This window comes from Mesorhizobium qingshengii (assembly GCF_027563465.1).
Lineage (GTDB): Bacteria > Pseudomonadota > Alphaproteobacteria > Rhizobiales > Rhizobiaceae > Mesorhizobium > Mesorhizobium qingshengii_A.
This window is the reverse complement of sequence record NZ_JAPFQA010000003.1, coordinates 170260-227930: the sequence shown is the minus strand read 5'-3', so window position 1 is coordinate 227930 and position 57671 is coordinate 170260. Positions and strand designations below refer to the sequence as shown.

The 57671-nt window shown below is 64.1% G+C and carries 51 protein-coding genes (2 of these 51 only partly in view); 9 read left to right on the top strand and 42 right to left on the bottom strand.

Annotated features, from left to right (window positions below):
• The 7 genes from pldH to OOJ09_RS10040 form a co-directional block, all read right to left on the bottom strand.
• Positions 1 to 540, bottom strand: the 5' portion of a protein-coding gene (gene pldH / locus OOJ09_RS10070) for a pyridoxal 4-dehydrogenase, SDR-type (protein ID WP_269905075.1). The gene continues 207 nt to the left of window position 1, outside the view; only the first 540 of its 747 coding nucleotides appear in the window; its start codon is at positions 538 to 540; its stop codon lies off the left edge, out of view.
• A gap of 38 nt (positions 541 to 578) precedes the next feature.
• On the bottom strand, positions 579 to 1757 hold the full coding sequence (gene ppaT / locus OOJ09_RS10065) for a pyridoxamine--pyruvate transaminase (protein WP_269905074.1): 1179 nt from the start codon (positions 1755 to 1757) through the stop codon (positions 579 to 581).
• Between the two features lie 25 nt (positions 1758 to 1782).
• Positions 1783 to 2589 carry a 4-pyridoxolactonase gene (pldA, locus tag OOJ09_RS10060; protein ID WP_269905073.1) on the bottom strand — a complete coding sequence of 269 codons (807 nt, stop codon included), beginning with the start codon at positions 2587 to 2589 and terminating at the stop codon, positions 1783 to 1785.
• Positions 2590 to 2636: 47 nt separating this feature from the next.
• Positions 2637 to 3572, bottom strand: coding sequence for a putative B6 ABC transporter permease subunit 1 (locus OOJ09_RS10055; RefSeq protein ID WP_269905072.1), 936 nt, complete (start codon positions 3570 to 3572; stop codon positions 2637 to 2639).
• A 3-nt stretch (positions 3573 to 3575) separates the two neighbouring features.
• Positions 3576 to 4673 (bottom strand): putative B6 ABC transporter permease subunit 2, encoded by a 1098-nt coding sequence (locus OOJ09_RS10050; protein ID WP_269905071.1) that lies wholly within the window; start codon positions 4671 to 4673, stop codon positions 3576 to 3578.
• On the bottom strand, positions 4670 to 6238 hold the full coding sequence (locus tag OOJ09_RS10045; RefSeq protein ID WP_269905070.1) for a putative B6 ABC transporter ATP-binding protein: 1569 nt from the start codon (positions 6236 to 6238) through the stop codon (positions 4670 to 4672). The genes OOJ09_RS10050 and OOJ09_RS10045 overlap by 4 nt, the downstream gene beginning before the upstream one ends.
• 77 nt (positions 6239 to 6315) lie before the next feature.
• Positions 6316 to 7290 carry a putative B6 ABC transporter substrate-binding protein gene (locus OOJ09_RS10040; protein ID WP_269905069.1) on the bottom strand — a complete coding sequence of 325 codons (975 nt, stop codon included), beginning with the start codon at positions 7288 to 7290 and terminating at the stop codon, positions 6316 to 6318.
• A 153-nt stretch (positions 7291 to 7443) separates the two neighbouring features.
• Here OOJ09_RS10040 and OOJ09_RS10035 point away from each other — a divergent pair, with 153 nt between their 5' ends.
• The gene (locus OOJ09_RS10035; RefSeq protein WP_269905068.1) at positions 7444 to 7869 is read left to right on the top strand and encodes a hypothetical protein; all 426 of its coding nucleotides are present in this window, start codon (positions 7444 to 7446) and stop codon (positions 7867 to 7869) included.
• A 38-nt stretch (positions 7870 to 7907) separates the two neighbouring features.
• Here OOJ09_RS10035 and OOJ09_RS10030 read toward each other — a convergent pair whose 3' ends face one another.
• The 9 genes from OOJ09_RS10030 to OOJ09_RS09990 form a co-directional block, all read right to left on the bottom strand.
• The gene (locus OOJ09_RS10030) at positions 7908 to 8918 is read right to left on the bottom strand and encodes an ABC transporter substrate-binding protein (RefSeq protein ID WP_269905067.1); all 1011 of its coding nucleotides are present in this window, start codon (positions 8916 to 8918) and stop codon (positions 7908 to 7910) included.
• Positions 8919 to 8954: 36 nt separating this feature from the next.
• Positions 8955 to 9770, bottom strand: a complete 816-nt coding sequence (locus tag OOJ09_RS10025; protein ID WP_269905066.1) for an ABC transporter permease — start codon at positions 9768 to 9770, stop codon at positions 8955 to 8957.
• The gene (locus OOJ09_RS10020) at positions 9767 to 10597 is read right to left on the bottom strand and encodes an ABC transporter ATP-binding protein (RefSeq protein ID WP_269905065.1); all 831 of its coding nucleotides are present in this window, start codon (positions 10595 to 10597) and stop codon (positions 9767 to 9769) included. The genes OOJ09_RS10025 and OOJ09_RS10020 overlap by 4 nt, the downstream gene beginning before the upstream one ends.
• Positions 10598 to 10727: 130 nt before the next feature.
• Positions 10728 to 11657: a 5-formyl-3-hydroxy-2-methylpyridine 4-carboxylate 5-dehydrogenase gene (gene fhmpcd1 / locus OOJ09_RS10015; protein ID WP_333474464.1), complete on the bottom strand. Its 930-nt coding sequence runs from the start codon at positions 11655 to 11657 to the stop codon at positions 10728 to 10730.
• Positions 11657 to 12277: a glutathione S-transferase family protein gene (locus tag OOJ09_RS10010; RefSeq protein ID WP_269905063.1), complete on the bottom strand. Its 621-nt coding sequence runs from the start codon at positions 12275 to 12277 to the stop codon at positions 11657 to 11659. Before OOJ09_RS10010 ends, fhmpcd1 begins: the two co-directional genes overlap by 1 nt.
• A gap of 26 nt (positions 12278 to 12303) precedes the next feature.
• On the bottom strand, positions 12304 to 12711 hold the full coding sequence (locus tag OOJ09_RS10005) for a RidA family protein (protein ID WP_091577694.1): 408 nt from the start codon (positions 12709 to 12711) through the stop codon (positions 12304 to 12306).
• 9 nt (positions 12712 to 12720) lie between these two features.
• Positions 12721 to 13848 (bottom strand): LVIVD repeat-containing protein, encoded by a 1128-nt coding sequence (locus tag OOJ09_RS10000; RefSeq protein ID WP_269905062.1) that lies wholly within the window; start codon positions 13846 to 13848, stop codon positions 12721 to 12723.
• An 85-nt stretch (positions 13849 to 13933) separates the two neighbouring features.
• Positions 13934 to 15085 carry a cupin domain-containing protein gene (locus tag OOJ09_RS09995; protein ID WP_269905061.1) on the bottom strand — a complete coding sequence of 384 codons (1152 nt, stop codon included), beginning with the start codon at positions 15083 to 15085 and terminating at the stop codon, positions 13934 to 13936.
• Between the two features lie 289 nt (positions 15086 to 15374).
• The gene (locus OOJ09_RS09990) at positions 15375 to 17003 is read right to left on the bottom strand and encodes a GMC family oxidoreductase (RefSeq protein WP_269905060.1); all 1629 of its coding nucleotides are present in this window, start codon (positions 17001 to 17003) and stop codon (positions 15375 to 15377) included.
• A 200-nt stretch (positions 17004 to 17203) separates the two neighbouring features.
• Between OOJ09_RS09990 and OOJ09_RS09985 the strand changes: the two genes are divergently transcribed.
• The 5 genes from OOJ09_RS09985 to OOJ09_RS09965 all read left to right on the top strand — a co-directional run bounded on the left by OOJ09_RS09985 (position 17204) and on the right by OOJ09_RS09965 (position 22437).
• Entirely contained in the window at positions 17204 to 17881 is a 678-nt protein-coding gene (locus tag OOJ09_RS09985) for a FadR/GntR family transcriptional regulator (RefSeq protein ID WP_269905059.1), read from the top strand.
• Between the two features lie 46 nt (positions 17882 to 17927).
• Positions 17928 to 19475, top strand: a complete 1548-nt coding sequence (locus tag OOJ09_RS09980; protein ID WP_269905058.1) for a GMC family oxidoreductase — start codon at positions 17928 to 17930, stop codon at positions 19473 to 19475.
• A 108-nt stretch (positions 19476 to 19583) separates the two neighbouring features.
• Positions 19584 to 21047, top strand: a complete 1464-nt coding sequence (locus tag OOJ09_RS09975) for a phospholipase D-like domain-containing protein (protein ID WP_269905057.1) — start codon at positions 19584 to 19586, stop codon at positions 21045 to 21047.
• 112 nt (positions 21048 to 21159) lie between these two features.
• The gene (locus OOJ09_RS09970; RefSeq protein ID WP_269905056.1) at positions 21160 to 21960 is read left to right on the top strand and encodes an endonuclease/exonuclease/phosphatase family protein; all 801 of its coding nucleotides are present in this window, start codon (positions 21160 to 21162) and stop codon (positions 21958 to 21960) included.
• A 123-nt stretch (positions 21961 to 22083) separates the two neighbouring features.
• Positions 22084 to 22437: a hypothetical protein gene (locus tag OOJ09_RS09965; RefSeq protein WP_269905055.1), complete on the top strand. Its 354-nt coding sequence runs from the start codon at positions 22084 to 22086 to the stop codon at positions 22435 to 22437.
• 70 nt (positions 22438 to 22507) lie between these two features.
• Here the strand turns inward: OOJ09_RS09965 and OOJ09_RS09960 are convergent, their stop codons facing one another.
• The 9 genes from OOJ09_RS09960 to OOJ09_RS09920 all read right to left on the bottom strand — a co-directional run bounded on the left by OOJ09_RS09960 (position 22508) and on the right by OOJ09_RS09920 (position 31674).
• On the bottom strand, positions 22508 to 23902 hold the full coding sequence (locus OOJ09_RS09960; RefSeq protein ID WP_269905054.1) for a glutamine synthetase family protein: 1395 nt from the start codon (positions 23900 to 23902) through the stop codon (positions 22508 to 22510).
• A gap of 35 nt (positions 23903 to 23937) precedes the next feature.
• On the bottom strand, positions 23938 to 25038 hold the full coding sequence (locus tag OOJ09_RS09955) for a branched-chain amino acid ABC transporter permease (RefSeq protein WP_269905053.1): 1101 nt from the start codon (positions 25036 to 25038) through the stop codon (positions 23938 to 23940).
• A 2-nt stretch (positions 25039 to 25040) separates the two neighbouring features.
• Complete coding sequence (locus OOJ09_RS09950; protein WP_269905052.1) at positions 25041 to 25940, bottom strand: branched-chain amino acid ABC transporter permease; 900 nt, start codon at positions 25938 to 25940, stop codon at positions 25041 to 25043.
• 8 nt (positions 25941 to 25948) lie between these two features.
• Positions 25949 to 26653, bottom strand: coding sequence for an ABC transporter ATP-binding protein (locus OOJ09_RS09945; RefSeq protein WP_269905051.1), 705 nt, complete (start codon positions 26651 to 26653; stop codon positions 25949 to 25951).
• A gap of 46 nt (positions 26654 to 26699) precedes the next feature.
• On the bottom strand, positions 26700 to 27854 hold the full coding sequence (locus OOJ09_RS09940; RefSeq protein WP_269905050.1) for an ABC transporter substrate-binding protein: 1155 nt from the start codon (positions 27852 to 27854) through the stop codon (positions 26700 to 26702).
• A gap of 44 nt (positions 27855 to 27898) precedes the next feature.
• The gene (locus OOJ09_RS09935; RefSeq protein WP_269905049.1) at positions 27899 to 28624 is read right to left on the bottom strand and encodes an ABC transporter ATP-binding protein; all 726 of its coding nucleotides are present in this window, start codon (positions 28622 to 28624) and stop codon (positions 27899 to 27901) included.
• Positions 28625 to 28788: 164 nt separating this feature from the next.
• Entirely contained in the window at positions 28789 to 29373 is a 585-nt protein-coding gene (locus tag OOJ09_RS09930) for a helix-turn-helix domain-containing protein (RefSeq protein ID WP_269905048.1), read from the bottom strand.
• Between the two features lie 71 nt (positions 29374 to 29444).
• Positions 29445 to 30248, bottom strand: coding sequence for an N-formylglutamate amidohydrolase (locus OOJ09_RS09925; protein ID WP_269905047.1), 804 nt, complete (start codon positions 30246 to 30248; stop codon positions 29445 to 29447).
• A 16-nt stretch (positions 30249 to 30264) separates the two neighbouring features.
• Positions 30265 to 31674: an aldehyde dehydrogenase family protein gene (locus OOJ09_RS09920; protein ID WP_269905046.1), complete on the bottom strand. Its 1410-nt coding sequence runs from the start codon at positions 31672 to 31674 to the stop codon at positions 30265 to 30267.
• 156 nt (positions 31675 to 31830) lie between these two features.
• On the opposite strand from OOJ09_RS09920, the gene OOJ09_RS09915 reads away from it, so the two are divergent.
• Positions 31831 to 32589, top strand: a complete 759-nt coding sequence (locus OOJ09_RS09915) for an SDR family NAD(P)-dependent oxidoreductase (RefSeq protein WP_256751574.1) — start codon at positions 31831 to 31833, stop codon at positions 32587 to 32589.
• 468 nt (positions 32590 to 33057) lie between these two features.
• On the top strand, positions 33058 to 33960 hold the full coding sequence (locus tag OOJ09_RS09910) for a hypothetical protein (protein ID WP_269905045.1): 903 nt from the start codon (positions 33058 to 33060) through the stop codon (positions 33958 to 33960).
• A gap of 243 nt (positions 33961 to 34203) precedes the next feature.
• Here OOJ09_RS09910 and OOJ09_RS09905 read toward each other — a convergent pair whose 3' ends face one another.
• The 11 genes from OOJ09_RS09905 to OOJ09_RS09855 all read right to left on the bottom strand — a co-directional run bounded on the left by OOJ09_RS09905 (position 34204) and on the right by OOJ09_RS09855 (position 49490).
• Positions 34204 to 35718 carry an aldehyde dehydrogenase family protein gene (locus OOJ09_RS09905; RefSeq protein WP_269905044.1) on the bottom strand — a complete coding sequence of 505 codons (1515 nt, stop codon included), beginning with the start codon at positions 35716 to 35718 and terminating at the stop codon, positions 34204 to 34206.
• Positions 35719 to 35899: 181 nt separating this feature from the next.
• The gene (locus OOJ09_RS09900) at positions 35900 to 37174 is read right to left on the bottom strand and encodes an RNA polymerase sigma factor (protein WP_269905043.1); all 1275 of its coding nucleotides are present in this window, start codon (positions 37172 to 37174) and stop codon (positions 35900 to 35902) included.
• Positions 37171 to 37545 carry a YciI family protein gene (locus tag OOJ09_RS09895; RefSeq protein WP_269905042.1) on the bottom strand — a complete coding sequence of 125 codons (375 nt, stop codon included), beginning with the start codon at positions 37543 to 37545 and terminating at the stop codon, positions 37171 to 37173. Before OOJ09_RS09895 ends, OOJ09_RS09900 begins: the two co-directional genes overlap by 4 nt.
• 106 nt (positions 37546 to 37651) lie before the next feature.
• A complete protein-coding gene (locus OOJ09_RS09890; protein ID WP_269905041.1) occupies positions 37652 to 38743 on the bottom strand; it encodes a DNA topoisomerase IB in 1092 nt (363 codons plus the stop codon).
• 70 nt (positions 38744 to 38813) lie between these two features.
• On the bottom strand, positions 38814 to 39557 hold the full coding sequence (locus OOJ09_RS09885) for a hypothetical protein (protein WP_269905040.1): 744 nt from the start codon (positions 39555 to 39557) through the stop codon (positions 38814 to 38816).
• Complete coding sequence (locus tag OOJ09_RS09880) at positions 39554 to 40432, bottom strand: glycosyltransferase family 2 protein (RefSeq protein WP_269905039.1); 879 nt, start codon at positions 40430 to 40432, stop codon at positions 39554 to 39556. Before OOJ09_RS09880 ends, OOJ09_RS09885 begins: the two co-directional genes overlap by 4 nt.
• The gene (locus OOJ09_RS09875) at positions 40432 to 41367 is read right to left on the bottom strand and encodes a glycosyltransferase family A protein (protein WP_269905038.1); all 936 of its coding nucleotides are present in this window, start codon (positions 41365 to 41367) and stop codon (positions 40432 to 40434) included. The genes OOJ09_RS09880 and OOJ09_RS09875 overlap by 1 nt, the downstream gene beginning before the upstream one ends.
• Before the next feature lie 152 nt (positions 41368 to 41519).
• A complete protein-coding gene (locus tag OOJ09_RS09870; protein ID WP_269905037.1) occupies positions 41520 to 42404 on the bottom strand; it encodes a transglutaminase family protein in 885 nt (294 codons plus the stop codon).
• 3 nt (positions 42405 to 42407) lie between these two features.
• Entirely contained in the window at positions 42408 to 44819 is a 2412-nt protein-coding gene (locus OOJ09_RS09865) for a circularly permuted type 2 ATP-grasp protein (protein ID WP_269905036.1), read from the bottom strand.
• A 6-nt stretch (positions 44820 to 44825) separates the two neighbouring features.
• Positions 44826 to 48185 carry a DUF2126 domain-containing protein gene (locus OOJ09_RS09860; RefSeq protein ID WP_269905035.1) on the bottom strand — a complete coding sequence of 1120 codons (3360 nt, stop codon included), beginning with the start codon at positions 48183 to 48185 and terminating at the stop codon, positions 44826 to 44828.
• A 108-nt stretch (positions 48186 to 48293) separates the two neighbouring features.
• A complete protein-coding gene (locus OOJ09_RS09855) occupies positions 48294 to 49490 on the bottom strand; it encodes an acyl-CoA dehydrogenase (RefSeq protein ID WP_269905034.1) in 1197 nt (398 codons plus the stop codon).
• Positions 49491 to 49646: 156 nt separating this feature from the next.
• Between OOJ09_RS09855 and OOJ09_RS09850 the strand changes: the two genes are divergently transcribed.
• Positions 49647 to 50558 carry a LysR family transcriptional regulator gene (locus OOJ09_RS09850; protein WP_269905033.1) on the top strand — a complete coding sequence of 304 codons (912 nt, stop codon included), beginning with the start codon at positions 49647 to 49649 and terminating at the stop codon, positions 50556 to 50558.
• Here the strand turns inward: OOJ09_RS09850 and OOJ09_RS09845 are convergent, their stop codons facing one another.
• The 6 genes from OOJ09_RS09845 to OOJ09_RS09820 form a co-directional block, all read right to left on the bottom strand.
• Positions 50559 to 52883 (bottom strand): Tex family protein, encoded by a 2325-nt coding sequence (locus OOJ09_RS09845; RefSeq protein WP_269905277.1) that lies wholly within the window; start codon positions 52881 to 52883, stop codon positions 50559 to 50561.
• Positions 52884 to 53008: 125 nt separating this feature from the next.
• On the bottom strand, positions 53009 to 54190 hold the full coding sequence (locus tag OOJ09_RS09840) for a serine hydrolase domain-containing protein (protein WP_269905032.1): 1182 nt from the start codon (positions 54188 to 54190) through the stop codon (positions 53009 to 53011).
• A 32-nt stretch (positions 54191 to 54222) separates the two neighbouring features.
• The gene (locus tag OOJ09_RS09835; RefSeq protein WP_269905031.1) at positions 54223 to 55419 is read right to left on the bottom strand and encodes a serine hydrolase domain-containing protein; all 1197 of its coding nucleotides are present in this window, start codon (positions 55417 to 55419) and stop codon (positions 54223 to 54225) included.
• Positions 55420 to 55484: 65 nt separating this feature from the next.
• Positions 55485 to 56519 (bottom strand): extracellular solute-binding protein, encoded by a 1035-nt coding sequence (locus OOJ09_RS09830; protein ID WP_269905030.1) that lies wholly within the window; start codon positions 56517 to 56519, stop codon positions 55485 to 55487.
• 24 nt (positions 56520 to 56543) lie between these two features.
• On the bottom strand, positions 56544 to 57344 hold the full coding sequence (locus OOJ09_RS09825; protein ID WP_269905029.1) for an ABC transporter permease: 801 nt from the start codon (positions 57342 to 57344) through the stop codon (positions 56544 to 56546).
• Positions 57337 to 57671: the final stretch of an ABC transporter permease gene (locus tag OOJ09_RS09820; protein WP_269905028.1), read on the bottom strand. Its footprint extends 586 nt past the window's final position; the window shows 335 of its 921 coding nt (coding positions 587-921); the start codon falls outside the window, past its right edge; the stop codon is at positions 57337 to 57339. The genes OOJ09_RS09825 and OOJ09_RS09820 overlap by 8 nt, the downstream gene beginning before the upstream one ends.

Here is a 57671-nt window from a genome sequence, read left to right as displayed (position 1 = left end):
GTTGGCGGTGATGTTGTATTTGCCGAGTTCCGTGGCGAGCGCCCTGGTGAAGCCGATGACCCCGCCCTTGGCCGCGACATAGGCCGCCATGTTCGGCGTGCCGGCAAAGAAGGTGTTGGATGCGATGCTGATCACCCGTCCGGCCTTGCCCGCCGCACGCATCTGGTCCGTGCCGGCGCGGCTGACAATGAAGGTGCCTGTCAGATTGACGTCGATGATCTTGCGCCAATGGTCGAGATCGACATCGTCCCAAGCGACGAACGGCACGATGCTGGCATTGTTGACCAGAATGTCGATGCCCCCGGTCAGGGCCTGGATTTCAGCGAACAGCGCCTTGACGGATGCCGGATCGGAAATGTCCGCGGCGATCGCCTTCGCCTTTCCGCCTATCGCCGCCGCCGCCGCCTTGGCGCCTTCTGCATTGATGTCGCTGACGATGACGGTTGCCCCGTCGGCGGCAAGCCGCGCCGCGATCGCCTTGCCGATACCCTGCGCGGCGCCCGTAACCAGGGCCGTCTTTCCCGCAAGCCGTTCAGTCATGAAAATACTCCCTCAATCCGTGATCTGGTGATGTCTGTTCAGGCGTCGGCGTCGATCACGGCCAGCGCGGCATCGATGCCTTTGCCGACCGCGAGAGTCTGCCCCGCCGCTTTCATGGCGCCGCCAAGCGCCGTCAGCGCCGCGATCGCATAGATCGGCTGGGCGGTCGGTCCCATATGGCCGATGCGCGTCAGCTTCCCCAATGTTTCGCCGCGCCCCGACGAAAACACCACGCCGTAGCGGGCCCGCGCCGCTTGGCGAAGCGCCTTCTCGTCGACGCCTGCGGGCGTGCGGACTGCGGTCGTGGTTGGCGATGCGATCTTGTCGTTGGCGGCCCAGATCGACAGGCCCATCGCGGCGACGCCCGCGCGCATGGCCTTGGCGGTGAGCGCGTGGCGCGCCCACACCGCCTCCGGTCCCTCACCAAGGTAGAGGTCGAGCGCGACGTCGAGCCCGCTCATCTCGGAGACGGACGGCGTGAATGGAAACGGCTCGTCCCTCGACCACGCATTTTCCCAGTCGACGATGCTCAGCATCGATGCGCGCGGCGCCAGGGGATTGGCCTTCATCTTGGCCCAGGCCCGCTCGCTGACGCCCATCATCGTGAGGCCGGGAGGCGCGCCAAGGCATTTGTTCGGGCCGGTGACATAGATATCGGCCTTGCAATCCTCCGGATGCGTCTTCATGCCGCCAAAGGACGAGACGGCGTCGACGATGAGATAAGCTCCATGCGCCGAAACCAGCGCGCCGATGGCGTCGATCGGATTGATGGTGCCAGACGGCGTGTCGTGGTGGCAGACGGAAACGACGGTGATTTCCGGATGCGCCTTCAGCATTGCCGCGACCGCCAGCGGGTCGATCGCCTCGTTGTAGGGCACTTCGATCTCGAGCAGATGTGGCGAATAGCGCTTCGCCCAATAGCCAAACCCCTTGCCGTAAACGCCGGAGGCAAGGTTGAGCACAACGTCGTCGGGCGCGATCAGGGAGGCGGCGGCGGCCTCCAGGCCAAGCACCGGCTCGCCATGCAGAATGACCGGCCTGTTCGAGAGCCGCATCGCCTTCTGCGCCTTGCCGATCACCTTCTCGTAAAAGAGCTGGAACGCGGGATCGTAGTCGTAGAGCACCGTGCGACCGAGGCCGCGCAGTACGTCAGGATAGGCATTCACCGGCCCTGAGGTGAGCGTGATGACTGGTTCGGCATGGTCGGAATAGCGCATGGTCTTGTCTCCGCAGTGATGACGGTCAGCCGTAGAATTGCGTGCCGGTCCGGTAGGTCTTGAAGTTGTCCATGTCGTGCGAATACATCAGCTCGGCGCCATGGTCCTCGGCGAGCTTCTTCACCCTGCGCATCGAATTGACGCCCGCCACCGGATCGATGTGGAAGGATGCCTGGCACAGCGTTTCAAGGCTCTTCTGCGTGTAGGCGGCATCGATGGTGAACATGATCGGCTTGCGTTTGGGGAACTCCACCAGCAGGCTGTAGTGGCCGATCGAGTGGCCGGGCGTCGAGATCAGCTTGACGCCCCTGGCGAGGTCGGCGTCGCCGTCGATGCCCTCGAAGGTCGAGTTGGCGCGCGTCGTGCCCTCCAGCAGCTGCGCGGTCGCGCCACGCGCCTCCGCCGCTTCCGCCGAGAAGCTCAGGTCGGAATAGCCAAGATGTTCGAAAGGCTGCGGATTGCAGGCCTGCGGCACCTCGCTCCGGTGGCAGATCTTCTTGGCATGCGGAAAATACTTGTTGCCGCCGCAATGGTCGAAATGGAAATGCGAATTGACAACGACGTCGATGTCCTTCGGTTCGAGGCCGAGCAGCGCCAGGGCGCCGGGGATGGTCTGGTGCTTTTCCTGGATCGGCTTTTCGAAAGGCAGCACCTTCATCACGTGATCGTAGTCGTAGCCGGTGTCGATGAGAAACCGGCCCTCGGCATGCTCGATCAGGATCGAATAGACGGGGAAGCGCACCTCGCCGCCAGGGCCCCGGTTCCAGAACACGTGATACCCGTCGAGAACGAGCGAGCCGCCGTCGAGCAGGTAGACCTTGGTATCCGACATTCTTGCCTCCTGTTTTGGCGCGGGTCCCGTCCGCGCGTGAATGGTCGTCAGCGCGCGCCGCGCTCGTATGGAATGCCAAGCGCCGCCGGCAGGCTGGCGCGCCGGCCGAACAGCACCAGCATGATCATCACCGCCAGGAACGGCAGCATCTGGATGATGTCGGTCGGTATGTTGATGCCGGCCACCTGCATCGCCGTCGTCAGCGACAGGCAGACGCCGAACAGCAGCGCGCCGAACAGCACCCAGATCGGGCGACCGCGCGCCAGCATGGCCAGCACGATGCCGAGAAAGCCCGCACCATTGGTGATGAAAGGAATGAACAGCCCGGCTCCGACATTGGCCAGATAGGCGCCGCCGAGCCCGGCCAGCGCTCCGGTCGTCAATACGGCGACGGTGCGGGTTCGCACGACGTCGATGCCGGCGACATCGAGCGCGGCCGGCTTGTCGCCCGCGGCCTGCAGGTTGAGGCCCAGCTGCGTGCGCCGGTAGACGTAGCCCATGCCGAAAACCAGCGCGACCGCCAGATAGACGATAAGGTGCTGCTTGAAGAGCGCTGGCCCAATCACCGGAATGTCCGACAACAGCGGAATGACCGTCACTTCCGCCGCCGGCAGGCGCGGATAGCTCCGCGAGAACTGGAAATGGTGGAGCAGTGCCGTGAGACCCTCCAGTCCCAAGGTCAGCGCGATACCAATGACGATCTGGTTCAGCCCGATGCGCACGCAAAGCAGCGCCATGACGAGCGCCACCGCGACGCCGCCGGCCGCACCGGTGAGAAAGCCCAACCACAGCGACCCGGAATAGAAGGCGCCGACAAAACCGAGATAGGCGCCGGCCAGCATCATGCCTTCGATGCCGATGTTGAGCACGCCGGCCTTTTCCGACATCTGCTCGCCAAGTCCGGCAAGCAGCAGCGGGATTGCCGCGGTGACCGCGCCGAACAGCAGCGCGCTGAGAAAGACTTCGCTGAACAGCCCGGTCATGCCTCAGGCCTTTCTCGATTGGCTGTAGCGGTGATCGACATACTCGGCGAGAGCGAGCACGATCAGCACGATGGACACCAGCACCAGGGTGAAATGATTTGGCACGCCAAGCCGCCGCGCCGCGCTCTCGCCGCCGATCGACAGCACCGAAAGCAGGAACACGAAACCGATGGCCGCAAAGCCGTTCATGCGGGCGAGAAAAACGGCTGGAATCACGGCAAGCCCGTAGGCGGGATTCCAGTCGGCGCGGACATTGCCCTGCACGCCGATGATGTCGACGGCGCCGGCAAGGCCAGCCAGCCCGGCCGAAATGGCGAAGACAGCGATGGTCAGGCCGGGGACGCCGAGCCCTGAGTGAACCGCCGCGCGTGGATTGGCGCCGACGATCCTCAGCTTCAGCCCGAATGCCGTGCGCGTCATCACCAGATGCACGATGATGATCGCCGCCAACCCAAGCAGCAGGCCGCTGGTGATGGTCGTTTCGAACAGGCGCGGCAGCCGGTCTTCCACCGGCAGCGTCCGGGTCTGCGGCACGGTCGTGCCTGGATCGCGAAACACCAGCTTGACCAGCACATTGGCGAGCGACGTGCCGAGGAACGTCATCATCAGCGTGGTGATGATCTCGTTGACGCCCTGATAGGCACGCAGCAGAGCCGGCACCAGGGACCAGGTCATCGCCACCACCATGGCGATGAGAAACGAGCAGAACAGCGCCAGCCAGGCCGGCATGATCTGAACGAGCACTGGGGCGCTGGCCGCCGCCGTCACCGCGCCGAGCAGGAACTGGCCGTCGCCACCGAGATTCCACATGCCCGCGCGAAAGGCCACGATGAGGCCGGCGGCAAGAAACAGCAGCGGCGCCATGCGCGTCAGCGTCTGCTGGATGCCGAGCGGCGAGAACAGACCCTTCTCCAGCACGTAGCCATAATAGGCGAGCGGGTCGACGCCGACGGCAAGCAGGATGCAGCCGGCGATGACGAGAGCGGCAAGGATCGGGCCGAGCGTCATCAGCAACCGATGCAGGATGTCGCGGCGCGTCGCCGCCCCGCTCGTGGCATCGAGTGCGGTCGCACTGACCGTGGGCGCGGTATCGATGCTCATGCGGCAAGTCCGATCATCAGGCGACCGACCTTGGTGCGGGCGTCGTCGGCATTGTCGACGATACCGACCAGCGCTCCGTTCGCGATGACGGCGATGCGGTCGCACATGCTCAGCAATTCCTCGAGGTCGGTGGAGATGAGCAGCACGGCAAGGCCACGCGCCGCCGTGTCGCGGATGCGCTGGCGCGACGCCAGTGTGTTGGCGAGATCGAGCCCATAGGTCGGCTTGTTGAAGATCACCACCTTGGCGCCCTCCGCCAGTTCGCGCGCCAGAAGCACCTTCTGGATGTTGCCGCCGGACAGCCGGGCGACCGGCGTCTTCAGGCTTGGCGTGCGCACATCGTATTCGCGCACGAGCTGGGCGGAGCGCTTGTCGATCTCCGCGCGCTGCTCGACGCCATTGCGCCAGAACGGAGCCGCGCCGACCTGCTTGAGGAAGAAGTTGATCGAGACCGGGAAGGTGCCGACAGTGCCTTCGCCCAGCCGGTCGTCGGTCAGGTAGCGAAGGCCGCGCTGGCGGCGTTCGCCGACGCTCAGCGTCTCGATGGCGGCACCGTCCAGCCGCACTGAACCACTGGTGGTCGCGCGCTGGCCGGCCAGCGCTTCCGCGAGCTGTTTCTGACCATTGCCGTCGATGCCGGCTATGCCCAGGATCTCGCCTGGGCGGATGTCGAAGGAGATCGACGACAGGCCTGGTGCATTGTCCGTTGGCGCCACCGCCAGATCCGCCACCCGAAGCAGCGGAGCCGCTTCGGCGTGGACTGTACGGACCGGACGTTCGACAGCTTCCGGATCATCCTTCTGCTGGCCGAACATCAATTCCACGATCTCCGAGATGATCTCCTGCTCGCCCAGCGCCCGAAACCGCTCGGGCGGGATCTCGCCGACCTTGCGGCCGAGCTTCAGCACCGAGATGCGGTCGCCGAAGGCCGCCGCCTCCTTGAGCTTGTGGGTGATGAAGACGATCGCCAGGCCCTGCTCGACGAGGCGGCGCATCAGCGCGCCCAGTTCGTCGATGCCCTTCGGCGTCAGCATGGATGTGGACTCGTCAAGGATGAGCAGCCGGCTGTTGCGCACCATTGCGCGCAGGATCTCGACCTGCTGCTGCTCGCCCAGCGAAAGCTCCGATACCTTGGCATGCAGCTTGATGGTGATGCCGAGCGTGCTGGTGATCTCGGCGACGCGCGCCGCCAGTTCCTCGGTCCTCGGGCGCTGCCACCACGGCCCGCCAAGCAAGAGGTTTTCCGCCACCGTCAGCGTCGGCACCAGCATCATGTGCTGGAATACGGTCCCGATGCCGAGTGCCAGCGCATGGCGTGGCGAGGTGATCGGGGTCGGTTTGCCATCGACCACTATGCGTCCCTCGTCGGGCTGCTGCAGGCCGGACAACATGCCGATCAACGTCGATTTTCCGGCACCGTTCTCGCCAAGCAGCACATGCACCTCGCCTGGACGGATCGCCAGGTCGATGCTGTCGTTGGCGACGATGCCGGGGAAGCGTTTGGTCACGCCTTCAAGCGCGACGATGTCACGCCCGGCGGCAGACGATGAAGAAAAACTGCTCATGAAAGCCCAGTACCAGAAAATGGGAATCGTCCGGAGGGGTGAACGGATCACCCCTCCGGCAGTCGACCTTGATCGCCTTACTGGGCGACGCTTGTCATCAGCGCCCTGACGGCGGCCGCGTCATAGACCGGATCGACCTTGATCTTGCCGGAAATGACGTCTTCGCGCAGCGCCTGGATTTCCGCCCAGACATTGTCCGGGATCGCGGCGGTTTTGAGAAGCTTGACCGAATCGTCCTTGAGGCCGATCGTATAGTGTCTGGTGCCGAAGGTGTCGGCCTTCAGGTCGGCGATCATCGCCGCGTAGACCGGCTCGATGTTCCACACCACCGACGACAGCAGGAAGCCCTTGTCGATCGGCGACTTGTCGCCGATGACGTCGATGAAATAGACCTTGCCGCCATCGGCTGCCTTGGTCGTCTCGACCGCCTGCAGCATGCCGAAGCTCGAACCGTTGCCCTGCCCGAAGATGATGTCGGCGCCCGATGCGATCACGCTTTCGGTGACGCGCTTGCCGCCGGCCGCATCGCTGTAGGCGGCCGGTCCGATCACCGCATAGGTGATCTTGACGGCCGGGTTCTCCGCCTTCACGCCCTGCGCGAACGCCGCAGACTGCGAATTCCACGATGGCGGCTCACCCGACACCACGATGCCGACCGACTTGGAGCGCGACACCTTGGCGGCGAGACGGCCGGCGAGATAGGCACCCTGGTGGCCGCTCAGCGTGTAGTCGGCGACGAGGCCCTTCTCCAGGCCGTTCGGCGTATCGACGATCGCCACCGGAACCTTCAATTCCTTGGCGATCTCGGGAGCCGAGGTGTTGTAGCCGCTGGCGTGGGCGATCAGCAGGCTGGCGCCGTCGGACGCAAGTTCGCGCAATGTCGGGCGAACGTCGCCATAGCCGAGGCCCTGGGCCACGACCACTTCGACGCCGGCGGCCTTGCCCGCCGCCTTGGCGGCGTCGATGCCTTGCTGGTTCCAGCCATAATCCGTGCCTTCTTCGGGCGTCAGGATGGCAATCGACTTGATCTCGGCGGCAAGCGCACCGCTCATCAAGACGCTGCTCAATATAACTGCACTTACACTGCTCTTAAGAAGCTTTAACATGTTACCCTCTCTGTTTGATTTACCAATCAATATTCTTATTGTTATTGCGCGAAAGCGAGATAGACTGCCCAAGAAAATTACCTATGGAGCTCAGGCAAAGTGAAAATCCGTTATGTCCTTCCGGTGATGCTGGCGTTCTCGTCCTTCGCCAACGCGGTTGAGTTGCACCATGTCACCGTCCGCACCGGCACTGACGGGCTCGACATGGTGCCGTTGACGATTTCGAATGCGGGCGGCGAAGGCCTGTCCTGCAACGCCGACTTCGCCCACTGGTATTCAGCCGGGATCGCGACGGTCGAACCGGGCAGGAGCGCCCGCGTCGAACTCTGGTTCGATGCGAAGACCGGCACGTTCACGATCCTCAACGACAAGCGCGAGAACCTGCCCGTCGAGCGGCTTTGGTGCGGCCTGTCGGGCCGCGCATATGCCACCCGCGTGCAGATCACGCTGGATCGCGCCGACGCCGCCAAAGGCGAGCGCGCCGTGTCCTGCACCATGGCGCAGGACAGCCTGGTCTGCCGGTAGGCGGTCATCGACCTGTCCGCTCGAACACCGCGCGCCCCTTATTCTTTCGCCAGGAATGTGTCGGTGAAGACATCGTCCGCGGACAGGGCTGTCTTGAGCACGCCCTGATCCGTGAGCGTCTTCAAGGTTTCCTCCCACTGCGTCTTCGTCATCCAGCCGAGACCGTGTTCCTTGGTATCGGGGCTGGTGAACGTCGATGCGATGTCGGCCTTGATCTGCGCCAGCAAGACGTCCTTCTTGTCCGCATAACCCGGGGCGGCCTTGGCCGTAATCTCGGCGGCCTCTTCCGGATGAGCAACGACATAGTCGAAGGCTTCCCTGTAAGCCTTGACGAAGCGGTGCACGATTTCGGGCTTGTCCTTGATCATCTTCTGCGAGGTGAACAGGCCAGAGCCATAGGCCTTCCAGCCATGATCCGAGCCCATCATGATGCTGAGCGAACCGGGACCGCCGGCCTTGGCCTCCAGTTCGGGAACCTCGGCATCGACATAGCCGACCACGGTCTGGACACGGCCGAGCAGCAGGTAGCTCTCATAGGGCGGCGAGACGCTGTTCAGCGTCATGTCCTTTTCGGTCAGGCCGTTGGCGGCCAGGAAGCCCTTGAAAAAGATGTAAGTGGAGCCGGCGGGATGAATGCCGATGGTCAGCCCCTTGAGGTCGGAGGGCTTTGCGAGCTTCACCGTCTTGGCCAGCGAAATGACTGCCAGCGGCGAGTGCTGGTTGACGGCCGCCAGCGCCACGACCGGAACATTCTGCGACCGTGCGACGGCGAGCGTGGGAAGATCGCCGAATCCGAAATCCGCGTTCTCATTGCCCACCAGCCGCATCGCGTCGGGCGAGCCGGACCCCTTGCGTATCTCGGCCACATCGATGTCGTTCTTGGCGAAGAAGCCCTTTTCCTTGCCGACGAAGAACATGGCGTGATTGCCGCGCACCACCCAGTCGAGCTGGACGTTGACCTTGTCGGCCGCCAGGGCCGCATTGGACAAGCCGATGGCACCGACAAACGCCGCGACGGCAGCGGCCTTGATAAGTGAACGTCTCAGCATTTTTGTTCCCTTTTGTGGTGTTGGTTGTTCGAGGGCCTAGGCCTGGCTGAATTTCGGCGCCCACGGCACCACGATGCGTTCGAGAATTTCGGCGGCGTAGTAGAAGGCGATGCCGAGCACGGAAACGAGCAGCAGCGCCGCAAAGACCAGCGCCGTATCGAGCTGGGTCGAAGCGAACTGGATAACGTAGCCGAGACCGTCCGAGGCGCCGGCGAATTCGCCGACAATGGCGCCGATCACACTCAAGGTGGCGGCGATCTTGGTTCCGGCCATCAGATTTGGCAGCGAGTGCGGGACGCGGATCCTGAACAGGATCTGCGTCGGACTGGCACCGACCGAATTCATCAGCGACAGCAGCGAGCGGTCGACCGATTGCATGCCCGCCAGCATCGACAATGTCACCGGAAAGAAGGCGATGACGAGGATCAGGCCGATCTTGGGCGCGAGCCCATAACCGAACCACAGGATGAAGATCGGCGCGAGTGCCATCTTGGGCACATTCTGGAACAGCACCACCAGTGGGTAGAGCGCTCGGCCCAGCCAATCGAAACGCACGATGACCAGCGCGATTGCAATGCCGACCACCACCGAAACCAGGAAGCCGAACAGGATCTCGCCCGCCGTCACCAGCGTCGCCTGCATCAGCGTGCCCCATTGCGCGACAAGCGATTGCGCGATCTCGGACGGGGCGGGAACGACGAAGGCGGATATGGCAAATATCCGCACGGCGGCTTCCCACACCACGATCGTCACCAGCAGGAGGATGACCGCTGGAAGCCAGCTGCCCGTCGCGGCACTCCAGCCCGAAACGAGCCGCGGCTCGGAGAGATTCGTGATGGGTTGCTCGCTCAAGACGCGCCTCCCGGCTGATGGCTGGAGCGCAGCATCGTGCGCAGCTGCACCACCAGCCTGACGAATTCCGGATCCTCGGTGACCGACAGGTCGCGTGGATAGGGCAGCGCAATGTCCAGGCTTTCGGTGATCCGCCCCGGCTTGATCCCCAGCACATGAACATGGCGGGACAGGTGAATGGCCTCGTCGATGGAATGGGTCACGAGCACGATCGTCTTGCCGGTGCGCTGCCAGATCTCCAGCAACGATTGACCCATGGAATCGCGGGTGATGGCGTCGAGCGCGCCGAACGGTTCGTCCATCAGCAGGACCGCCGGGTCGAGCGCCAGGGCTCGGGCGATGGCGACGCGCTGCCGCATGCCGCCCGACAGTTCGTTTGGGCGCTTGTGGGCGCTGTCGCCCAGTCCTACCAGCTCCAGCATCTCCTGCCCGCGCGCCCGCAAGTCCGAGCGCGACAGCGACTTGTCAGCGATGCTGAGCAGCATCGAGGCATTGTCGACGGCGTTCTTCCACGGCAGCAGGTTGGCGTCCTGAAAGACGAGGCCGATCATCCGCTTGCGCGTTGCCTCGGCCGGCGCGAGCCCGGCGATGGAAACGCTGCCCTGGCTCGGCTGCACCAGCCCGGCCAGCACCTTGAGCAGGGTGCTCTTCCCACAACCGGACGGACCGATGAGTGATACGAACGACCCCTTCGGCACCGCAAGATCGATGTTCTGGAGGACCAGTTGCCGGCCCATGACCACCGAAACGCCCTTGGTCGAGATGAGGTCGTCATGGCGGATGTGGGGCGGTCTGTCGCCGGCTGCCCGGATGGTTTCAATGCGCATGGCTGGTCGCCCCGCGCGCTGTTTCCGGCCGCGCCAGCGCCGTCTCGGTCGCGAAGGCGGCCTTCACACAAACGGCCGACCAGCGGAACTCCCCAAACCGGCCGGCCCTCCGCGCACTGTGTGACATAGGCTACTCCCGGCCTTCCAGGATGCGCCGCACCGCGACGAGCTTGCGCGCCCGTTCGCCTTGCAGCGCCTTTGTCTGCTCGGGTGTGTAGGAGAACATCCCCTCGCCCGACTTGATGCCGAACTTCGACGCACCGGTCTTCTCCAGCACCATCGGCGCGACATCGTCGCGGTTGGAGAGGTCGGCATTCAGGAAGGATGAGACGGATTTGTAGATATCCAGCCCCGCCATATCGAGCAGCGCCATGGGCCCGATGACGGCGATCTTGTAACCGATGCCCCAGGATACGCAGGTGTCGAGATCTTCCGGTTCGATCACGCCGCGCTCGACCAGGTCGACCGCCTCGCGCAGCAGCGCATACAGCACGCGGTTCTCGACGAAGCCCGGAACATCCTTTTTCACCACCACCGGCAGCAGGCCGATCGAGCGGATAAGGTCACGGATCGTCGCCACGGTTTCAGGAGCGGTCTTTTTGCCGCCGATCACCTCGATCATCGGAATGATGTGCGGCGGGTTCGACCAGTGCATGCCCACCATCCGCTCGGGATGCGAGATGTGCGCCTGCAGTTTGGTGATCGGGATGCCCGACGTGTCGGACGCGACGATGACGGACGGGCCAATCAGCGGATCGATGTTACGATAGGTCTGCGCCTTGATGTCGATATTCTCCGGCACATTCTCGATGACCAGCTCGGCGCCATCAACGGCCTCGGCGATCGTCTCGACGAAACGCACGCTGCCGGCGCCTGTCGCGGGCGACTTGATGTCGAGACGGTCGAGCACGCCGCCGGCAAGATCAAGCATGCCCCGGGCACGCTCGACAGCCACCGGCGAAACATCATACGCCGTGACATCGAGCCCGCCACGCGAAAGCCGCGCGGCAATGCCCGGACCCATCGTACCCAATCCGATGAGGGCGGCGCGCTTGATCATCATGCGGCCTTTGCCGGGGCCGCGGCGATTGCCGCCTTGAAGGCCGGGCGAGCGGCGATCGCGGCCACCCAACGCTCCAGATTGGGCATCGACGGCCGGTCTATCTTGAAGTCGACGCAGCGCTTCAGGATCGGCGCGCAGGCGATGTCGGCAAGGGTCAGTTTGCCGAGCGCCAGGAAATCCTTGCCGGCCAGGTGGCCGTCGACGATCTTGAGCTGCGCCACAAGGTCCTTCACCTGTTCCTTGTATTCGGCGGTCTGTTCCTCGGGCGTGAGCTTCGCGCCTTTGAAGGCAGCCAGATAGCCGGGATTGATGGCAGCCAGCAGGAAATCCATCCAGCGCTCGACTTCGGTCTTTTCCGCCGGCGTGGCGCCATTCAGGTGTTCACCGCCGGATGCCGCGAGATAGCGCAGGATCGTGTTGGACTCCCAGATCACGGTGTCGCCGTCGACCAGCGTCGGGACCTTCGAGGTCGGGTTGAGCGCCTTGTATTCCGCCGTCTGCGTGTTCTCGAACTGGCGGCCGTAATCCTCACGCGTGTACGCGGCGCCAAGCTCCTCGAGCATGAAGAGCACCTTTTGAACGTTGCCTGATGTCTGGCGGCCTAAGAGCTTGTACATGTCGTCTCCTCGATTGTGTCCAGGGCCTACTTGCCGGCCGGCAGCGGCTTGTAGACGATGGCGTCCATTTCGATCTTGGTGTTGATGACCGCCTTTGCCTCGACGGTCGTGCGCGCCAGCACCGCGTCGCCGATCCCTTCGAGGAACGCCTTGTTGTAGCGGCCGAAATCGCGCGTATCCTCGAGATAGGTGGTGATCCGGACGACATCCGACAGCGTCGCGCCTTCATGCGCGATGACGCGCGCTATGGTCTTCAGCGTGGCCAGCGTCTCTTCCTCGATCGTACCGCTGATCATGTTGTTGTTCTCGTCCTTCGGCACCTGGCCGGAGACGAAGATGAAATCGCCGGCACGCACCGCCGGATGAAACGGCAGGTTCGGATTCTTCTTGCCGATGGCGTAGTGGCTGGCGGATTTTCGCGTGCTGTCGCTCAATGCCTGCTCCTAGAGAACGCTGGTTTCGATGATGTCGACGCCACGGATGCGGTCGATCAGATAGACGATGCCGCGGTCGTCGATGGTCACGTCGTTGGACGAGGAACGCTCCGCGCCTTCCGGCGCGTCGGGCACGAAATGGCCGACTTCCTTTGGCGCGAACGGGTCGGCGATGTCGACCAGCCGCAGGCCCTGCGCGAACCACGCAAACGGAATGACGCTTCCGCTGAAGCGCTCGGAAGGCTGGTGACAGCCCGTCATCGGCGGTTGCGGCGCGCCGTCCGGGTCGAGGCCTGGCACCTGGAATGTCGAGATCGGCAAGGGGTTCGTCTCGTCGGTGATGTCGTAGATCCAGGTAAAGGCCGGCGGCGAGGGTCGGAGTTTGGCAACATCCTCGTCCGCCACCACCATGATGTTGCGGCCCTTGAGCAACTGCGGGATCGGCAGGCATGTGTGCGTGGGATGCGGAAAGCTCGGGCTTGAATTGACGTGCGAGACCAGCTTCGGCTTCGTGATGTCCGAAATGTCGAGGATGAACAGGCCGTGATGCCAATAGCTGACATAGAGCCTGTCGCCCATGCGCAGCGGATGATGGCAGCGCGGCGTGACGTAATCGTGCCACGGGTACTCTTCGCCGCCGCCGGTCCACTGGCCGGGTATCCACCAGCGCCCGACCTCGACCGGGTGTGCCGGATCGATCAGGTCGAGGATCATGACGATGTTTCCGACATAGCCGTCGGCGGTTGGCGAGATGTAGGCGTAGCGGCCATCGTAATCATATCGATGCACGCCATGGCCGCCCGTCATCCACTTCGAGATGAGCTTCGGCTCCGCCGGCCGTGTCGTGTCGTAGAGCGCCAGCCCGCCGCCGAAGTCGGCCGGGCCTTCCTTGCCGAAGCGCTCATGGTTGATGATCATCAGCCCGTCCTTGGCGCGCACCTTGTGCGAGTGCCAGCCCGGAGGGACATCGATCGTGGCTATCTTGCGCGGATTGCGCGGGTCGGAAATATCGACCAGCGTCGTGCCGCTCGGCGGACGCATGTGGCCAATATAGAGGATGTTGCCGTCGACCCAGACCTGGCCACCGCCTGGACAGTCGACATGGCCGATCTGCTTGGTGTTGAACGCCGAAACCAAATGCGTACGCCCTTGCTGCTGAAACGTCTTTTTCGATGTCCGCGCCGCCATTGGCGGCGCGACATTGCTTGCCGGAAGACCGGGATCAGGCGAGGCGAAGCAGATCGCCGGCCTGGTTGCGGCCCCAGCGCTTGTAGAGGAGCAGCGCCTTCTGGGTCGGCGCATCGGTCGCGCCGAAGAAGATCACCGGCTCCGTCGCGGAGCCATTGACGTGCTCGACCCACGAGCCACCCGGTATGGCGATGGTGTCGAACTGTTTCCAGTCGTAGCGCTTGCCGTCGATGATCGAATGGCCATTGCCGCGGAACGGCGCCAAAAGCAGGCTGGCGGTCTCTCGCTGCGGCAGCGTCTTCTCACCCGGGCGCAGCATCTGAACGTAGAAATTGATGGTGTGGAAGACCGGCCCGCCGGTGGTCGGATCGATATAGTCGACGACGATGCCCTCATGAGGGTCGCCGTCCCAATCCTTGTGGGCGTCGAGGACCGCTTCCATCTTCTCCCAGCGGTAGACATACATCGGCGACGACAGGCCGCCGCCGCGCTTGTGGTCGACGAAGCGCGGCATCAGGCCGCCCTGGCCATAGATGCGCTGTGAGTAGTCGTTCGGATAGCGCGCGGTCTGCACCTTCTTCTCGACTTCCTTGCCGTCGACCATCTCGGTGTATTTGTGATCGAAATGGACGGCATGCAGCGTCTCGACCAGCGGCAGGTCGAGCACCGATAGGTTGACCGCCTGCTCGCCGCCGACGGTGCCGTGATTGTGCCAGGCGTCGTTGGGCGTCAGCACCATGTCGCCCGGGCCGAAGACCACGTCCTCGCCCTCGACGCCGGTGAAGTTGCCCTTGCCGGTCAGGCCGAAGCGGATGGCGCTCGGCGAATGCTTGTGCGGCGGCATGATCTCGTCCGGATCATTCAGGCGGTAGGCGGTGTACATCGTGCTGACCGATGCACGCTTGGGCGCAAGGCCAGGATTGACCAGGATGAGCGAACGGCGCTCGCTGTCGTCCATGGTCACCAGTTCGGCGGCGCGCTGCAGCAGCGGTTCGATGTCCGAATAGGACCAAACGAAGGGAATGGCCTTCGACGTCGCCATCAGCTGTTTGATCTCGTCATGGTCGACGCCTTCCGACGTCGCCCAGAACGGAAACATGTTCTTTTCGTAGAGGGCGTCATAGAGGCCCTTGAGGGCCGCCTTCTTGTTGGTGAGCACATCGTTAGCTGGTTGCACCAGGGACATATCGGACACCTCTCGTCGCGAAGAAAATGCTTCTAACCAAATCAACCGTATTCGGATTGGTTTTACTCGACAATCCCCAAATTGCGAAATTTGAAAGTTTTTGGTTGAGATGCATTTTCGAGAGGCAAATGCCCAAAAACAGGCAGAAATGGCCAAAGATCGCACAAAATATGCTCATGGACACGAGTTGCGACCACTCCGCCGCCGCCATGCAAGATCATATGGCAGCTCAACCAACGTAGATTTTAATATCAACCAAACGATTTTGGTTGCATTCCAGCCGCCATTGTCAGGCCGCCACGCTCTGCTGAGCCCGGCTGCGGATCAGATCCGCGGCCTTTTCGGCGATCATGATGACCGCCGCATTGATGTTGCCGCAGACGAGATCCGGCATCACCGAAGCGTCCACGGCACGAAGTCCGGCTACGCCGCGCACCCGCAATTCCGGATCGACCACCGACTCCGCATCGACGCCCATGCGGCAGGTGCCGGCCGGATGATGCACGGTGATCGATGTCTTGCGGATATGCTCGTCGATTTCGTCGTCGCTCTCGCATTTCGGACCGGGGAAGAATTCCGCGCCAATGAACGGAGCCATGGACGGCTGGCTGGCAAGGTTGCGCGCGACACGAAAGCCGGCGCGAAGCGACTGCCAGTCGCGCTGCGAAGACAGGAAGTTCTGATGGATCAGCGGAGCGGCGAGCGGATCGCTCGACGCCAGGTTGACGCTGCCGCGGCTTTCCGGCTGCACGGCGACGATGCGTGTCGCGAAGCCATCGGCGAAGGGCGCCTTGAACGGGGGCATATAGGGCCATGCGGCAAGAGGCGCCGCGGTGAAAAGCAGCTGGACATCCGGCAACGGCCGGCTTGCATCGCTTTTCAGGAACGCCACGACCCCGCCAGGCACATCCCCCGAAAAGCCCTTTCCGGTGAGATAGGTCTTGACGAAATCGAACCCGATGCGATCGGCCCGCATCATCTTGAGAAACGGTCCCGGCTGCTTGCGCCGATACATCAGGATGACCGACACGTGGTCCTGCAGGTTCTTGCCGACCTGCCGGCGATCGACCTTGGTCTCGATGCCATGTGCCGCAAGTTCGGCGCTGTCACCGATCCCCGACAGCATCATGAGCTGCGGCGTATTGATGACGCCGCCGGCAAGCAGGACCTCACGCCGTGCCAGAACCTCGTATGTCGCGCCACCCCTGGTGTAGGCGATGCCCGTCGCACGCCCGTCCCTCAAGAGAATCCTCGTCGCCATCGCGCCGGTCAGCACCTTGACATTGCCGCGGCGCATGGCTGGCCGCAGATAGGCGGACGCGGTCGAGCAGCGGCGGCCGTTGGCAATTGTCATCTGCAGGCGGCCGAACCCCTCCTGTATGGCCCCGTTGTAGTCGTCGGTCTGCGGATATCCGGCATCCCGGCTGGCCGTGGCGAAGGCATCGATCAGTTCATCCTTGTAGCGGCAGAACTGGGTGCTCAGCGGCCCGCCGCCGCCGCGATACCGGCTTTCGCCTTTTTCCCAGCGCTCCTGCTTCTTGAAGTAGGGCAGCACCTTGTCGAACGACCAATCGGTCAGTCCGCTTGCCGCCCAGCGATCGTAATCGCCGCGATTGCCGCGCACGTAAGCCATGGCATTGGTGGAGGAAGAGCCGCCGATGACCTTGCCGCGCGCGCATTCGACCTTGCGCCCGCCGACATTGGCCTCGGGCTCGCAGAAGTACATCCAGTCGTGACGGCGCTCGGTCAGGATCTTGCCCCAGCCGAGCGGGATGTGGATCATCGGATCGCGGTCCCATTCCCCCGCCTCCAGCAGCAGCACGGAAACCGCTGGGTCCTCGCTCAGCCGGTTTGCCAGCACGCAGCCGGCCGAACCCGCGCCGACAATGACGTAGTCAAAGGTTTCGCCAGTCGGCATGCGTGATCCTCGGGAGAAGGACAGCCGCGATGGCGGCCGTCAACGAAGTCAGTCAACCATCGCGCAACTGGTGTTGTCAACCATCGCATGCAGATGTAGATTGGTTGAATTGGTTGAGTGCCGTTTCCATCGGGTTTCGTGTCACAATATGATAACCGGACGTTGAGTCGGCACCTGCCGATCGGACAGGAGATTTGGTTTTGAGCGCATTCGAGCCGCAGGTCGAACCATCGGATCTCGACGACATCATTGCCGCGGTCCGCCAGTTGCAACGGGGCGGCGGCAAACTTCCGTCCGAGCGCGATCTTGCGGAACATCTGAGCGTGAAGCGCCATCAGCTTCGCAAGGCGCTTGAAGTGCTGCGCCATTCAGGCGACCTCAAACCGGCGCGCGCCAGGCGGGCGCCGACCGCGCTGCCGAGATATGGGGAAGAACTGGTCAGGGTAACCAACCCGATCGAGGTTCTGGAATTGCGCCTGCTCATGGAGCCCGGCCTCGCCCGGCTGGCATCACTGCGCGCCTCCTCCTTCGAGACGGCGCGGATCATGGACGCCGCAACCACGCCGGAGAACGCCCCCTCGGGCGCGGTCGACTTCGCCTTCCATCTCGCCATCGTCGCCGCTGCCCGCAACCATCTCGCCGCGGAATTCTACAAGATGCTGCGTCAGGTCGGGGTCGATGCGCGGGTGAAGATCGCGCGTACCGCCGCGCCCACCTGTCCCAAGCGGATCGCCGAACGCGATGGCGAACATCGTCTGATTGCCGAAGCGATCTCGCAACGCGACCCGGAGGCGGCGGAAGCCGCCATGCGCGCGCATTTGCTGTCCGTGCAAAGACAGATCAACGAACGGTCGAATGCGGGCGCTTTTGCCGCATGATCGTTGCACGTTCTAGCCAACCAGCCTGCTCGCGGGGACTTTCAAATTGACACGCCATTTCGATGTGCTCGTCATCGGCGCGGGATCCGCCGGGGCGGTGGTGGCCAGCCGGCTGAGCGAGGACAGCTCGTGCCAGGTTGGCCTCATCGAGGCCGGCGTCATGCCATCCGATCCAGATATCGCCGACCCTCTGAAATGGACGATGCTGCAAGGCCGCGCCTACGACTGGGCCTACCGGACCGTGCCGCAACCGTTCACCGCCAACCGCGTCCATGAATGGCCGCGCGGAAAAATCGTCGGCGGTTCGAGTTGCCTGCATGCCATGGCCTATGTGCGTGGCCATCCCGATGATTTTGAACCCTGGGCGCAAGCGGGCGGCGAACGTTGGTCTTATCGAGGACTGTTGCCGGGCTTTGTCCGCAGCGAAGCCTTCACGGCCTTCGACGCGCCAGCACGCGGCCGCAACGGACCGCTGGACGTGTACCTGCCGGACGCCGAGGTCAGTCCGGTCGTGCGTGCCTACATCGCCGCCGGGCGAGCCATGGGGGTCCCCACCCTGACCGACCACAACAGCGGCGAACTGGTCGGCACCAGCCCCAATTCGCTCAACATCCGCGACGGCAACCGCCTGAGCGTCGCCGACGCCTATCTGCCCCCGGAGATCATGGCGCGGCCGAACCTCGCCTTGCTCACAGCCCACGAGGTCGAGCACCTAGTGCTGGATGGCCACCGGGCCACCGGCGTGGCTGTCGTCTGCAATGGAGATCCCATGACGGTTTCCGCCGACAGGATCGTTCTTTGCGCCGGCGCGGTGTCCTCGCCGCTTGTCCTCATGCGGTCGGGCATCGGCGATCCAGACACGCTGAAGCAGGCGGGCATCCGCTGCCTTGCCGACCGGCGCGATGTCGGCCGCAACCTGCAGGACCATCTGCTGGCGCTCGGCAATGTCTACGCCGCGAAAAAGCCGGTGCCTCCGTCCCGCCTGCAGCACTCCGAATCGCTGATGTACCTGCACAGCGACGACCCGACCCGTTCCGCGGGAAGTCCCGACATCGTGCTCGGCTGCGTCGTCGCTCCGTCAGCCGCGGATGGCTTGGGTGCGCCGCCCTATGGCTCCGCCTTCACGATCCTGTGCGGCGTCACCCATCCGACGAGCCGTGGGCGCATCGCGCCAGGCGGGCCGGGCCGCAGCGATGCGCCGGTCATCGATCCGCACTATCTCGAAACCGAGCACGACCGAGCGGTTTTCCGGATGGCCTTGAAGACGGCGCGCGCTGTTGGCCGTCACCCAGCGCTCGACGAATGGCGCGACGTGGAGGTTCTACCGGGATCATCCGTGCAATCGGATGACGATCTCGACGCTTTCATCGCCAAGGCAGCCTCCACGCATCATCATCCCGCCGGCACGTGCCGGATGGGCCAGGATGCCGACGCCGTCGTCGACCCCGACTTGCGGCTGAACGGCTTCGACAACATCTTTGTCGTCGACGCCTCGGTGATGCCGACGATCCCGAGCGGACCGATCAACGCCGCGATCGTCGCCATCGCGGAAAGCTGGGCGGCGTCTTCACCGGTTACCGCGTCGGCATCGTGATCCCCGACCCCGCGCAGCCTGTCTGAGACTCAGACCAGGCGGCGGCAAGCATGCCGAGCATGATCGGCCGCATTGCGTTCTGCAATCGCTCGCTGGATAGTCGCGGCCATGTTGGAGACCCTGGCGACTCACTGGCCACGATTCCTCGCGATCATTTCTGTGGTGATGGCGACCGTCGGCATTATCCACGCCGTCATGACGAAGGAGGATGTCCGCGCGGCCACCGGCTGGGTCGGCGTGATGGTGCTGTCGCCGATCCTTGGCGTGCTGATCTATGCCGTGGCCGGCATAAACCGCATTCGTCGCGCCTCGATCAGCGCGCAGCGCCCGCTGGCCAACGATGCGGCATCCGCCAAGCAAGACCGCGACATCGCCGCTGAAGAGGCCCTGATCGTCGAGCGATACGGGCCACGGTTCACCGGCTTGAGGACACTGGGCGACAGGGTGGCCCGGCGCGCGCTCAAGCCGGGAAATGCAATCACCGTGCTGGAGACGGGCGACGAGGCCTATGCCGCCATGCGCGCGGCGATCGATGGCGCCGAACGCAGCATCCTGCTCGAGACCTATATTTTCGACAATGACGCCGTCGGTTTGCTCTTCGTCGATGCCCTCGCCGGCGCCGTCCGGCGCGGCGTCACCGTCCGCGTGCTGATCGATGCCGTCGGCGCCCGCTACTCCGTGCCAAGCATCCTGGCACATCTGCGCGATTCCAACATCACCGCCGATGTTTTCAACGGCAACATCGTCATGGGCCTGCGCCTGCCCTACGCCAATCTGAGGACGCACCGGAAAATCCTCGTCGTCGACGGCACGGTCGCCTTTACCGGCGGCATGAACATCCGCAAGGGCTTCTCTGACGAGTTTGCCGGCTCCAGCAGCGCCAGGGACACGCATTTTCGGGTCACCGGCCCGGTTGTCGCCGATCTCTTCTCGGTTGCCGCCGAGGACTGGCGCTTCGCTGCCAGCGAGGCGCTGAAGGGCGATGCCTGGCGGATTGCCCCGCTGTCGCCGGCCCCCGGCCTGCCGATGCTGGTGCGGGCGGTGGCGTCCGGTCCGGACGCCAGCATCGAGACCAACCACAAGCTGCTGATCGGCGCATTCTCCGTCGCCCGCAAATCGATCCGCCTGATGTCGCCCTATTTCCTGCCGGACCGCGAACTGATCAGCGCCTTGACGACCGCGGCAAGGCGCGGCGTCGAGATCGACATCGTGGTGCCGGCGGTGAACAACCTCTTCCTGGTCGATCGCGCGATGACCGCGCAGTTCGATCAGGTCCTCAAGCATTACTGCCGCGTCTGGCGCAAGGAGGGACCCTTCGACCATTCGAAGCTGCTTTCGATCGACGGCGTGTGGGCCTATGTCGGCTCTTCCAATCTTGACGCCCGGTCGCTCCGGCTGAATTTCGAGATCGACCTCGAGGTCCTCGATACCGCCTTTGCCGGCGAGATCGAGACGCGGATCGGGTCGGCAATTACCTCCGCCGTGCCGGTCACGCTCGACTCCTTGCGGGCCCGGCCGTTCCTCATTCGACTGTTTGACCGGGTATTGTGGCTCGGCTCACCCTATCTCTAGGCAGGACAGGCTTGTTTCGGGAGCCCGCCTGTCATTGAACATACGCCGACGGATTCTATCTTGACTGTATCCAGGTTCTGAATCGAAGCCAGCAAGGACGAGCAGCACAGACATGCAGAGAACTGGACGCAGCCTCCCGGCAAGCATGCTTCTATCCATCCGCGACAGGAGGATGCGGAAGGCAAACGCCGCGTCGTCAACGAAGGCGGGCGCCACGGGAACACTGGTCGCCTCCTACAACGTCCACAAATGCATCGGTGTCGACCGCAAGTTCGATCCCGACCGCACCAGCCGCGTCATCCGCGAAATCGACCCGGATGTCATCGCGCTGCAGGAAGCGGACAACCGCTTCGGCGATCGCGACGGGCTTCTCGACCTGTCCCGTCTCGAACTGGAAACCGGTCTGGTGCCGGTGCCGATTGCGGCCAATGGCAAAGGGCACGGCTGGCACGGCAATGTTCTGCTGTTCAAGAAGGGCGTCGTTCGCGACGTGCATCAGATCAGGCTCCCGGGGCTGGAACCGCGCGGCGCCGTGGTGGCGGAAATCGATCTCGACGGAAACCAGACCTTGCGGGTCATCGCGGCCCATCTCGGATTGCTGCGCCGGTCGCGATCGCAGCAGGCCCAGGTCGTGCTGGACATCATGAACAGCCCCGACGAAACGCCAACGCTGCTGCTCGGCGATCTGAACGAATGGCGGCTTGGCAATCGCTCGTCACTGAAGACGCTGCATGTGACCTTTGGACCGCTGCCGCCGGCGGTTCCCACTTTCCCGTCGAACCTACCGCTGCTCGCACTCGACCGCATCATGGCCAACCGGCACGGGATGATCTCAGCCGTGGAAGCGCACGACACGCCGCTTTCGCGGGTTGCCTCGGATCACCTGCCGCTGACAGCCTTTGTTCGCCTGTAGGGCCATTGCCCCAGCCGTTGATGGCGAGCTTGACGCCCAACGCTCTGAAAAGCTTATGGATCGCTGGTGGAACGCTAAGTCTCTCCGCGAGTTGACGTAGCTGAAACCGCGAGAGGACGAGACATGAAAAAGTTATTCCTGGCTTCCATGGTGGCATTGGCCGCGACAGCCGCTGTTATTGCGCCAACGCAGGCCGCAAGTGTGATTATTCAGTCCGACGACAACAATCAGTATTCACCGGACGACCAGTCCGACAACGGCCAGATCGTCATTCGCCGCCATCATGACCGGCGGATCTATGACAACCAGGACAACCAGTATGGCAACGATCAGAACAGCGACGTGCAATATGGCGACTACAATGACGGCCAGTACCGTCGCCATCACCGGCATCACCGCTACCGCTGCCATATCGAGCTGATCAAGCACTGGCGCCACCACCACAGGGTGATCGAGCAGGTCCGCGTCTGCGGCTGATCTGATCTTTGCTCCAGCCAAACCGGCCGGCGAGAAGCAGGCCGGTTTGGTTTGGCATCTGAAGCCGCAATCAGCTGACGAAATAGCGCTGCCATTCGAAGTCGGTGATGTGCGAGGCCTGCCAGGCATCGAATGCCGCCTGCTCGGCGCGCCGGCTCTCGGCGTAATTGTCGCGGAAGGTCTCGCCGAAGGCGTCGGCGCAGAAGTCTGATGCGGCGAAGGCCTCGATCGACGCATTCAGCGTGCGCGGCAGTTTCGGCTTGTCGAGATTGGCGAGGTTCGACGTCACTGGCGCTTCGAGCGGCAGGTCCTTCTCGATACCCTCGCAGCCCGCCGCCAGGATCGCCGCGATGGACAGATACGGATTGATGTCGGCTCCCGGCGCGCGGTGCTCCAGCCGGCAGGCGCCGTCGTTCGGCGTGGTGATGGCGCGGATGGGCGCGGTGCGGTTCTCGAAACCCCAGGCGACGTCTTCCGGCGACCAGGCGCCACGGTCGAAGCGGCGGTAGGAATTGACCGTCGGCCGGAACAGGAGATGCGTTTCCTGCATCCGGTTCAGCACGCCGGCGAGGAATTTCTCGGCGACCGGCGTCAGCCGGTTCGGGCCGGCGGCGAAGGCCGGCTTGCCGTCGCGCCACAGGCTGACATGGTGATGCGCGCCGCAGGCGCTTTCCTTGCCCGGCGGCTGGAAGCGCGTCATGAAGGTGGCGACCAGGCCACGCTCGGCACAGAGTTCGCGCAGATGCAGCTTGGCGCGCATGGCGTCGTCGGCCGCCTGCAGCGCACTCTTCGGCGTCAGCGCGTATTCATACATGCCATAGCCATATTCGGTGACCAGCGAGGCGACGCCGATGCCGATGCTCTTCATGCGGGTGATGAACTCGGCGGCGAAATCCTGATACTCGCCGCTGCGCACCAGATCATAGTTGATCAGCGAATGCCCCCACGGCTTCAGCTCGCGGTAACGCCCGGCGCGCATCAGGTCGTGGTCGGCGTGGAAGATGCCGAACTCGTATTCGAGCGCGAACATCGGCTCGTAGCCAAGCGCCTTGGCGCGTTCCTCGACGCGAGCCAGCACGCCGCGCGGATCGAACGGGCAGACAGCGCCATCGAGCATGTAGGAGCGCGTGATGGCGGAGGCGAATTTCGGCTTCCAGCCGTGCCGGACGACGGTCGCCGGATCGATGAGCCCCTTGATGTTGGGAAAGCCGTTCTCCTCATTGGCGCTGGGCGAGGCGAAGGCGACATCGCCCATCGGCTGGCCGTCGCCATGGGTGACGCAATAGAGGATGGCGTTGATCGATTCGCCATGGGTCGAGAGTTTCAGCGGCGCGATCTTGGAGCGGAACGCTCCTGATGTGTCGACCGTATGCACCTCGATGAACTCGACCCCGTCGGCCGCGAGTTTCTTCTGCAACGCCTCAAGCTTGGGCGCGTAAGCCGCGGCCTTGTCCTCAAATTCCACTTTCAAACCTCCACCAGGAAAACCAAGGGGCTGCGCTATTTCGCGCTGCGCCTGAAAAATCGCGACAAGAGTTCGTCGAGCTCGTAGCGGCCGCTGATGCCGCTTGGCCGGAACGCCATGCAGAGCACGATGACGACGCCGAGTGCCACGCCCGACAGGCCGAGCAGTTGCGGCAGCTGGATGCCGGCGATCGTCACGCCCGATTCGATGCTGCGGATGAATTCCAGCCCGACCGAAAGCACGATGACGCCGGTCACAGCACCTGTCACCGTCGCCATGCCGCCCAGGATCAGCATCGCCAGCGTGTTGAAAATCATCTGGAAGTAGAACAGCTTGGGGCTGATCGTGCCGGCGAAATAGGCGTAGAGCACACCAGCCAGGCCGCAGATCAGCGCCGACAGCACCCATGACATCAGCCGCAGGCGCCTCGCGTCGATGCCAAGTGCGGCGGCGGCCTGCGGGCTCTGGGCGCTGGCCCTCAGCTGCAGGCCCCAGCGGCTGTCCTTGAACAGCCGCGCCAGCACGATCACCACCACCGAGAACACCATCATCCACGGCAGGCCAACCACCTTCGGAATGCCGAAGAAGGCCTGGTTGCCCTTGAACAGGTCGGTCCAGTTGAGAAACACCGAGTGGACGATGATCAGCAGCGCCAGGCTGACAATGGTCGCCGCGACGCCCGACAGGCGGCTGATGACCTTGCCGCTGACGGCGGCAAGGATGCCGACCACGACAAGCGCGATGAGCGCGGATGACACCGGATCGAGCTGCAGCGTCGCGAAGCCGAACGGTGCATTGGGGATCGACAGCTTCTTCATCGCCAGCGGTGTCGAGAGGATGGCGACGCCATAGGCTCCGAGGCCGACAAAGGCGCTATGGCCGAGATTGGCGATGTTGCTGTTGCCCATGAACACTTGCAGGCCGACGACGACGATCAGGTTCACGAAGGCGCCGAGCGCAAGATAAGTGTAGTAGGTCGGCGCGAAATTCAGGATCGCCAGCCCGACCATCAGCACCGGCAGCGACGTCACCAGCCCGCCGATCAGCGACCGTGTCAGCGCACCGCCGGGCTGCGCGACGGCGGCGGCAGGAAGCACGGTATTTTCGATTGCCTGCGACACCTCAGATCTCGCCACCCTTAAATCTCCTTGTCGCCGAGTTCGACCCGCTGGCCGAGCAGGCCTTCCGGCCGGTAGACAAGCAGCGCGACGATGATCACGTAGGTGAGCGCATCCTTGAAGCCCCCATATTCCTGCGGCAGCGCGACGAGCAGGCCAACCTCGATGAAGCCGAGCAACATGCCGCCGGCCGCCGCTCCCGCCAGCGAGCCGAAGCCGCCGATCACACAGGCGACGAATGCCTTCAGCACCAGGCTGAAGCCGAGATCGGGCGAAACGCTGCCACGCCGCGCGATGATGAACACGGCGGCGATGCCCGCCAGCGCGCCCGAGATCGCGAAGGCCGTTGCAATCACCCGGTTTGCCCTGATCCCCATCAGCCGCACGGTGGCGAAATCGCGCGATGCCGCGCGGATGGCCAGACCAAGCGTCGAGCGGTTGAGGAAGAGCACCAGCGCCAGAATGGTCAGGCCGGAAACGACGAGTTCCATCACCTGCAGCGACGACACAGCAAACGGGCCGAAGAACCACATCTGGTTCAACCCGTTGAGGATCGAGACTGACTGCGGCTTTGGCGAGATCAGCAGCATGAACAGGTTCTGCACCACGATGCTGACGCCGAAGGCGGTCAGCAACCCTGTCGTCGTCGGCGCGTAGCGCACCGGCCGGAACGCCACCCGCTCGAAGGCGATCGCCGCCAGTGCGGCGGCGGCGACGGCGAGGAGTACGGCGACGATCGGCGACGTCAGCCCAAGTGCCGCCGCCAGGAACACGCTGTAGGCGGAGACGCCGATGATTTCGCCATGCGCGAAATTGACCAGGCCCATGATCGAGAACACCACGGCGAGGCCGAGCGCGACCAGCGAATATTCCGCGCCGAAGGCCAGCGCGTTGAGAAGCTGCTGCAAGGCATAGTCCATGTCGCCGCCTACCCGCCAATATAGAGATTGAAGAGGCCGTGTTCGTCGGCGAGGCCTGCCGGCGGCCCGCTGTGACGAAGCGTACCGGCGCTGACGACATAGACGCGGTCCGCGAAACGAAGCGCCTGCTTGGCGTTCTGCTCGACCACCAGCAGCGTCAGCCCCTCCGCCTTGAGCTCGCCGATGAAATCGAAGATCTGCACCACGATCTTCGGCGCCAGTCCCAGCGACGGTTCGTCGAGCAGAAGCAGCTTCGGCCGCGACATTAGCGACCGGGCGATAGCCAGCATTTGCTGCTCGCCACCCGAAAGCGTGCCGGCCGCTTGCCCGTAGCGTTCGGAAAGCACGGGAAACAGCGCCAGGAAGCGCTCGATGTCCTGGCGTACCCCTTTCGGGTCACGCCGTGTCGCCGCACCGAGCCGCAGGTTCTCGCCGACCGTCAGATTGGCGAAGATGTGCCGGCCCTCCGGCGTCGAGGTCAGCCCGGCTCGAATGCGGTCCTCGGTGCGGACCCGCGAGATGTCCTGACCGTCGAGAACGATGCGGCCGGAGGCCGGCGTGACCAGACCAGTCAGCGCGTTGATGGTCGAGCTCTTGCCGGCACCGTTGGGACCGAGCAGGGCGACAAGTTCGCCCCGCCCGACCTTCAGGCTGAGGTCACGCACCGCCGTCACCGCGCCATAGCGGACGACCAGATTGTCGACCGTCAGCACGACGGGGCCTGCGCTGCGAAGGCTCGATCCATCATCCTTGCCTGCCTCAGTTCAGCGCCGGGACGAAGGTCGGCGGCGTATCGGTGATCAGCACCCGCTTGCCGTTCGAGAACCCCATCACCGGCACGGCCTTCACCGGGTAGCCCTTCTTCTCGGCGAAAGAAATGACTGGCGCCGTGGTGCCGGGATAGCCACCCGGCGCGCGGATCGCCTCGCGCAAGGCGGCGGGCTCGACGGTGCCCGACTTCTTCGCCGCTTCGTAGCTGATCTGGACCATGTCGGCGCCGAGCGCGTCGAAGATGCCGTTGATCTTGTAGCCATCGGCCTTGCACTGGGCCAGGAACTTGTCGATCGGGCTGTCGACGCCGGTCGCGCCATGGGTGGCGAACATCACCTTTTCCAGCGACGCCGGATCGCCGACGGTGCCTTCCAGCGACTTGTCGTCGAAGGCGTCGCAGCCGGCGACCCAGCCGTCATAGCCATTGGCGCGCAACTGGCGGATGAAAATGCCGACATCCGGCAGCACACCGCAGATGTGGATGGCGTCCGGCTTCTGCGGCAAGGCCTTGATGCTGGCGATCTGCGGCGACCAGTCGGTGGTGCCCCAGGAATAGTTGAGCTTGGAGACAACCTTGCCGCCGAGATGCTCGAACACCTCGCCGAACCATTCCGGCAGTTTTTCCGAATAGGAACCGGCATCGGGCGAGACCATCAGCGCCACGCTGCGCGCGCCCTTGCCGTAGAGCGCGTTGGCTGTCGCCGCGGCATTGATCGGATCGGGCACCGCGCCGGCGATGAAATTGTCGAGGCCAGCCTGCTGCATCTCGAGCTGCGTGTTCGGCGCCGAGAAGACCGTGGCGCCGTAGGGCGCCGCGATCTGCGCGGTCGGGATCAGCGCGTCCGGGAACGGCACGCCGGTGATGATCTGCGCGCCGGCATCGAGGAATTTCTGGCCGAGCGAAACCGAAAGCTGCGGATCGGAACGATTGTCCTCGATCATCAGCTCGATCTTGGGATCACCGGCGCCTGCGGCCTTGTTCAGCCTGTCGGCCATGCAGCGCGCGCCTTCGGCCTCGCTGTAGGGTGCGTAAGTGCCGGTCATCGCCACCGCGAGCCCGATCTTCAGGTCGGCGGCACCAGCATGCGCCACCTGCGAAAGTCCCGCCGCGACGATCGCGGCTCCCAGAATCATCTTGTCCATTTGAACCCCTCCTTCTCCCTTGTTGTTGCCGTTCCGGGGCGCCGTCACGATGTCTCGGACTGCCCGACATAAACCTCGATGACGCGCGGATCGCGCCACACCGCTTCGGTCTGCCCGGAGGCGATCACCTGGCCCTGGTCCATGACGCAGAGCCGGTCGCAAAGCCGGTTGATGAAGCGCAGATCGTGATCGATGACGATGGTGGCGCAGCCGACATCGCGGCGAATGCCTTCGATCGCCAACGCCAGCGTCTCGGACTCGCCTTCATTGAGGCCGGCCGCGGGCTCGTCGAGCAGCAGCAGCGACGGACCCAACGCCAGCGCGCGGGCGATTTCGAGCCGGCGCTGGCTGCCATAGGAAAGCGTGCCGGCCGGAACGTCGGCGAAGCTGTCCAGTTGATACTGGGCGAGCAGCTGGTCGACACCGATGCGTGCCGCGGCATCCGGCCGAACGGACTGGCAGGTGATATGGGCGACCTCGACATTCTGCCGAACGGTCAATTCCCTGAACAGCCGGATGGTCTGGAACGTGCGCGCAACCCCTGCCCGCGCGCAATGCTCGGGGCCGTGGCCGGTGATTTCCCTGCCTGCCAGCCGGACACTGCCGGTGTCGGGCTTGAGCACGCCGGAAATGGCATTGACCAGGGTGGACTTGCCGGCGCCGTTGGGGCCGATAAGGCCGAGGATTTCGCCGGCCTCGCAGGACAGCGAGGCACCGCGCAGGGCCTGCACGCCGCCAAAGGTCTTGCTGACTGACTCAACCGACAGCATCGGTCACATCTCCCATCCCGGTCGATGGCTATTTCTCCTGTCGGCCGGTCAACAGGATGCTAGACCTCCGACTTTTCCATAACAAGTATTTTTTTCCATTTTAGAAAATATTCTTGAGACGCCGCGTTTTGCGGCCGGAATCCCCCGGGTCCGACCGACCAGGATCAGACCCCGGCGCCGGCCGGAAGCCCGTCGCGCGGCACGGTGTTCGACATCAGCATGACGACCGGCTCGTCGCCCAGCGCGACATAGGCATGCTGCATTTCGCCGTCGAACAGGATGCTGTCGCCCGGCTGCAGCACCGTCGGGTCATAGTGGATGGTGTGCAGTTCCAGGCTGCCGCTGAGCACGTGGATGAACTCTTCGCCCGAATGGCTGCGCCAGCCGCCATTTTCCTCGAAGCTCTTCGCCCGCAGCGTGACACGCCAGAAAATGTTGGTCTTGTCGCGAAAATCGCTGCACAGGACCTCGAATTCCATTGCATTGCCCTGATGCAGGATGCCGCTGCCAGCGCGCGTGATCGAGCGTCGTGCCTGCATGCCCGGCTTCGGGCTGAACAGGAAGGATGCCACCGGCACATGCAGCACGCCGGCGATCATCAGCGCGACGTCGACCGTCAGGCGGGCCTTGCCGTTCTCGAGCTTCGACAGTTGCGACACCGAAAGGCCGGAGCGTTCGCTGAGATCGCGCAGCGTGATGTTGCGCTCCTTGCGCGCATCCCGGATCTTGCTGCCCACATTGCCCTGCATCGCCCACGCCCTTGGCTGCCGTGTTTCCAATTCGACAAGCTCTAGCGGCGTGGCATGGGAGCGTCCAGCCTTTAGACGGCTATGGCTGGTTTTGGCCATAGCGACATCGCGACGGTGGCAAAGGCACCCTCCAGGGTGCGGCTGACGAGTTCGAATGTTTCCGGATCGGAAAGCAGGTCGTTGCGGACTTCGAGATAGAGGCAGGGCCTGCCTTGCTCGAGCCCGTGCCGGTTCAGCGTATAGCCAACGGCCTGACGCCAGTCATATGGCTCGTTGTCGCCGATCCTCAACCCGGCCTCCGCACCCTGCGCGCCAAGCGTTTTCAGCACCGAGGTGACGAAGGGCGACGGCTCCCGCCACAGCACGCCGATGTCGACATTACGCCGCACGCCGCCCATCACCGGGGTGAAGGAATGGATCGAAATCAGCGCCTGCCTTCCCGCCGCCGCCTCGATGATGGCCTGTTCGACCGGCTCCCAGGCAATACGGGTGCGCAGCCGGCGGTCCGTCGCATCGGGCGCCAGATTGCCGGACACCGGAATGCCGCCGAGATCCGGGCGCATGAAGTCCCACTCGCCGGCCGGGCGGTTGTAGTCGAGGAACAGGCGCGAATAATGCGCGACCACGGCCGGCGCCCGCAACGTTTGCGAGAGCCGGCGCGTCAAGGCGTCGACGCCGATGTCGACGGCGAAATGCGTGCCGAGATAGGGCATCGCCAGACCAAGATCATGCCATGGCGCGGGCACAAGATTGCCCGCATGTTCGGCGATCAGCAGATAGGGGCTGGCCGCCTCCGTGCGCAGCCGCTCGACGCCGGCCGCGGCCAGCGCGGTGATGGTCGCATCATCAAGCCCTGCAAGGCTCGCCACGTTCATCCTGCCGCTCCTCGGATCAGCCGATGACGGAGCGGACATGATAGGCCTTCGCCGCAGTCGCTTCCGTCAGGCCGGCGCGGCCGTTGGTGCGGCCAAGGCCGGAATTCTTGATGCCGCCCCAGGGCAGGTACAGGTCGGCGTGGTCGCAGCGGTTGAGATAGACGGTGCCGGCCTCGACTTCGTCGAGCAGCGCCACGCCGCGCTCGATATCCCTGGTCCAGATACTGGCGCTGAGGCCGAAATCGCTGTCGTTCATCAGGCCGATCGCCTGCTCGTCGCCGCTGACGGACTGGACGCAAGCCACCGGCCCGAACAGCTCGTCGCGCATGATCTGCATGCTGTGGTCGACGCCAACCAGCACTTCCGGCGCGACATAGGCCGCCCCGAGGCCAGACGCCTTGAGGGTGCCGTCCCGCGGCATCAGGCGCCGGGCCCCTGCCCGTACCGCCTGTTCGGTGAGATCGCGGATCGTGTCGGCGGCGCTCGCCCGCACCACCGGGCCGATCATCGGCTTCTCGCCAAAGGGATGGCCGATGGTCCATTTCGCCGTCTCGGCGACCAGGGCTTCGACAAAGCGGTCATGGATCGCCTTGTCGACATAGATGCGCTCGACCGAGCAGCAGGACTGGCCGGCATTGGAATAGGTGCCTTCGGCGATCTGCGGGATTGTCGCCTCGAGGTCGGCGTCGGCCCGGACATAGGTCGGATCCTTGCCGCCGAGTTCGAGATGCACCTGGGTGAAAGTGCCGGCGGCGGCGGCATGAACGCGCCGGCCGCCATTGACCGAACCGATGAAGTTCACCGCGTTGAAGGCGCCCGACGCGATCAGGCGCTCGGCATCGGCATGATCGAGATGCAGGCTCTGGAACACGCCCTCGGGACCGCCGACGGCGCGGAAAGCTTCCTCGGCCAGTTCGGCGATCAGGGGCGTCTGCGGGGAATGCTTGAAGATCACGACATTGCCGGCCACGAGCGGCGCGGTGACGAGATAGCCTAGCATGGCTGTCGGGTAGTTCCAGGCGCAGATCGACAGATGCAGGCCGCCAGCAACCGGCCGTGCATAGCGGCGGATGGTTTCGTCCGAGGGGTAAGGCACGTCGGCCAACGTCTCCGGCGCTATGTCGGCAAGCAGCTGTCCGACCAGCGCCAGGCGCGGCGTCTCGTCGGCCTGCCACAAGGGCCGGCCGATCTGCCATGCCACCATCTCGGCCAGCGGCGTTGCCCGCGCCTTCATCTCCTCGCCGAAGCGCAGCAGGATCGCCAGCCTGTCGGCCAGCGGCATCCGCCGCCAGGATGGCAAGGCGGCGCGGGCCCGGGCGAGCGCCGCCTCGATCGCGGCGCCATCGGCATAGGCACGCGTCGTGTAGGTCGAGCCGTCGACGGGAGAGGTCACGGAGAAGGTCCGCGCGCCGGAATGCAGGTTCATGGTCGTGAAATCCATTCGAGCTGAGAGAGGATCGATCCCGGCACGATATCGCTATTTTCCATTTTGGCAAATTTTTTCTAATACCGCTTGATGGAATTTTTATCCGCCCCTATTGTCCTGACATCGCGCATTGGCGGAGCACATGAGGGGTTGCAGATGATCGTTTATGATTTCACCGGCAGGCATGCGGTCGTCGCCGGGGCAGGCGGCGGCATGGGCGAAGCCATCACGCTGGCGCTGCTCGATGCCGGCGCCTCCGTCACCGCCATCGACGTGAAGCCACGTCCTTCGTCCCTCGCCTCCTATGACGACCGGCTCGCCTTCGCGCAGGGCGATCTCACCGACGCCGCCTTCGTCGAACAGGTCGTCGGCACGGCGGGCCGCGAGCGCGGCGGCATCGACTATCTTGCCAATGTCGCTGGCGTGTTGTGGTTCGGTCGCGACAAGTCGGCTCTCGAAATGGATCTCGACGTCTGGGACGAGGTGTTCAGGATCAATCTGAAGTCCTTCGTGCACACCGCGCGGTCGGTCGTCCCCCACATGCGCTCCGGCGGCCGCGGTGGTGCCATGGTGCACTTTTCAACCATCCAGTGGTATCGCGGCGATGCCAACCCGCAGGACGCCTATCAGGCCTCGAAGGCCGGCGTCTGCGCGCTGTCGAAATCGCTCGCCATGCAGCTGGCCGGCGAGCGCATCCGCTCCAACGCCATCTGCCCCGGCATGGCGCTGACCCCGCTGCAGGCGCGCTGGGACACCGAGGAAAAGCGTTCGGCCGTCGCGAGCTACGCGCCGCTCGGCCGCATCGGCACGCCGCAGGACATGGCCAACGCGGCCCTGTTCCTGCTTTCCGACGCGGCGAGCTACATCACCGGCATCGAGCTTGCTGTCGATGGCGGCTTGCTGATGCGCATGTAGCCGGCATGCCCGCCAACGGGTCGCGATAGCGGCATCCGGGATGAATGGCCGGCCGGCAAGGCCAGGCTGAATCCGTCCACCGCCGCGATGGCCGGGATGGTCGGGCTGCCTTGCTGATGGCGTGGTTGCCGGGCCCGCTCACCGGCGTCGCCAGCGCGCCACCAATTCTACCGCCCTGACCAGCCCCGGCCCGCCAATCGCATCGATGAGCGGCGGATTGGGCATGCCTTGCGGTTGGCTTTGTGCATCCGCCATGAACGCCAAACCGGCGACGCCGATGCCGTAATTCGAATTGGCCGCATCTGTGGCGCCCTGCCGATTGCATAGGCTCCGACAGCCTCGCCCCTAAGTCGCGGTCGCCGGCAGAGCGGTCAGCGCACCAACCATCAACCAGTCGTGATCGACAATTGCCGACTCTCGGCATTTGGTACGTCTGGACACACGTTTTGAAGGCTGAAAGATGGGAACATGACTCCGTTTTCGGAGTTGAAGAGAAACACGAGGAGCATAGCGCTGATTCTGGAAGACATTGCCGGCCATCCGGCCTTGCACCGGTACGTTCAGGAACAGTCGCTGGCGCTGATCCGAATTTATGAAGATAGCCCGCGGCTCGCTTCTATTTTTGCCACGCAGCAACGCTGGCTGATGGGACATGTCGGCCTTGCCATGCATTTCAGGCGGGACCCGAACGACCGCCGCAAGGATCTGACAGTATCGCGTTTCATCGAGTTCGTGCACCAGCACGCCGTGGCCAGCCGCAACACGGCGGACGCTTTCATCAAGGAGATGCTGCACTACAACATCGCCGAGTATGTGTCGGGCGGGGACGGGCGCACGCACCCCTTGCAGCCCACGGCGGCGACCGTGCGGACATTCACGGGCTGGGTTCTTGCCCATCTGCGGACGCTGGATCATCTTGACGATGGCGACCGGCTGGCCAGATTCCTGCAGCACCCCGACATGGTTGCCAGGCTGCAGCCTCTGGTGGCGGATGGCCTGCTTGCCTCCAAGCCGGTGCGCGAACCCCACCAGACCTTTTCGCTGTTCATCTGGCTCAACAATGGCGGCATCGTCATGGACTGGCTGATGTCGGGCATCGATCCCGATCATGCCGGCCAGGACCGGATTCCGACCAGCGTGGTTTCGATCGGCGACTTCGCCAGCTGGCTCAAGCTGTCGCGGACGCACCTTGCCCGCAAGTTGCGAGCCGCCGAAAATCTCGGCAGCATCGGCTGGCTCGGCCAGCGCGGCCATTCGGTGATGTGGGTGTCGAACACCTTCTACCAGGAATACATGACCGTCCAGGCCGCCAAGCTGGCCATTGTCGATGCCGCTTTCGACGCATGTTTTCCGGCATCCAGGATCGGCTGAACATTCCCTCGGACCGCGGCTGGCGGCGGCGTCAACCGGCGATTTCGCCAAATGGCTCCGAGCTGTCGCGAACCCATGCCGAAAGACCTCGGGAGGGGCCGGCATGAAAGGCGTAACCAAAAGCCGACGCTGGACAAGCGCGAAAGACTGTCCAGCGTCACGGCGTTTGCACGCCATCGACTTGCGTGGACTGACCGCCCGGCGATCAGGCCTCACATCAGCGGCGAGCAGGCGTCGGCGTTCTCAATCGATGTCGAAGGACACGCCCTGCGCCAATGGCAGCGCCTTGGAATAGTTCACCGTGTTGGTGGCGCGCCGCATATAGGCCTTCCACGCATCGGAGCCGCTCTCGCGGCCGCCGCCGGTTTCCTTTTCGCCGCCGAAGGCGCCGCCGATCTCGGCTCCCGACGTGCCGATGTTGACGTTGGCGATGCCGCAATCCGACCCGTCGACGCCAAGGAAGCGCTCGGATTCCTGCAGATCGCGGGTGAAGATCGACGACGACAGGCCGGCGCCGACCGCATTGTGCTCATCGAGCACGGCGTCGAAATCCGAATATTTCATCACATAGAGGATCGGCGCGAAGGTCTCTTCCGTGACCGGAGCCACCTGCTTCGGCATTTCGACCAGCGCCGGATGCACATAATAGGCATCCGGATGACCATTCTCGACCCGCGTGCCGCCGGTCACCTTGCCGCCGTGGGCGGTGGCTTCCTTCAGCGCCTTCTGCATGGCGTCGAAGGCGGCCTTGTCGATCAGCGGCCCGACAAGAGAGGACGTCTCCAGCGGATTGCCAACCGAGACGCTTTCGTAGGCCTTCTTGAGACGCGGAACCAGCGTGTCATAGACGCTGTCATGCACAAACAGGCGTCGCAGCGTGGTGCAGCGCTGGCCTGCCGTGCCCATCGCTCCAAAGGCAATCGCGCGCAGTGCCATATCCAGATCGGCGGTGGGGCAGACGATGCCGGCATTGTTGCCGCCGAGTTCCAGCACGGCGCGGGCGAAGCGCTTGGCCAGGCGCGGGCCGACATCGCGGCCCATGCGGGTCGAGCCGGTGGCCGAGACCAGCGGCACCTTGGGGTGGTCGACCAGGATTTCGCCGACGGCGCGGTCGCCGATCAGCACCGGCGCCAGTCCCTGCGGCGCGTCCGTGCCGAAACGTTTGACCGCGCGCGCGAAAATCGCCTCGCAGGCGAGCGCCGTCAGCGGCGTCTTCTCCGACGGCTTCCACACCACCGCGTCGCCGCACACCAGCGCCAGCGCCGCGTTCCACGACCACACCGCAACCGGGAAGTTGAAGGCGGAAATGACGCCGACGACGCCCAGCGGATGCCAGGTTTCCATCATGCGATGGCCCGGACGCTCGGTGGCGATGGTCAGGCCGTATAATTGCCGGGAGAGACCGACGGCGAAATCACAGATGTCGATCATCTCCTGCACTTCGCCGAGGCCCTCGGACGGGATCTTGCCGACCTCGATCGACACCAGCCGGCCAAGCTCGGCCTTGTGCGCGCGCAGTTCCTCGCCGAGCAGCCGTACCAGCTCGCCGCGCCGCGGACCCGGCACCAGCCGCCAGGACTGGAACGCCTTGTGCGCGGCATCGATGGTCTTGGCCGCGTCAGCCGGCGAGATGGTCTTCAGCGCCGCGATCTGCTCGCCCGTCACCGGGCTGCGCACGATGAGGTCGCCACCGACCAGCGCCTCCTTGGCGACGCCCAGTTTCGCCAGTAGTTCGGCCGTTTCCTTCGCAATCGTCATTTTTGTCCCTTTCAGATCCGTTCGCCATCATATGGCTCCGGTCAAAGCCTTGCGCCATGCCCTCTGTGTGCCGACAGGCACATCAGCGCTGTCATGGCGTGGCATTACTCGTTTCAGGGCAAAATCGCCACCCCGGCATGGTCCAAGCCGGGCGCAGACCGTTGAACCAGAGGCAGCCGCGTCATTTTGCCGAGCGGGCAGTCCCCCGCACGGCACCGTCCTTCATCAAGCGGTCGATATGCATGCGGATATGGGCGGCCTCCGCCGCCGTGTTGGCAAGCGAAATGGCGCGGTCGAAGGCAAGGCGCGCCTCTTCGCCCCGGTCGAGTTGCATCAGCAGGCCGCCCTTGAGGCCGAAGAAGTGGAAATAGCCCGAAAGCCTCTGTTCGAGCGGCTCGATCAGGGCAAGCGCCGCTTCCGGGCCGCGCACCTTGGAAACCGCGACCGCACGGTTGAGCGTGACCACCGGCGACGGTTGCATCTGTTCGAGCAGGCCATAGAGCAGGTCGATCTCCACCCAGTCGGTGTCCTCGGCCTTCTCGGCCCGCGCATGCAGCGCGCCGATCGCCGCTTGCACCTGGTAGGGGCCAGGCTTGCGATGGCGCAGCGCCTTGTCGACCAGCGCCAGCCCCTCGTCGATCATCTTGCGGCTCCACAGGCTGCGATCCTGGTCCTCGAGCAGGACGATCTCGCCGTTCTCGTCGAAACGGGCCGGTGCGCGCGCATGCTGCAGAAGCAGCAGCGCCGTCAGCCCCATGATCTCCGGCTCGGTCTGGAACAACCGCAGCAACAGCCGGGCCAGCCGGATCGCCTCCTCGCACAGCGGAGCGCGGGCCGGTGCCTCGCCGCTGTTGGTCGAATAGCCCTCGTTGAAGATCAGGTAGACCATCGCCGCGACGGCGGCGAGCCGCTCGGAGCGCTCGACAGCGCCCGGCGTCTCGAACGGCACGCCGGCGTCCGCAATGCGTGCCTTGGCGCGGGTGATGCGCTGCTCCATGGCGCTTTCGCCGACCAGGAAGGCGCGCGCGATCTGTTTGACGGTGAGGCCGGAGACGACGCGCAGCGCCACGGCGACCTGCTGCGTCGCCGGCAGATCGGGATGACAGCAGATGAACAGCAGCCGCAGGATGTCGTCGCGGTAGTGCGCCCCGTCCAGCCGCTCGGCCATATCGCTTTCGGCGTCTTCCAGATCGGAGATCTGGTCCTCCTCCGGTATCGGCGCCTGCTTGGCACGCTTGCGCACCGCATCGATGCCGCTGTTGCGGCCAACGAAGATCAGCCAGGCCGCAGGATCGCGCGGCGGCCCGTTTTGCGGCCAGTTCTTCAGCGCCCGGAGGCACGCGTCCTGGAAAGCTTCCTCCGCGGTATCGAGATCGCGGAAATAGCGTAGCAGCGCGCCCATCGCCTGCGGACGGGCGGTGCTGATCGCCGAGCTGATCCAGGCGAGGTCGGTCATACGGCAACCTTGGTGGGATTGAAGACGGAGACCGGCCGGATCTCATAGGAACCGCCGCTCGGATTGACCTCGGAAAGTTCGCGGGCGAACTCCACGGCCTCGTCGAGATCGGCGCATTCGAGCGTATAGAAGCCGAGGAATTGCTCCTTGGTCTCGGCGAACGGACCATCGATGACGACCGCTTCGCCCTTGACCTTTCTCAGTGTCGTTGCCGCCGTGGTCGGCAGCAGCCGCGCCACCGGGCCAAGCCGGCCGGCCTTGGCATACTTGTCCTGGACATCGAGGAGCTTGGCCATGACGTCGTCGTCCTGCGCCTTGCTCCACGAGCTGACGACATCTTCGGAAGCATAGCAGAGGATTGCGTAGAGCATTGATGGTCCTTTTCCTTGTCAAAGGACGAAATACTAGGACCGATCCCGACATCGCGTCGATAAAAAAATCCGGGCGTCGCGGAATTGGTGACCGCCGTGCCGCGTGTCAGCGCTCGCGCGTCTTCAGCCACCTCAGCACCAGCGCTTCCTCGTCATCGAGACCATCAATCGAGCGCCTGCGCTTGTTGGCCTCCATCATTTCGTCGAGTAGCCGGCCCTGCGCCCACGCCTCGAGGATCTGCGGGTGGATATAGCATTTGCGGCAGACGGCGCGCGTGTTGCCCAGCCGCTCGGCGACCTTGTCGATGACGCCGTTCATCACCCGCTTTTGCTGCGAGCGGCTTTCCGGCAATTCCGTCCTTGCAAACAGGGACGCCGCACGGATGGTGCCGCCCCATGTCCGGAAATGCTTGGAGCTGAAGTCGGTGCCAACTGCCTCCCTGATAAAGCAATTGACGTCCTCTGAATGGACCGGCCGCCTGTTGCCATCTTCATCGAGATACTGGAACAGTTTCTGACCTGGCAGTTCCTGCGCCCCGCGAACGATGTTGGAGATGCGGCGGTCGACCAGCTTCAGTTTCCATTCCTTGCCGGACTTGCCCTTGAAGGCAAAACGCAGGCTTGAGCCGATGATATCGACATGGCGGTCGCGCAATGTCGTCAGCCCGAAACTCTTGTTGTCGCGGGCGTAGGCGGCATTACCGACCCGGATCAGCGTATTGTCGAGCAGCCAGACGACAGCGGCGACGACGCGCTCGAGCGGCAAGCCGCGACGGCGCAGATCGGCGTCGATCCGCCGCCGCAGCTCCGGCAGGCTTTCGGCGAAACCGGCGAGGCTCGAATATTTGGCTCCGTCACGCGCGTCGGCCCATTGTGGATGATAGCGGTACTGCTTGCGTCCACGCTGGTCCCTGCCGGTCGCCTGGATATGGCCACCGGCATCGGGCGAAATCCAGACATCCGTCCAGGCCGGCGGAATGGCGATCGCCTCGATGCGCGCCCTGTCGGCGTCCGAGACGGCCTGCCCGCCTGGTCCCTTGTAGGAAAATCCCTTGCCCGTCTTCACCCGGCGGATACCGGGCTCGGAATCGGTGATGTAGGTGAGCGCAGCGTCCTCGGCCGAGATTCGTGCCCGCCCCCGTATGCTGTTTTCCTCTCCAGCCGATTGACCAACATGCGTCTCTGACGTGTCCAGCATGTGTGCTCCACTGGATTTATCCGAGGATAAGCAACGGAGGGGCTGCTGGTTCCGCAGCTGGGCTGAAAAGCTATCCTTCGGTCTCGGCCGTCAGATCGGCCATCCACATCCTGCCATCATCGACATGCGGCGGGTGATATCCACGGCCCGGCGGGATTCTCTCGAAACGAGCATCGGTCTCGTCGGCAAGATAGTCGTAGCCGATCTCCTGCATCTCATGTTTGGGATCGAGATGCTTGTAGAGGGCCAGGCGGCCGTACCGGCGCCTGGGCTCAATCATTTTCAGATGATACAGATTGAGACTGGTATCTTTCTCCCTGAAGCCAAGATCGCCAGGATACCAAAGGCCATGCAGCTCCTGTGACCGATACCGCCCGGGATCGTATGCGCGAAAAAGGCGATGCTGCATTTTCGCACCCCACAGGCCGTCGATCCTGTAATCCGTTGATGAATACATTTCACGGAAGTGGAACCCCCATGCAATGCGTTGATGGCGGCTTGTTAGTTGCCCAATTCGATCCGCGGTCGCACGTTCCAGCCGCTCATCGGGATCCACAGCCAGAATCCAGTCGGCTCCCGCGTCACGCGCCGATTCGAGCAAAAGGTGCCTGCGCTGGGTCTCGCTGCTGAAAATGCCCTGCGCCTGGCGATCGTCAAAGGCGATCCAGCCATCGACGATAGGATCCAGATTGGCAATCAGGTCAGGCACCAGGTGCGCGTCGTAGCGGTAACTGAACACCGCAATCGTTCTCATGCGCGTCCAGAAAAATCTGCCGCGTCGCCACCGCCTGTCCTTGATGTGGCTGGTAATCATCCTTCGGCCGCCCGGTCATTTTTCAAGCGACCGCGAGCGCCGAAATAGATGCCGAGAGATTTTGCCAACAGGGCCAACACGACAATCGGCATCGAACGCGCGGCGAAGGTCAACTCCGGTCCAGACAGCCCGATCCTTGCCAGTTTTCGAATCTGCCGGCGATCTCTGAAATTGTTGCGGGCAAGTCGAAGCGGCTTGGCCCGGATTGTCCCGGTGTAATAGGCGCCACTGCGATAGCCGCGCCTGTACTGGTCGATGAGCAAACCGCGCAATCGCGTCTCGTTGCGATGGATCGTTCTGACCTCTGGTTCCCACACCGGCTCGAACTCCGCTGGCAACCTCTTGAGAAATTCGGTGTCCTCGGCAACCCGCATCGATTCGTCGAACAGGCCGTATTCCTGGAACAGCCGGCGGTCGAAGGAGACGCCGTAGCGCAGCGCCAGTTCTGCGGGAAGGCCGGGAAGCCGGCGCGCGAACAGGGCAAGATATGCGGCGCAGGCGAACGGGTTGCGGGGATGGCTGTTCGAAATCGCGCTCGAAACCGTGGGGGCCCCAGCAGAATGCCGGCGTATTCGTGCCTCCGCCCAACCTGGGCAAGCAAGGCAATCGTCTGCAAGAAAGGCAACAAAGGGCGCCGTCGTGGCCGCAATCCCGATATTGCGCGCAGCCCCAACGAATACCTGTTGAGCGATTTCGATCACCGGCATATCGACACCGGCGTCGGACAGAAGCGACTTCGCATCCCCTCCGCCAGAGTTGACCACGACAATCTCGAGGGGCACGCCCTGATCGAAGAGAGATCTGACTGAATCAACGAGACTTGCTGGCGCTCGGCAACCAATCACGATAACCGCCAGTTCCGGTTCGGCTGTCATCAAGCACTTTGCAATTGGATTCTCGGGGCCGAAAACCTGCGCCGCGAGGAAATCTTGAGCTTGTAGCGTATACAGCGCCAGGCTTCCGACCGTCGCTTCGGCGCGGCCGAAGCCACCGCCAGGAAGCGCGCCGCGGTGTCCAGGTCGCCGCGCGCATAGTGGACGCGGGCGATCTTGAGAGCGACAAGCCCTTCCCTGGCCTTGAGCGCCGATATCGGGATATTGCAATCGGTGAGTGTGCGCAATTCCCGGCGCCAATCCAGGAAGCGCCGCACCGGATTCATGGCAAAGCGGTCGTCGGAACGCGCCACCGAAACCTCATAGACCATGACCGGGTCTGGAATCATGGCCAGGGATGCCTTGCTCATCAGCCGTGCCCAGAACAACGTGTCTTCGTCATAGGCCAGTCCGACCGGAAACCGCGTCTCGCCGATCAGGCGCCGGGAAGCCAGCACGCTGCCAACGGCCACCGACCGTATATCGCCTTTGACATAGGCCGAGGCGTTCGCGTGGCAGGCAGCCTGATAGCCGTTCGGCACCTTGATCTGCCGATTCTGGCCGTTCACCCGGCGCCGGTAGGCGCCAACGATCATATCGGCTTTCGGTTGATTCTCCGCTTGCCGCAGCAGTGCGCGCAATCCGCCCTGAAGATGCAGGTCGTCGGCGTCGATCAGGTATACCCAGGGATGGAGCGCCTCCGCCAGCGCCACATTGCGGGCGCCGCCGGCATCGCGGCAATTGGCCGGCAGCACGCGCAACGGCAGGGACAGTCGCGCCGCAGCCTTCTGCGCGACAGCCGCCGTGCTGTCCGTCGATGCATCGTCGACCAGCAGGATCTCGCCGATGACCGCAGCCTCGCTGCTAAGCGACGCCAGCGTTGTCGCGATGGTGGCCGCCGCGTTGTAGGCAGGAATGACGACGCTGACTGCTCTCAATTACAAAACCCCGCACCGATGCGTTTTAAGAACCTACAATTATTGTCCACCTCGAAACGGATGTAGATTAGCGGCCACATCGATGTTTGAGAAGCAGTCTTATCCACCTAGAATTGCACCGATGGGCCCGTTACGCATGTTCAGGTTCGGTTTTACGCCTTTTCGAGCACGACCGGAATGACGTCGACGGCCTGCTCGCCGACTTGTCCGCCGGTGGTCTTGAGAACGCCGACGATCGGCGCCACGTCCGAATAGTCGCGCCCATAACCGACGGTGATATGGTCGTTGCTCGCCCGCATGCCGTTGGTCGGGTCGAACTCCTGCCAGCCGGCATCGCGCCCGCACCAGACCTTGACCCAGGCATGCATGGCATCGGCGCCTTCCAGCCGGGGCTTGCCCTTCGGCGGGATGGTGCGCAGGAAGCCGCTGACATAGCCGGCTGGAATGCCGAGTCCGCGCAGGCCGGCGATCATGATGTGCGAAAAGTCCTGGCAGACGCCGCGTTTCAGCCGGAAGGCATCGCTGGCCCGGGTCCGCACCGTCGTCGCCTCGCCATCATAGGTGAAATCGCGATGGATGCGATTGCAGAGCTTCATTGCCGTGCCGGCGGCCGAGCCGGCAACGCTGTCTTGCGCATAGCCGGTGATCGCACCGTCGATGCCGGAATAAGCGCTGCCCGCCAGAAAATGGTGAGGCGAGGACGGTGCCAGCGACCGCACCGCGGCGAGCTCCTGCCTGAGCCGGCCAATATCGGGCGACACATCGAGCCCGGGCTCGGGCCGCGACACCGATACGCGCGCGCTCATCCTGATGTCGAGCGCGTCATGCGCCTCGCGAAAGGCGATCGAGGTGACGTTGTTGCCGAAGAAGTCGGAAAAGTCAGAACGTTCATTGGGTGCCGGCGCAAAGGACAAGGATGCGGCGATGACGCGCTGCACGCCGGAAATCGTCGATGGCGACACGCGAATCTGATGGCGGCCGCCGCCGGCCGCCGCCGCATAGTCATAGTGGAGATGAAGCCTGATGTCGTAGAGCATGCGCTATCCGAAGTAGGCCTTGGCGAGGCTGTTGTAGAGGCCGCCGATTTCATGGGCGAGATCGTCCAGGGCCTTTGCCGTCATGTCCGAAGGCTCCTTGATGGCGATCTGCGTGTTGAGCTGCAGGATCTCCTTGGCCGCCGGCGACATGTGCCCCTCGCCGCCCACCGACGGCAAAAGGCCGATCTCGGCCTTCAGCCTTTCGAGCTGGAACAGGATGGAGCGCGGATTGAGCGGGTCGAGCGCCAGAAGATCGATCACCGTGCGCCGGCCGGTCTGCACCGGATACTGCCGGCGGTGGGTCATCACGCTGTCGCCGATCTCCAGCATCATGTCGAGCGCGCCATCCGGCGCCTTGGCACTGGTCAGCCGGGACAGCGTGCGGGCGATCTGGATGCCGCGCTCCAGCCGCCGGCCGATCTCGAGGAAACGCCAGCCGGCGAAGCGGTACATGTTCTCGTGCAGCAGGCCTGAGAAGCCGGCGAGCTTGCGCAGGATCACCGTCATCGCCCGGGTCGCATCGTCACCCGGCGCCACCGTCTTCGCGAACTGATGGATGGTCTTCGACAGGTCCTTGAGCGCCAGCCAGCCATCGGGCGAGAAGCGGTCGCGGATCTGCCCGGCGCTGTAGACGGCGCTGTCGAGCGTGCCGATCAGCCCTGGCGGGATCGCCGTCTCGACATCGACGCCGAAGGGTTCGAGATAATCCCTGATGTCGGCAAGCAGCGGCATGTCTGGATCGGACGTTTCGGCCAGCCGCACATGGTAGGCGCGCAGGATGCGCACCGTGTCTTCGGAGCGCTCGATGTAGCGGCCGAGCCAGGTCAGGTTTTCCGCCGCCCGGCTGGGCAGGCTGCCCGGCCTGGTGCGGGTGAAGCTGTCGCTCTCTTGCGGCAGCAGCGTCTCGCGCTCCACCGGTCTGTCGCTGACCACCCATACATCCGCCGCCTGGCCGCCGCGCTGCATGGCGATCGCCGTCGGATCGAGCGACAGGCCGACGCGGGCAAAACCGCCCGGCATCACCGTCCAGCCCGCCGGGGTTCGCGCCAGATAGACGCGCAGGCTCGCCGGCCGCGGCTCCAGCCAGCCGCCGACAAAAACGGGTGTTGTCGAAAGCGTCACCGCTTCCTGGCCGACGAAATCGCCGCCGTCGCGTTCGATGCGTGCCGCCAACTCCGCCCGCTCGCCGGCGGACAGTGCCGAACCGAGCTTCGTCTGATCGTCATCCTCGAAGGCAAGCCGGGTCGACAGCGCCGGGCCAATCACCATGCGGTCGATATTGGCCAGCACATGCGCGCGCTCCGTATCCTGGCCACACCACCACGTGGCGACGCTTGGCAAGAGAAGCTCCTCGCCCCGCAAGGCGCGTGAAATCTTGGGCAGGAAGGCAAGCAGCGCCCGCGTTTCCATCAGACCCGAGCCCAGCGCGTTGACGGTGGAAACCGCGCCCTGGCGGATCGCCTCGACCAGCCCCGGCGTGCCGATCTGCGAATCCGAGCGCAGTTCGAGCGGATCGGCGAAGGCAGCGTCGAGCCGCCGCCACAAGACGCTGATCGGCATCAGGCCGGAAACCGTGCGCACCATCAGCCTGCCGCCGGAAACAGTCAGATCCTCGCCTTCGAGCAGCATGATGCCGAGATAGCGGGCGATATAGGCGTGTTCGTAGTAGGTCTCGTTGAGCGGCCCCGGCGTCAGGATGGCGACCCGACCGTCGGTCTCCTCGGCCATGCCGATCAGCGCGTCGCGAAAGCGGCGGAAGAAGCCGGCAAGACGATGCACATGCATCTCGCCATAGATATCGGACAGGGCGCGCGTGGTGGCGACGCGGTTCTCGAGCGCGAAGCCGGCGCCGGACGGCGCCTGGGTGCGGTCGCCAAGCACCCACCACTGGCCGTCGGGCCCGCGGCCGAGCTCGAAGGCGCAGAAATGCAGGAAATGGCCGCTGGCCGGCACGGTGCCGACGACGGGACGCAAATATTCCGGGCTGGCGGCGATCAGCCCAGCCGGCAGGATGCCTTTTTCGACAAGCCGGTTCGGCCCGTAAATATCGGCGATGGTTTCCTCGAACAGCTCGGCGCGCTGCACCAGGCCGGCACTGATGTCAGCCCATTCCTTGTCCTCGATCAGCAGCGGCACATGCGCCAGCGGCCATTCGCGCTCATTGGCGCCGGCCTTGTCGTAGACACGGTAATAGACACCGGCGTCGCGCAGGTACTGGTCGGCGCGGGCGAAGCGCTGGCCGAGCGTTTCAGGCCCCAGCTCGTCGAGCGCCTCGATGAAGTCCTTCCAGACCGGGCGAGGGTTGCCAGAAGCATCGACCATCTCGTCGACGACGCCGTCGATCGGCTGGTAGTGTTCCAGCAGGCTGTGGATCTGCGGCTTGCCGCGTATCCTCTTGTGATTCCCCTTTGCCATCGCTGATCAGAGTCTTGCCGGCCGCCGAAGGTCAAGGGTCATCGGGAAATCTTCCGCCGGTTGTTCCTCGCGCAGCACATAACCGGACGGCGTGTGGCCGCGCGGTTCGAAGCGGGCGAGCCGCCGTGCCTCCGCCTCGTTGCCGTTGACCGGGAAGGTGTCGTAGTTGCGCCCGCCGGGATGCGCGACATGGTAGACGCAGCCGCCGACCGCGCGGCCCGACCAGCGGTCATAGATATCGAAGACCAGCGGCGTGTTGACCGGCAGGGCCGGATGTAGGCCCGAAGCCGGCTGCCAGGCCTTGAAGCGGACGCCGGCCACGGCGACCTCGCGGTTGTCCGTGACCTTCATTGGCACGATGCGGCCGTTGCAGACGATGGCATGGCGTTCCGGATTGAGCCCTTCGGTCTTGACCTGCAGCCGCTCGACCGAGGAATCGACGAAGCGCACGGTGCCACCGATGGCGCCTTGCTCGCCCATGACATGCCACGGTTCCAGCGCCTGCCGCAGCTCCAGCTTGATGCCGGCATGCTGGACCTCGCCGCAGTACGGGAAGCGGAATTCGAGCTGGGCGTCGAACCATTCGGGACGAAACTCGAAGCCGTTGAGCTTGAGATCGTCGAGCACATCGAGAAAATCGGCCCAGACATAATGCGGCAGCATGAAACGATCGTGCAGCGACGTGCCCCAGCGCACGAAGCGGCCGTCGAGCGGGTTCTTCCATGCGCGGGCAATGATGGCGCGCACCAGCAATTGCTGCGCCAGCGACATGCGCGCATTGGGCGGCATCTCGAAGCCACGGAACTCGACCAGGCCGAGCCGGCCGGTCGGCCCATCCGGCGAGAACAATTTGTCGATGCAGATTTCCGAGCGGTGCGTGTTGCCGGTGACGTCGGTCAACAGGTTACGGAACAGCCGGTCGACCAGCCACGGCAGCGGTGCACTACCTTCGTCGGGATGCGGCACCTGCGCCATCGCGATCTCGAGTTCGTAGAGCGAGTCATGGCGCGCCTCGTCGAAGCGCGGCGCCTGGCTGGTCGGGCCGATGAACAGGCCGGAGAACAGGTAGGACAGCGATGGGTGCCGCTGCCATTGCAGCACCAGGCTCTTCAACAGATCGGGCCGGCGCAGGAACGGACTGTCATTGGGCGTCGCGCCGCCGACGACAACATGGTTGCCGCCGCCGGTTCCGGTGTGGCGGCCATCGATCATGAACTTGTCGGCGCCGAGCCGCGTCTGCCGCGCTTCCTCATAGATCGCCGTCGTCGTCGCCACGCAATCCTGCCAGTTGGAAGCGGGATGGATGTTGACCTCGATGACGCCGGGATCGGGCGCGACGCGGATGACGTTGAGGCGCGGATCATGCGGCGGGCCATAGCCCTCGATATGCACGGGCAGGCCGATCGCCTTTGCCGCGTTTTCCGCTGCGGCGACGAGTTCGAGATAGTCCTCCAGCGCCTCGACCGGCGGCATGAACACGCAGAGCCGCCCATCTCGCGGTTCAACCGAAAGCGCGGTGCGCACCGCGCCGCCGATCTCGGTGATCTCCTGTTCGACACGGTCCTGCTGACCGGTCGCCGCGGTGAAGGAGGCCGCCTGCTGGCGGTGCGCCATTTCGTCGGCGCCTTCGAGTTCGGCCGGAGCGGTCTCCGGCAAGATCGCCTCACGCGCCGGCAGCGGGCCGCGCGGCAGCGACGGATCGACCGGCACGATGTAGGGAAATTGCGCCGGCGGCACATAGGGCAGCGTGCCGAGCGGCAAGCGATAGCCGACCGGTGAATCGCCCGGCACCAGGAACAGCCGGCCGCGCCGCGTCTTCCATTTTTCCGAGCGCCAGCGCGGCCCTGACGCCTGGCTGTTCCAGCGCTGCACCGGCAGCACATAGCCCGACGGTTTGGTCAGCCCGCGTTCGAACACTTTCGCCATGCGGCTGCGTTCCTCCGGATCTTCCAGCCTGGAGTTGGACGGGTCGACATTGTCAGGCAGCTTGCCCTCCTTGAGCAGCCATTCGGCCGGGTCCTCATAGGCTTCGCTGACCATGGTCTTGTCGATGCCGAGTTCACCGGCGATCGCGGTGAGCAGGTTCTCAGCCTGTTTCGGGCCGATGTCGGCCTCGCTCTTCTCGCGCGCGATCAGCGACGGATCGCTCCACACCGGCTCGCCGTCGGCGCGCCAGTAAAGCGAGAAGGTCCAGCGCGGCAGGCTTTCCCCGGGATACCATTTGCCCTGGCCGTAATGCAGGAAACCGCCCGGCGCGAAACGCTCGCGCAGTTTGCGGATCAGCGCGTCGGCCTTCTCGCGCTTGGTCGGGCCGACGGCCGCGGTGTTCCACTCGGCCGACTCGAAATCGTCGATCGACACGAAGGTGGGCTCACCGCCCATCGTCAGCCGCACGTCACCCGCCGCCAGCGCGGCGTCGACCCTGTTGCCGAGCACGTCGAGCGCCTGCCAGCTTTCGTCCGAGAACGGCTTGGTGATGCGCGGATGCTCGGCGATGCGGTCGACCCGCATCTCGAAGCCGAACTCGACATTGGCGAAGCTCGCCATGCCGGAAATGGGGGCCGCATTGCGGAAGTGCGGCGTGGCGGCGAGCGGCACATGGCTTTCGCCGGTGAGCAGGCCGGAGGTCGGGTCGAAGCCGATCCAGCCGGCGCCGGGAAGATAGACCTCGCACCAGGCATGCAGATCGGTGAAGTCGACCGCCGTTCCCGGCGGACCATCGAGCGCCACGAGATCGGGCTTGAGCTGGATCAGGTAGCCAGAGACGAAGCGCGCGGCGATGCCGAGATTGCGCAGGATCTGCACCAGCAGCCAGCTCGAATCGCGGCATGATCCCTTGGCCGCGGCCAGTGTTTCCTCCGGCGAGAACACGCCGGTCTCCATGCGCACGATATAGGCGATCTCGCGCTGCAGCCGGGCATTGAGGTCGACGAGGAAATTGACGGTGTTCTTGGGGCTGGTGTCGATGGTTTTCAGGAACGCCGAGAGCAGCGGTCCCGCCGGCTCCGGCGTCCGGTAGATGGTGAGATCGTCGCGTATCTCTTCCGGATACTCGAACGGGAACGTCTCGGCCGACGGTTCGACGAAGAAGTCGAACGGATTGTAGACCGTCATGTCGGCGACGAGGTCGACCTCGATCTTCAATTCCGTCACCGGTTCGGGGAAGACGAAGCGAGCAAGGAAGTTGCCGTAAGGGTCCTGCTGCAGGTTGACGAAGTGGTTCGCCGGCTCGACCTTGAGCGAATGGCTCAACACCTTGGTGCGGGAGTGCGGCGCCGGCTGCAGCCTGATGATTTGCGGGCCGAGAACCACCGGCCGGTCATATTTATAGTGAGTCAGGTGGTAGACGGCTGCCAGAATTGCCATGGTGCCCCGGAAGTCGGCGTTTCAATTCACCGAACCCTGACACATCTGGCGGCCATTCTCCAAGCAGAGATGTTGCGGTGCACCTAATTTAAGCAACGGTTGGCCGGCTCAGAAAAACGCCTGCAAACCCGTCTGCGCCCTGCCGAGGATCAACGCATGCACGTCATGCGTGCCCTCATAGGTGTTGACCGTCTCCAGGTTCTGCGCGTGGCGCATGACGTGGTAGCCGATCTGGATGCCGTTGCCGCCATGCATGTCGCGGGCCTGGCGGGCGATGTCGAGCGCCTTGCCGCAATTGTTGCGCTTAACGATCGAGATCATTTCCGGCGCCATCTTGCCTTCATCCAGCAACCGCCCGACGCGCAAGGACGCCTGCAGCGCAAGGGCAATCTCGGTCTGCATGTCGGCGAGCTTCTTCTGGTAAAGCTGCGTGCCGGCCAGCGGCTTGCCGAACTGCTTGCGGTCGAGGCCATACTGGCGGGCGCGATGCCAGCAATCTTCCGCGGCGCCCATGGCGCCCCAGGAAATGCCATAACGCGCCCGGTTGAGGCAGCCGAACGGGCCTTTCAGCCCCGAGACATTGGGCAGCAGCGCGTCCTCGCCGACCTCGACGCCTTCCATCACCACTTCGCCGGTGATCGACGCCCGCAGCGACAGCTTGCCGCCGATCTTCGGCGCCGAGAGGCCCTTCATGCCCTTTTCCAGCACGAAGCCGCGGATCTCGTCCTTGCCGTTCTCGCCCTTCAACTTCGCCCAGACGACGAACACGTCGGCGATCGGCGCGTTGGAAATCCACATCTTCGAGCCGCTGAGCTTGTAGCCGTTCGCCGTCTTCTCGGCGCGCGTCTTCATGCCGCCCGGATCGGAGCCGGCATCCGGCTCGGTCAGGCCGAAACAGCCGATCCACTCACCACTGGCGAGCTTGGGCAGGTACTTCTTGCGCTGCTCTTCGGAGCCATAGGCGTGGATCGGATACATCACCAGCGACGACTGCACGCTCATCATCGAGCGGTAGCCGGAATCGACGCGCTCGACCTCGCGCGCCACCAGCCCGTAAGTCACATAGTTGGCGCCGAGACCGCCATACTCTTCCGGGATGGTGATGCCGAGAAGGCCGGCCTCGCCCATTTCGCGAAAGATGCCGGCATCGGTCTTTTCATTGAGATAGGCGTCCTCGATCCTGGGCGCGAGCTTGTCGGCGGCAAAAGCCGCCGCACCGTCGCGCACCATGCGCTCGTCTTCCGAAAGCTGGTCCTCGATCAGGAACGGGTCTTCCCAGACGAATGCATTCTTGTCGGCGGCCATGGCGTTCTCCCAGACTCGTGCATGCCGACCAAAGTGCTCAGTGGCTTTGGGAACAACGACATGCGTGAAGCAAGATCCTGGCCCGGCTTATCGGCCCCCGGCCCGAAAAAATCAAACGAAATTGCTTCACCGATCAATGAGCGTTAGTAATGGATCATGAGTGTCCAACGCCGCCTTTTGCCCAACATCAGCGCCCTCGCCGCTTTCGAGGCCGTGGCCCGTCTTGGCAGCTTCACCGCCGCCGCCCAGGAACTGGATCTGACGCAGGGAGCGGTCAGCCGGCAGATCAGATTGCTGGAGGATCAGTTCGGCCGCCGGCTGTTCGAACGCGACAGCCGCAATGTTCGGCTGTCGGCATCGGGGGAAATCTATGCCGAGGCGGTGCGTTCGGCGCTTGGCCAATTGCGTGACGCCGCGCTCGGATTGATAAGCAATCGGCATAGTGGCATCCTCAACCTGGCCATCCTGCCGACCTTCGGAACGCGCTGGCTGATGCCGATGATCCCCGATTTCGTCGAAAACAACCCTGATATCACCATCAACTTCGTCACGCGCGTCGGCCGCTTCGACTTCGCTCGCGAGCGGCTGGATGCCGCCATCCACTATGGGCTGCCGGACTGGCCGGAGGCCGACTCGACGCTGCTGGTGCGCGAAACGGTGGCACCGGTCGTGTCACCCGAATTCCTCGCCGGCCGCGCCATCGCCACCCCGGCCGATATCGGCCGCTTGCCGCTGCTGCACATGGCGACGCGCCCCGGCGCCTGGACCAAGTGGTTCGAGCATCAGGGCCTGAGCGCGCCGACCGGGCCGGGCATGCAGTTCGAACAGTTCGGCACCGCCGCCCAGGCCTGCATGGCGGGGCTCGGCGTGGCGCTGTTGCCGCTGATCCTCATCGCTGGCGAATTGCAGCGCGGCCAGTTGGTGCCGGCGCCCGGCCAGCCGATGCAAAGCCGCAGCGCCTATTATCTTGTCGTCCCTCACGACAAGCGCGGCCATCCGCCCGTCGCCAGTTTTCGTGACTGGCTGCTGGGCCAGGTTGAGAAAGAGCCGGCTGTTCTGGCGTGGTAGCTACTTCCGCTTCAGCGCATCCGCCAATGCCGCACCAAACGCACCTTGTTGCGCGGGGCGTTCCGGCTGGCGCTGCGGCGCCGGCGAACGTGGCGCGGGCCTGCCGCCGCCATTGTCGCGCGGTCCGCCGCGCGGTGCGCCACCCTCGCCGCCATCCTTGCGCATGGACAGCGCGATGCGCTTGCGCTTGATGTCGACGTCGACGACGCGCACCTTGACCACGTCGCCAGCCTTGACCACCTCATGCGCGTCCTTGATGAAACGGTCGGCGAGTTGCGAGACATGCACCAGTCCATCCTGGTGCACGCCGATATCGACGAAGGCGCCGAAGGCCGCGACATTGGTGACCGTGCCTTCCAGCAGCATGCCGGGCTTCAGATCCTTGATGTCGTCGATGCCGTCGGCGAAGGTCGCCGTCTTGAAGCCGGGGCGCGGATCACGGCCCGGCTTTTCCAGCTCCGCCAGGATGTCGCGCACCGTCGGCAAGCCGAAACGCTCGTCGACGAAGACGCGTGGGTCGAGCGCCTTGAGCGCGGCACTATCGCCCATCAACGAGCGCACATCGCGCCCGCAGGCGGCGACGATCTTCTTGGCCACGCCATAGGCCTCCGGATGCACCGACGAGGCATCGAGCGGCTCGCTGCCATTGGCAATCCGCAGGAAGCCGGCGCATTGCTCGAACGCGCGAGGTCCAAGCCGCGCCACCTTGAGCAGGTCCTTCCGGCTGGCGAAGGGGCCGGTCGCATCGCGATGCGCGACGATGGCGTCGGCCAGCGACGCGCCAAGGCCCGAAACCCGCGCCAGCAACGGTGCCGAAGCGGTGTTGAGATCGACGCCGACGGCATTGACCGCGTCCTCGACCACCGCCTCCAGTGACCGGCCGAGCCGGTACTGGTCGACGTCGTGCTGGTACTGGCCGACACCGATCGACTTGGGCTCGATCTTGACCAGTTCGGCCAGCGGATCCTGCAGCCGCCGCGCGATCGACACGGCGCCGCGCAGCGACACGTCGAGACCAGGGAATTCCGCCGCCGCCGTCGCCGATGCCGAATAGACCGAGGCACCGGCCTCGCTGACGATCACCTTGAGCGGCTTAGGTCCTGAATCCGACGGCATGTCGGACAGCATGTCCGCCACCAGCTTTTCCGTCTCGCGGCTGCCGGTGCCGTTGCCGATCGAGATCAGTTCGACCTTGTGCAGGCGGATGAGTTTGGCGAGCTCCGCCTGCGTGCCGCGCACATCGTTCTTCGGCGGGAACGGATAGACCGTCGTCGTTGTCAGCACCTTGCCGGTGCCATCGACCACCGCAACCTTGACGCCAGTCCGGATGCCGGGGTCGAGGCCCATCGTGGCACGTGATCCGGCGGGCGCGGCGAGCAGCAAATCCTTGAGGTTGCGGGCAAAGACGTGGATCGCTTCGTCCTCGGCCCGCTCGCGCAGGTCGCGCATCAGGTCGAGCGTCAGGTGCAGCGACAGTTTGATCCGCCACGTCCAGCCGGCGACCTCCATCAACCAGCGATCGCCCGGCAGGCTGCCGCCGATGGCATAGGCATTGGCGATCATCCGCTCGACCGGCTTCACCGGCGAGGTGTCATCGGCATCGACCTCGATGTCGAGCGACAGCACTTCCTCGTTGCGGCCGCGCAGCATCGCCAGCGCCCGGTGGCTCGGCACATTGGCCCAGCGCTCGACATGGTCGAAATAGTCTGAGAATTTCGCGCCGGCCTCCTGCTTGCCGTCGACCACCCTGGCGCGCATGAAGGCGCGTTCCTTCATGTAGGTCCGCAATTTGCCGACCAGGTCGGCATTCTCGGCGAACTGTTCCGACAGGATATCGCGCGCGCCGTCGAGCGCCGCCTTGGCGTCGGCCACCTCCTCGGTGACATAGGCGAGCGCCAGCTCGGCAGGCACCAACGCGCGGTTCGCGAGGATGGCTTCGGCCAGTGGTCCAAGCCCGCGCTCCCTGGCGATTTCAGCCTTGGTGCGTCGTTTCGGCTTGTAGGGCAGATAGATGTCTTCCAGCTCCGCCTTGGTGGTGGCGGCGGTGATCTTGCTTTCAAGCTCCTCGGTCAGCTTGCCCTGCTCGCGGATGGAGCCAAGGATGGTGTCGCGGCGCGCGTCGAGTTCACGCAGATAGGCAAGACGCTCGGAAAGCAGCCGCAACTGCGTGTCGTCCAGCCCGCCGGTCACCTCTTTGCGGTAACGCGCCACGAACGGCACCGTCGCGCCCTCGTCGAGCAGTTCGATCGCCGCGGCCGCCTGTTCGGGGCGCGCGGCGATCTCCGCCGCGATGATGGCCGCGATGCGCTTGATGTCGGATGCCATGTCGTTCCTGCTCTCGTCGAAAGAGCGGCGACCATAGGCGCAGACTTTCAGTCCGCCAACCGCCGCGTTTCCATCCGCCCGGCGGTCCACAGGAAAGCGCGGGCTGATTTGCGGCATGGGGAGGATCAGATCATGCGGCTCAGCGCCTCGAAGAACGCGACGATCTCGACATCGAGCGGGTCGTCGACCGGTTCCGGCTGCGACGACATCTTGGCGATCACCACTTCGGTCTTCGGATCGACATAGAGCCACTGGCCATGGATGCCGATGCCGCAATAGGCGCCGTTCTCGGCACCGGTCTGGTACCATTTGTTGCGATAGCGGCCCTTGGGAAACAGCAGCGCCATCGTGCCACGCTGCCAGGCTTCGGAACTGCCGCCGGTGCTGGTCGTGTCGCGCACCCACGCCTCCGGCACGAGGCGCTGGCCATTGGCCATGCCGCCTTGCCGCATCATTTCGCCGACACGGGCCAGATCGCGCGGCGTCACCGAAATGCCGCCGGCGGTACGCGCCGTGCCTTCCATGTCGACGCCGATCGAGGCTTCGCCGAAGGCGCCGAGCGGCAGCCACAGTTTCTCGCGCATCAGGTCGCTGAAGCGCTGGCCGGACGCCCGCTCGAGCAGGATGCCGAGCAGGTCGGAATTGGGCGAGCGGTAGCGGAAGGTCTGGCCATGCGGCTCGGCCAGCCGTTGCAGCGTCAGGATGAATTCGCGCAGGCTTTCCGTGCCGCCGCCTGGGTTCCACAGCGTGGCGCGGCGATAGCGGGCAAAGGCGCTTTCCGGGTCGAGATAGGCTTCCTCGAAATCGAGGCTGACGCTCATGTCGAGCACGTGCCGTACGCTCGCATCGCCATAGGCGGAGCCGGCGGCTTCAGGGATATAGACCGTCACCGGCGCTTCCGGATCGAACGCCCCCTCGCCCTCCAATATGCCGGCGACAATGGCGGTCAGCGATTTGCTGATCGAGAAGATGATGTGGCGTGCGCCGAAATCCATATGCGGCGCGAACCAGTCGCCGACGATCTTGCCGCCCTTCATCACCGTCAGCGCATCGGTGCTCGATCGTACGAGGAACTCGGCCACCGTCTCGGGAGCGCTTGCCACCATGATCTTGTCGCCAAGCAGGCCACCCATATCCCGCACCGGCGCCTCGACAACACCCGGCGCTGCCGCCACGCGTGCGGTCGGCACCAGTTCGCCCAGATTCTGGAACGACCAGCGGTTGAACGGATTTTCACGCCAGTTGGCGAGCAGCACCTCGTTGCGGCGGAAGCCGTAGCGGGTCTCGAACGCGGTCTTGCCGGTCATGGCGTTTCCTTCCGGGTCGTTTCTTTTGGAATTCAGCTGAGTGCGGCGGCGATGGCGTGCACGGCCTTCAGCGTCGCTATGGAATAGGCGACATTGCTGAAATCCGGATAGGTCGAAAGCTTCACCACGACCATTCCGGTGTTCCAGTCGATATGGATCATCTGCCCGAACACACCCCGGCACATCAGCGCGCGCGAGCGCGGATCTTCGATCCAGAACTGGTTGCGATAGCTGCCTTCCGGCAGGCTGGGGCTGAAGTCCGGCCCGTGCCTGCCATTGCGCGTCGCCTCGATCCAGTCGGCCGGCACGATGCCGCCGCCATTGTCGAGGATCAGCTGGCCAAAGCGGCCATAGTCGCGCAGCGTCGCGTTGAAGCCGCCATCGGCCACCGCATAGCCGGCGCTGTCGACGGTGAAGCAGGCGCTTTCATCGGCGCCGAGCTTTTGCCAGAGTTCTTCCGAAACCAGCTGCGGCAGACGCTTGCCCGTCACCCGTTCCATGATGAAGGCGAGCACATCGGTCTCGATCGAGCGGTACTCGAACGCGGCACCGTGCGGACGGATTGTTTCCTTCAGGCCGAGGATCAGCTCGAACATGTGCGAGGGCCAGCGAAAGGCGGGATCGCTGCCCGGCGGCACCGGCTTCCATCCCGTGGCGACATCGACCTGACCGATGTCCGAATAGCGGTCGGTATACGCCTCGGAAAAACGCACCCCGCTCGTCATGTCGAGCACGTGCTGGACGCTGGCGCCGGCCCAGCCTGTCTCCGCCAGCTCCGGCAGATAGTCCGTCACCGGCTTGGCCGGATCGATCAGGCCGCGGCCGACCAATATGCCGAACACCGAGCCGGTGACGGACTTCGCCATCGACTGCGACAAATGCAGCGTGCGCTCGCCCATGCCGTTGAAATAGCGCTCATAAGCTATCCTGCCGTCCTTGAGCACCAGGAAGCCATCGGTGTAGGTCTCGTCGAGCAGTCCGGCGAGCGTCGTTGGTGCGCCTTCACTATCGCTCACCGCCAGCCCGTCGAGATCGGCCTCGGCGCGTTCGAGACGGTGGCGATGGCCATTGCCGCGCCAGACTTCGGCGGTCGGCAGGATTTCGCGGATATGCTGGAACGCCCAGCGGTTCCAGGGCGGCCGGTCCCAGTCGAGCTTCGGCGGCACCATGACGGGCGGCGAGCCCTGCATGATCGGCGGCTGCGGATCGGAGTTGCGATAGGAGTCCATGAAGCCGCCCAGTGAACATGAAAACGGACCCGGCGGTATTTGCCGCCGGGTCCGTCGAAGCGCAGTTACTTCTGCAGTTCGGTCCAGATCTTGGTGTAGATGTCCTGGATTTCCGGAGCACACATCTGCTGCAACTCGGCATGCGGCTTGTCGGCTGCCGGAATGACAACTTCCGGTGCGTCCTTCATGTCGGCAGGCATGTACTTGTCCGAGCCGACGATGGCGTTGGCGTAGCGGTGGAAAGCCGAGAGACCTGCCGCGTTTTCCGGATCCATGATGAAGTTCTGGAACAGCTTGGCGTTCTCGACATTCTTGGCTTCCTTCAGAACGACCACATTGTCGCTCCACAGGCCAAAGCCTTCTTTCGGATAATTGTAGTGGATGGCCGGGTTGGCCAGCCGCTGACGCAGCGCCGAGCCGTTCCAGTCGCTGGTCGCCTTGAAATCGCCGGCGCCCATCTTCTCGATGGTGTTGTACTCCATCGCGATCCAGTTCGGCTTGGCCGCGACAAGCGTGTCGCGCACCTTCTTCAGCACGTCCTTGTCGGTGGTGCACTGCTGGCCGCCGACATACTTGATCGCCGCGAAGATGACGTCGTTCATTTCGGGAACGACGTTGACCTTGCCTTTCAGTTCGTCCGGGGTGTTGAAGATGATGCCCCAGCTGTTGGCCGGTCCCTTGTAGGCGTCGGTGTTGACGACGACGCCTACAGTGCCCAGGGCCCACGGCACCGAATATTTGCGGCCCGGGTCGAATTCCGGGTTGGCCCATTCGGGCGCGACATTCTTGAAATTCTCCATCTTGCCCGGATCTGTTTCCTGGACGAGACCTTCCTTGATCCAGATCGGCACGTAGGTCTGTGACGGAACCGCGATGTCGAAGCCGGTGCCGCCCTGGCGAACCTTGGCCAGCGCGGTGTCGTTGGAATCGTAATCGGTGATGGTCACCTTGACGTTGTATTTCGCTTCGAACTTCTTGATCACGTCGGGGCTGGTGTAATTGCCCCAATTGTAGATGTTCAGTTCGCCATCGGCGCGAGCCAGGCTCGTCGATGCGAGCAGCGCCAACCCCATGGCGGTCGCTGTTGTCTTCCAGTTCATGGTGTTAACTCCCATTTTTCAGATTCAGTCTCGTTTCCTGCTGATGAAGAAGAACAACGTCACGATAGCGACCGACAAGAGCAGGAACACGGTCGATATCGCGTTTATCTCAGGCGTTATGCCGCGCCGTATCTGGCCGAGCATGTAGGTGGGCAGCGTATCCTGGCCTCCCGACTTGACGAATTCGGTGATGACAACATCGTCGAGCGAAATAACGAAAGCCAGCATCAGGCCGGCCAGAATACCGGGCCACAGCAGTGGCAGCGTGATGCGCCTGAAGGTCCGCCACGGCGTCGCGTAGAGGTCGGCGGCGGCACGCTCCAGCGTCAGGTCCATGTTTTCAAGACGCGCCCTGATCGGCAGATAGGCGAACGGAACGCAAAAGGCCGTGTGCGCCGCGATCAGGTAGCCGAGGCCGGAATAGCCGGTGAAGATCTTGATGCGCGAGAAGAAGATCAGCAGCGCCACGCCGGTGACGATCTCGGGCACCATCAGCGGCTGGTTGATCGCCGCGTATTTGAACGTCAGGCCCGGATAGGGCGCCGTGCGTGTCGTGGCGAGCGCGGCCATGGTGGCGAAGATGGTGGAGAATATCGCCGCGATGGCGCCGATCTGGAAGGAACGCAGGGTCGCATCGATGACCTGCGTGTTCTGCCACGCCGACTGGAACCATTTGAGCGAGAAGCCACCCCATTCCGATGTCGATGTCGCTGCGTTGAAGGCGTAGATGACCAGCACGATGATCGGCAGATAGAGCACGATAAAGCAGGTCGCCGCGATCGTCGTGAAGCCGGGCTGATGCTTGATGGAAAAGCGTTTAGCCATGACGCACCCCCGACTTGCCGGCGTTGCGCACATAGGCAAGCAGCGCCACCATGACGATGATCATGACCGCGATCGACAGCGCCGAGCCAAGCGGCCAGTTGCGGCCTTGCCCGAACTGCAATTCGATTAGGTTGGAGAGCATCATGTTCTTGCCGCCGCCAAGCACGCTTGGCGTCACATAGGCGCCAAGTGCTGGAATGAAGACCAGGATGGAGCCGGCGATGACGCCGGGTTTGACGAGCGGGAAAATGATCTTGCGGAGCACCTTGAAGCGTGTCGCGTAGAGATCATAACCCGCCTCGACCAGGCGGAAATCGAGCTTTTCCA

Bases quoted from the DNA above. Each gene is read 5' to 3' on its own strand.
- OOJ09_RS10030 (WP_269905067.1), bottom strand. From the start codon at position 8,918: ATGCTGAGACGTTCACTTATCAAGGCCGCTGCCGTCGCGGCGTTTGTC.
- OOJ09_RS09905 (WP_269905044.1), bottom strand. From the start codon at position 35,718: ATGACGATTGCGAAGGAAACGGCCGAACTACTGGCGAAACTGGGCGTC.
- OOJ09_RS09865 (WP_269905036.1), bottom strand. From the start codon at position 44,819: ATGGCAAAGGGGAATCACAAGAGGATACGCGGCAAGCCGCAGATCCAC.
- OOJ09_RS09870 (WP_269905037.1), bottom strand. From the start codon at position 42,404: ATGCTCTACGACATCAGGCTTCATCTCCACTATGACTATGCGGCGGCG.
- OOJ09_RS09880 (WP_269905039.1), bottom strand. From the start codon at position 40,432: ATGACAGCCGAACCGGAACTGGCGGTTATCGTGATTGGTTGCCGAGCG.
- OOJ09_RS09890 (WP_269905041.1), bottom strand. From the start codon at position 38,743: ATGCTGGACACGTCAGAGACGCATGTTGGTCAATCGGCTGGAGAGGAA.
- OOJ09_RS09950 (WP_269905052.1), bottom strand. From the start codon at position 25,940: ATGGACTATGCCTTGCAGCAGCTTCTCAACGCGCTGGCCTTCGGCGCG.
- OOJ09_RS09850 (WP_269905033.1), top strand. From the start codon at position 49,647: ATGAGTGTCCAACGCCGCCTTTTGCCCAACATCAGCGCCCTCGCCGCT.
- OOJ09_RS09920 (WP_269905046.1), bottom strand. From the start codon at position 31,674: ATGAACCTGCATTCCGGCGCGCGGACCTTCTCCGTGACCTCTCCCGTC.
- OOJ09_RS09855 (WP_269905034.1), bottom strand. From the start codon at position 49,490: ATGGCCGCCGACAAGAATGCATTCGTCTGGGAAGACCCGTTCCTGATC.
- ppaT (WP_269905074.1), bottom strand. From the start codon at position 1,757: ATGCGCTATTCCGACCATGCCGAACCAGTCATCACGCTCACCTCAGGG.
- OOJ09_RS09940 (WP_269905050.1), bottom strand. From the start codon at position 27,854: ATGGACAAGATGATTCTGGGAGCCGCGATCGTCGCGGCGGGACTTTCG.
- OOJ09_RS09830 (WP_269905030.1), bottom strand. From the start codon at position 56,519: ATGAACTGGAAGACAACAGCGACCGCCATGGGGTTGGCGCTGCTCGCA.
- OOJ09_RS09975 (WP_269905057.1), top strand. From the start codon at position 19,584: ATGTTGGAGACCCTGGCGACTCACTGGCCACGATTCCTCGCGATCATT.
- OOJ09_RS09925 (WP_269905047.1), bottom strand. From the start codon at position 30,248: ATGAACGTGGCGAGCCTTGCAGGGCTTGATGATGCGACCATCACCGCG.
- OOJ09_RS09915 (WP_256751574.1), top strand. From the start codon at position 31,831: ATGATCGTTTATGATTTCACCGGCAGGCATGCGGTCGTCGCCGGGGCA.
- OOJ09_RS09825 (WP_269905029.1), bottom strand. From the start codon at position 57,344: ATGGCTAAACGCTTTTCCATCAAGCATCAGCCCGGCTTCACGACGATC.
- OOJ09_RS09895 (WP_269905042.1), bottom strand. From the start codon at position 37,545: ATGCTCTACGCAATCCTCTGCTATGCTTCCGAAGATGTCGTCAGCTCG.
- OOJ09_RS09995 (WP_269905061.1), bottom strand. From the start codon at position 15,085: ATGTCCCTGGTGCAACCAGCTAACGATGTGCTCACCAACAAGAAGGCG.
- fhmpcd1 (WP_333474464.1), bottom strand. From the start codon at position 11,657: ATGATCAAGCGCGCCGCCCTCATCGGATTGGGTACGATGGGTCCGGGC.
- OOJ09_RS09900 (WP_269905043.1), bottom strand. From the start codon at position 37,174: ATGACCGACCTCGCCTGGATCAGCTCGGCGATCAGCACCGCCCGTCCG.
- OOJ09_RS10045 (WP_269905070.1), bottom strand. From the start codon at position 6,238: ATGAGCAGTTTTTCTTCATCGTCTGCCGCCGGGCGTGACATCGTCGCG.
- OOJ09_RS10020 (WP_269905065.1), bottom strand. From the start codon at position 10,597: ATGCGCATTGAAACCATCCGGGCAGCCGGCGACAGACCGCCCCACATC.
- OOJ09_RS09860 (WP_269905035.1), bottom strand. From the start codon at position 48,185: ATGGCAATTCTGGCAGCCGTCTACCACCTGACTCACTATAAATATGAC.
- OOJ09_RS09910 (WP_269905045.1), top strand. From the start codon at position 33,058: ATGACTCCGTTTTCGGAGTTGAAGAGAAACACGAGGAGCATAGCGCTG.
- OOJ09_RS09935 (WP_269905049.1), bottom strand. From the start codon at position 28,624: ATGCTGTCGGTTGAGTCAGTCAGCAAGACCTTTGGCGGCGTGCAGGCC.
- OOJ09_RS10010 (WP_269905063.1), bottom strand. From the start codon at position 12,277: ATGTACAAGCTCTTAGGCCGCCAGACATCAGGCAACGTTCAAAAGGTG.
- OOJ09_RS10050 (WP_269905071.1), bottom strand. From the start codon at position 4,673: ATGAGCATCGATACCGCGCCCACGGTCAGTGCGACCGCACTCGATGCC.
- OOJ09_RS09965 (WP_269905055.1), top strand. From the start codon at position 22,084: ATGAAAAAGTTATTCCTGGCTTCCATGGTGGCATTGGCCGCGACAGCC.
- OOJ09_RS09885 (WP_269905040.1), bottom strand. From the start codon at position 39,557: ATGATTACCAGCCACATCAAGGACAGGCGGTGGCGACGCGGCAGATTT.
- OOJ09_RS09835 (WP_269905031.1), bottom strand. From the start codon at position 55,419: ATGGACTCCTATCGCAACTCCGATCCGCAGCCGCCGATCATGCAGGGC.
- OOJ09_RS10055 (WP_269905072.1), bottom strand. From the start codon at position 3,572: ATGACCGGGCTGTTCAGCGAAGTCTTTCTCAGCGCGCTGCTGTTCGGC.
- OOJ09_RS09845 (WP_269905277.1), bottom strand. From the start codon at position 52,883: ATGGCATCCGACATCAAGCGCATCGCGGCCATCATCGCGGCGGAGATC.
- OOJ09_RS09970 (WP_269905056.1), top strand. From the start codon at position 21,160: ATGCAGAGAACTGGACGCAGCCTCCCGGCAAGCATGCTTCTATCCATC.
- pldA (WP_269905073.1), bottom strand. From the start codon at position 2,589: ATGTCGGATACCAAGGTCTACCTGCTCGACGGCGGCTCGCTCGTTCTC.
- OOJ09_RS09930 (WP_269905048.1), bottom strand. From the start codon at position 29,373: ATGCAGGGCAATGTGGGCAGCAAGATCCGGGATGCGCGCAAGGAGCGC.
- OOJ09_RS09840 (WP_269905032.1), bottom strand. From the start codon at position 54,190: ATGACCGGCAAGACCGCGTTCGAGACCCGCTACGGCTTCCGCCGCAAC.
- OOJ09_RS10040 (WP_269905069.1), bottom strand. From the start codon at position 7,290: ATGAGCGGTGCGCTTGCCGCCGAGATCAAGTCGATTGCCATCCTGACG.
- OOJ09_RS09990 (WP_269905060.1), bottom strand. From the start codon at position 17,003: ATGCCGACTGGCGAAACCTTTGACTACGTCATTGTCGGCGCGGGTTCG.